The sequence below is a fragment of the Litoribaculum gwangyangense genome, from assembly GCF_039543505.1.
Lineage (GTDB): Bacteria > Bacteroidota > Bacteroidia > Flavobacteriales > Flavobacteriaceae > Litoribaculum > Litoribaculum gwangyangense.
Window position 1 is genome coordinate 115,344 of the sequence record NZ_BAABJW010000004.1, and the last position, 57,671, is coordinate 173,014.

General features: G+C 34.7%; 34 protein-coding genes (2 of these 34 cut by a window edge). 32 read left to right on the forward strand and 2 right to left on the reverse strand.

Translation table 11 applies throughout. The annotated features are described in order from the left end of the window. Positions 1 to 829: the 5' portion of a hypothetical protein gene (locus ABD963_RS11785; RefSeq protein ID WP_345277180.1), read on the reverse strand. The gene continues 428 nt to the left of window position 1, outside the view; the window shows 829 of its 1,257 coding nt (coding positions 1-829); its start codon is at positions 827 to 829; the stop codon falls past the left edge of the window. 196 nt (positions 830 to 1,025) lie between these two features. Here ABD963_RS11785 and ABD963_RS11790 point away from each other — a divergent pair, with 196 nt between their 5' ends. The 27 genes from ABD963_RS11790 to ABD963_RS11920 all read left to right on the forward strand — a co-directional run bounded on the left by ABD963_RS11790 (position 1,026) and on the right by ABD963_RS11920 (position 49,016). Further along, positions 1,026 to 1,856, forward strand: coding sequence for a T9SS type A sorting domain-containing protein (locus ABD963_RS11790; RefSeq protein ID WP_345277181.1), 831 nt, complete (start codon positions 1,026 to 1,028; stop codon positions 1,854 to 1,856). Between the two features lie 95 nt (positions 1,857 to 1,951). After that, the gene (rhaM, locus tag ABD963_RS11795) at positions 1,952 to 2,266 is read left to right on the forward strand and encodes an L-rhamnose mutarotase (protein ID WP_345277182.1); all 315 of its coding nucleotides are present in this window, start codon (positions 1,952 to 1,954) and stop codon (positions 2,264 to 2,266) included. A 115-nt stretch (positions 2,267 to 2,381) separates the two neighbouring features. Beyond that, positions 2,382 to 4,571, forward strand: coding sequence for a T9SS type A sorting domain-containing protein (locus tag ABD963_RS11800; protein WP_345277183.1), 2,190 nt, complete (start codon positions 2,382 to 2,384; stop codon positions 4,569 to 4,571). 1 nt (position 4,572) lies between these two features. Continuing rightward, positions 4,573 to 5,283 carry a fibronectin type III domain-containing protein gene (locus tag ABD963_RS11805; RefSeq protein ID WP_345277184.1) on the forward strand — a complete coding sequence of 237 codons (711 nt, stop codon included), beginning with the start codon at positions 4,573 to 4,575 and terminating at the stop codon, positions 5,281 to 5,283. 8 nt (positions 5,284 to 5,291) lie between these two features. Further along, complete coding sequence (locus tag ABD963_RS11810) at positions 5,292 to 7,979, forward strand: DUF4955 domain-containing protein (protein ID WP_345277185.1); 2,688 nt, start codon at positions 5,292 to 5,294, stop codon at positions 7,977 to 7,979. Positions 7,980 to 8,432: 453 nt separating this feature from the next. Further along, positions 8,433 to 9,749 carry a Gfo/Idh/MocA family protein gene (locus tag ABD963_RS11815; RefSeq protein ID WP_345277186.1) on the forward strand — a complete coding sequence of 439 codons (1,317 nt, stop codon included), beginning with the start codon at positions 8,433 to 8,435 and terminating at the stop codon, positions 9,747 to 9,749. 324 nt (positions 9,750 to 10,073) lie between these two features. Continuing rightward, positions 10,074 to 12,146 (forward strand): beta-N-acetylhexosaminidase family protein, encoded by a 2,073-nt coding sequence (locus tag ABD963_RS11820; RefSeq protein WP_345277187.1) that lies wholly within the window; start codon positions 10,074 to 10,076, stop codon positions 12,144 to 12,146. A 9-nt stretch (positions 12,147 to 12,155) separates the two neighbouring features. Next, positions 12,156 to 12,971: an acetolactate decarboxylase gene (gene budA, locus ABD963_RS11825; RefSeq protein ID WP_345277188.1), complete on the forward strand. Its 816-nt coding sequence runs from the start codon at positions 12,156 to 12,158 to the stop codon at positions 12,969 to 12,971. 171 nt (positions 12,972 to 13,142) lie between these two features. After that, positions 13,143 to 15,926: a family 78 glycoside hydrolase catalytic domain gene (locus ABD963_RS11830; RefSeq protein ID WP_345277189.1), complete on the forward strand. Its 2,784-nt coding sequence runs from the start codon at positions 13,143 to 13,145 to the stop codon at positions 15,924 to 15,926. Positions 15,927 to 15,929: 3 nt separating this feature from the next. Then, positions 15,930 to 18,680 carry a family 78 glycoside hydrolase catalytic domain gene (locus ABD963_RS11835; RefSeq protein ID WP_345277190.1) on the forward strand — a complete coding sequence of 917 codons (2,751 nt, stop codon included), beginning with the start codon at positions 15,930 to 15,932 and terminating at the stop codon, positions 18,678 to 18,680. Beyond that, positions 18,677 to 19,654 (forward strand): family 43 glycosylhydrolase, encoded by a 978-nt coding sequence (locus tag ABD963_RS11840; protein WP_345277191.1) that lies wholly within the window; start codon positions 18,677 to 18,679, stop codon positions 19,652 to 19,654. The genes ABD963_RS11835 and ABD963_RS11840 overlap by 4 nt, the downstream gene beginning before the upstream one ends. A 20-nt stretch (positions 19,655 to 19,674) precedes the next feature. After that, on the forward strand, positions 19,675 to 21,171 hold the full coding sequence (locus ABD963_RS11845) for a sulfatase family protein (RefSeq protein WP_345277192.1): 1,497 nt from the start codon (positions 19,675 to 19,677) through the stop codon (positions 21,169 to 21,171). 52 nt (positions 21,172 to 21,223) lie between these two features. Continuing rightward, a complete protein-coding gene (locus tag ABD963_RS11850; RefSeq protein ID WP_345277193.1) occupies positions 21,224 to 22,678 on the forward strand; it encodes a sialate O-acetylesterase in 1,455 nt (484 codons plus the stop codon). Between the two features lie 10 nt (positions 22,679 to 22,688). Further along, a complete protein-coding gene (locus ABD963_RS11855; RefSeq protein WP_345277194.1) occupies positions 22,689 to 24,137 on the forward strand; it encodes a sulfatase in 1,449 nt (482 codons plus the stop codon). A 104-nt stretch (positions 24,138 to 24,241) separates the two neighbouring features. Next, complete coding sequence (locus tag ABD963_RS11860) at positions 24,242 to 27,289, forward strand: glycoside hydrolase family 2 TIM barrel-domain containing protein (protein ID WP_345277195.1); 3,048 nt, start codon at positions 24,242 to 24,244, stop codon at positions 27,287 to 27,289. A gap of 144 nt (positions 27,290 to 27,433) precedes the next feature. Beyond that, positions 27,434 to 30,922 carry a glycosyl hydrolase gene (locus ABD963_RS11865; protein ID WP_345277196.1) on the forward strand — a complete coding sequence of 1,163 codons (3,489 nt, stop codon included), beginning with the start codon at positions 27,434 to 27,436 and terminating at the stop codon, positions 30,920 to 30,922. Beyond that, positions 30,912 to 32,342, forward strand: coding sequence for a BNR-4 repeat-containing protein (locus ABD963_RS11870; RefSeq protein ID WP_345277197.1), 1,431 nt, complete (start codon positions 30,912 to 30,914; stop codon positions 32,340 to 32,342). Before ABD963_RS11865 ends, ABD963_RS11870 begins: the two co-directional genes overlap by 11 nt. A gap of 39 nt (positions 32,343 to 32,381) precedes the next feature. After that, positions 32,382 to 33,725, forward strand: coding sequence for a sulfatase family protein (locus tag ABD963_RS11875; protein WP_345277198.1), 1,344 nt, complete (start codon positions 32,382 to 32,384; stop codon positions 33,723 to 33,725). Positions 33,726 to 33,752: 27 nt separating this feature from the next. Further along, the gene (locus ABD963_RS11880) at positions 33,753 to 35,675 is read left to right on the forward strand and encodes an ulvan lysase-like protein (protein ID WP_345277199.1); all 1,923 of its coding nucleotides are present in this window, start codon (positions 33,753 to 33,755) and stop codon (positions 35,673 to 35,675) included. Between the two features lie 56 nt (positions 35,676 to 35,731). Further along, positions 35,732 to 37,228: a sulfatase gene (locus ABD963_RS11885; RefSeq protein WP_345277200.1), complete on the forward strand. Its 1,497-nt coding sequence runs from the start codon at positions 35,732 to 35,734 to the stop codon at positions 37,226 to 37,228. A 283-nt stretch (positions 37,229 to 37,511) separates the two neighbouring features. After that, positions 37,512 to 40,394, forward strand: coding sequence for a glycosyl hydrolase (locus ABD963_RS11890; RefSeq protein ID WP_345277201.1), 2,883 nt, complete (start codon positions 37,512 to 37,514; stop codon positions 40,392 to 40,394). A 10-nt stretch (positions 40,395 to 40,404) separates the two neighbouring features. Continuing rightward, positions 40,405 to 41,859 carry a serpin family protein gene (locus tag ABD963_RS11895; RefSeq protein ID WP_345277202.1) on the forward strand — a complete coding sequence of 485 codons (1,455 nt, stop codon included), beginning with the start codon at positions 40,405 to 40,407 and terminating at the stop codon, positions 41,857 to 41,859. After that, positions 41,856 to 43,277 carry a sulfatase gene (locus ABD963_RS11900; protein WP_345277203.1) on the forward strand — a complete coding sequence of 474 codons (1,422 nt, stop codon included), beginning with the start codon at positions 41,856 to 41,858 and terminating at the stop codon, positions 43,275 to 43,277. Before ABD963_RS11895 ends, ABD963_RS11900 begins: the two co-directional genes overlap by 4 nt. A 5-nt stretch (positions 43,278 to 43,282) precedes the next feature. Further along, positions 43,283 to 44,065, forward strand: a complete 783-nt coding sequence (locus tag ABD963_RS11905; protein ID WP_345277204.1) for a DUF1961 family protein — start codon at positions 43,283 to 43,285, stop codon at positions 44,063 to 44,065. 258 nt (positions 44,066 to 44,323) lie between these two features. Beyond that, positions 44,324 to 46,756, forward strand: coding sequence for an endo-acting ulvan lysase-like protein (locus ABD963_RS11910; RefSeq protein WP_345277205.1), 2,433 nt, complete (start codon positions 44,324 to 44,326; stop codon positions 46,754 to 46,756). A gap of 138 nt (positions 46,757 to 46,894) precedes the next feature. Next, positions 46,895 to 47,830 (forward strand): Kelch repeat-containing protein, encoded by a 936-nt coding sequence (locus tag ABD963_RS11915; protein WP_345277206.1) that lies wholly within the window; start codon positions 46,895 to 46,897, stop codon positions 47,828 to 47,830. Between the two features lie 25 nt (positions 47,831 to 47,855). Continuing rightward, the gene (locus ABD963_RS11920; protein ID WP_345277207.1) at positions 47,856 to 49,016 is read left to right on the forward strand and encodes a lactonase family protein; all 1,161 of its coding nucleotides are present in this window, start codon (positions 47,856 to 47,858) and stop codon (positions 49,014 to 49,016) included. Between the two features lie 6 nt (positions 49,017 to 49,022). On the opposite strand, the gene ABD963_RS11925 is transcribed toward ABD963_RS11920, so the two are convergent. Next, positions 49,023 to 50,066, reverse strand: a complete 1,044-nt coding sequence (locus tag ABD963_RS11925; protein ID WP_345277208.1) for a GntR family transcriptional regulator — start codon at positions 50,064 to 50,066, stop codon at positions 49,023 to 49,025. A gap of 412 nt (positions 50,067 to 50,478) precedes the next feature. Between ABD963_RS11925 and ABD963_RS11930 the strand changes: the two genes are divergently transcribed. The 5 genes from ABD963_RS11930 to ABD963_RS11950 form a co-directional block, all read left to right on the forward strand. After that, positions 50,479 to 52,584, forward strand: a complete 2,106-nt coding sequence (locus ABD963_RS11930; RefSeq protein ID WP_345277209.1) for a bifunctional aldolase/short-chain dehydrogenase — start codon at positions 50,479 to 50,481, stop codon at positions 52,582 to 52,584. A 99-nt stretch (positions 52,585 to 52,683) separates the two neighbouring features. Further along, positions 52,684 to 53,964, forward strand: coding sequence for a sugar isomerase (locus ABD963_RS11935; protein ID WP_345277210.1), 1,281 nt, complete (start codon positions 52,684 to 52,686; stop codon positions 53,962 to 53,964). Positions 53,965 to 53,974: 10 nt separating this feature from the next. Continuing rightward, positions 53,975 to 55,351: an FGGY-family carbohydrate kinase gene (locus ABD963_RS11940; protein ID WP_345277211.1), complete on the forward strand. Its 1,377-nt coding sequence runs from the start codon at positions 53,975 to 53,977 to the stop codon at positions 55,349 to 55,351. A 72-nt stretch (positions 55,352 to 55,423) separates the two neighbouring features. After that, on the forward strand, positions 55,424 to 56,713 hold the full coding sequence (locus ABD963_RS11945; protein ID WP_345277212.1) for a class II aldolase/adducin family protein: 1,290 nt from the start codon (positions 55,424 to 55,426) through the stop codon (positions 56,711 to 56,713). Positions 56,714 to 56,726: 13 nt separating this feature from the next. After that, positions 56,727 to 57,671, forward strand: the 5' portion of a protein-coding gene (locus tag ABD963_RS11950) for an alpha-hydroxy acid oxidase (protein WP_345277213.1). Its footprint extends 198 nt past the window's final position; the window shows 945 of its 1,143 coding nt (coding positions 1-945); its start codon is at positions 56,727 to 56,729; its stop codon lies off the right edge, out of view.

Sequence of the window (57,671 nt, forward strand, 5' to 3'; positions counted from 1 at the left end):
CGTGAATAAATATATTTTCGGGTAAAGAACTTGAAATTTTATTAAAATATGATTTTTGTGGTTTAGGTGTGTCACATTCAGGAAATGGTGGGGGTAATAGGCCTTCAACCACAATGGTTTTTGGCCCTTTTTCCACTGGAACATAGTGTATGTCTTGGGTTAAAATAAATTTGTCAAACTCAAAGCCATCTTCTCTCATACTAAATTCGATAGTATGAATCCCGGCGTTTTCAATATCTAAAAAAATAGCATGGGGTATACCGCAATGCACTTCTTTGGTACGTTGTTTACTGGCCCAAGTCCAATGGCCTTTACCATCGCACCATTGCATTCTTTGTCCACTTTCTGGCCATTCACCGTCAAGGCCAACATGAATACCATTGTCTTCTCCACCAGTGCTGAAAGCTCGAACCCAAACGTAATAACGCCCTGGGGTATCGATATTGACCTTGTAACTTATAACCCCTATTTCACCAGGTTGTTCCGAAAAATTTTCACTACGAATTAATTTATCCGAGTGTGTTACTCGTGTATCAGGCAGAATTTCTAGGTAAGCATTATTACTGGCGCCAATACAATGGGTGTTATCATCATCTCTACCTACGTTGGGTGTTTCATTTCTTGAGACTCTGTACCATTGTCGCACGTCCGTTTTTGTTTGTTTGTAGAAATACTCTGCTTCTACAGCTATTAAACCATGTGTTTCCTCAAAAATGATTGTTTCGTTTATAATGGGATTATTCGCATTTACCGTTTGGGCTAGTGTCTTTAAATAACCAGAGCACATAAGTATATTGAGTAAAATTAAGAATTCAAATTTTGTTTTCATACATAAAAATTTAGCTAACCATAAACTTACTAGCTAGTATTTAAAGTATTAACCTGTGCTGTCCTGTAAAAAGGATATTAATTGCAGATGTTTTTATTTAATTTTTAAAATTCACTTGAAACCATGATAGTACAGGATAATGTTTTTAATTTCCTAACTTAATTTTATGACATTAATTAATTAAAACTAAATAATTATGAAAAAAACTACTTTAAAAGGGGCTATTTTACTACTGGTTTTAGTATTTATAGTTCAAAATTTCTCTTTTGCGCAAGGGGCTGTTCAGCAGGCAAACACAGTTCGTGACGGCCAAACATATCGTATTAGAAACATGGCAACGGGCAATTACTTAGGTTACGATGATGTTATTGGTAAGTACGCCCCGGTCGCTTTTAATGCAGCCGATGTAAACCAAGTTCATAGGTTTATGACAAATACTACTGCGGTTCCTGGTTTTACTTATTACACTATAGATATGGGAGGGCCTGATGAGTCAAGAGGTATTATGAGAATCGCTGGTGCAGGGGCTAGTTTTCAAGTATTTTCTACTACAGTGGCTTGGGATGCCTCCTCTGGTCAAAGTGATAAAGTGCAGAACGTATGGGAATTAGGTTCTGATGTAATTTTAATTCAATCAAAAACAGCTGATTCATATTTAACTGAAATGGATCAGGCATTTTTTGATGCTAATGGTTTTTGGTATCAAGGACCAAGTATTATTGATCCAAGTGATTTGAGACAGCAATGGAAATTAGAGCCTGGTACCATAACATTAAGTACAGAGGCGTTTGATACAAGTTCCATTTTTGTGTCTAACCCTGTTAAAAATGAATTGAGTATTAAAGGTCTTACACCGAATGTTAAGGAAGTTTCAGTATATTCATTACTTGGTCAAAAAGTATTAACCAAAGAAGTAGAGGGCAATTCATCTCTTACTGTTGATGTTAGTCGTTTAACAAGTGGTTTGTATCTTGTTGAAATGAAAGGCGAAAGAGGTTCATTTACTAAAAAGATTGTAAAAGAATAAAAGATACTAATCTTATCTTGAATTTAAATTTTAAAAAAATCATTCTATCTTTTACTTTAGATAGAATGATTTTTTTAATTAAAAAACACTTTATTATGCAAAGACTCGCATTTAAAATGAAATTAAATAAGGGACAAAAAGAAGCCTATAAAGCCAGACATAACCAATTGTGGCCCGAATTAAAAAAATTGCTAAAGGATCATGGTGTAAGCGAGTATTCTATTTTTTTAGATGAAGAAACCAGTACCTTATTTGCCTTTCAGAAAGTAACGGGAGCAGGTGGCTCACAAGATTTAGCACATAATCCTATTGTAAAAAAGTGGTGGGATTTTATGGCAGATATTATGGAAGTAAACCCAGATAATTCACCAGTTTCAATACCACTTGAAGAAGTTTTTTATTTGGAATAACATTATAATGGAAGAATAGTAAGTTGTTATTATGACACAGTATAGTACAGGATACCTAGAGGGGAAGTTTTGATTAATTTCACTTTTACAAAAATTAATTGCTAAAAAAAAAATAATGAATATCATTTACATAAAGGATGCATCTTTAAAGTTAGTTCTTTTAATAGTCGTTTTATTTCTGTTTGGCTGGACTGCCATGTCTCAAGTTGTTTTTGAGAGTGAAGTTAAAATTACCGATTTTGGTTTGCATTTTGATGGAACACAAAAAACGTCTGGAACAACCAATACGACGGAAAATTCACCTTACGATTATTATTTTGGAAACCAAATTTCAGCTCATGGAGATTGTATAACCTCTTATAATCAGTATGTATTCATGACTTGGTACAAAGGTGGAAAAGGTGTTCGTAACGTCATGCTTACCCGTTTAAATACTACTACTGGAACCATGGCAACCATCGAGTTTCCACACAGGCATACGGGTTACCAAAACCAATGGTGGATTGGAGAATCTCACAATACCATTGCTGTAGGGATTAGTCCGTTAGATGGTACAATTCATTTATTGTATGATATGCATGCTTATAGTGCATCAAGGCCTTCAAATGGTAGTTTATCAAACGATTATTTTAGATATTCTTACTCCATAGCAAATGCAGCGGCACTGCCAGATGCCGATTTTACTCTAGATAAATTTGTCCAAAGTGGAAATGGAGATTACAAACATTTAAGAATGCCCGGTAGCGCGCCACAATCTGAATTTGTTGGTCTTACTTATCCGAAATTTTTCTTGAATGATGCTGGGGAACTTTTCATGAATATGCGAGAGGGTGGCAACAACAACGGTGCTTATAAGTATTGCAAATATAATGCTGATACTGGTACGTGGTCTAATTTTATAAATTTCAATACCTTAAATGCAAAAAACCAGCCAGGGATAACCTATAATTGGGGTTTATACGGAAACTTTAAATATGTAAATGGAAAAATAAGAATTGGTTTTCAGCGCAGATCATCAAATAATTCGGATAAATATCAATATCAAAATGGGGTTTATTATGCTTATTCTGATAATCAGGATGGTAATGGTGGTTGGAAAAATCATCAAGGTCAAAGTTTTTCATTACCCCTTTATGATGCCGATTTTATTAAAGTTATGGAACCAGGAGATTATGTGCAAGGAACAAATACAAATTCCATAAGTATCGTTAGTGGTTTTGATTGGACCGTTACTGATAAAGGTGATGTTCATATTATTAGTAGAGTAAGAGATAACCAGTTTAACGTTACCAAATATTTACACACCTATAAACCGGCTGGTGCAACCGATTTTATTACAACGGAAGCATTTTCTGGGGCAGAAGAAATTTATACAGCTGGGAACGATGTTTTTATAATTGGATTAACTGGTGGGCGCGTTTTCGTTGAAAAGGCAGAAGGTGGTACCAATAACTTTACAAGAGTGTATCAAGCAACAGGGGGTAGAACGTTTAGTCATGGGCAGGTTTATATTGCGAATGGCAAGTTGTATTACTACTTAATGGAAAATGCTTCAGGTAATGCACGGCCTTTGTATTTACAAACTATAGATTTGGATATTGTGACCAAAGACCCAACGGCATCAAATAATTTTACCATCCAAGCTGTGGGCGAAACCTGTGCAAATAAAAATAATGGAAAGCTTATAATAAATGGAGAGGCGTCGCATGATTACACTACTACAATTAATGGGGTAGAATATAATTTCAATGAAGATACAATTATAGAAGACCTAACCCCAGGTACATATGAATTTTGTATTGAGGTAGTTGGAAAGAACTTCAGTCATTGTTATGAGGTAACCATAGAAAGTGGTGTAAATTTAACTGGGAAAATACAAGTATCTAAAAAAACAGCAAGTATTTCTGTTAATTCTGGTACAGCACCTTATAGTGTAATAAAAAATGGAACAGAATTATTTCAAACTTACCAAACAAATTTTTCAGTAGCTATAAATCATGGAGATGAAATCATGGTAAAGAGCAAAGAAGCTTGCCAAGGTCTTATGTCAAAAACCATCAATTTACTTGAAGATATAAAAGCTTATCCAAACCCATCAGATGGTATATTTGAGTTATACATTCCTACTGGAATAGAGACCATAGATTTTGAGGTTTATAATATCCATTCACAATTAATTACCATAAATACCAATAAGGTTAACGACGGAAAAGTTCGAATAGACATAGCAGATAAGCCTAAGGGTATCTATTTTGTTAAATTAAATTCAGAAAAACCGGTTTTTATAAAATTAATAAAGAAGTAAAATGAAAAAGACATATTTATATTTAGTTATTCTCTTAAGTGTTTTTTTGTCCTGTAGCGGCGGGGGAGATGGTGATCCAGGTTCAGGTCCTGATCCAGAGCCTGTGAACACAGCACCCACTGTACCTGTGCAGATTTATCCATTAAGTAATACGCTATGCATTGATAATAATGTGGTTTTTCAATGGAACGCTTCCGCAGATACTGAAGGTAATCCCATAACTTATAAAGTAGAAGTATCAGAGAGTAGTAATTTTTCAACCCTGTCTCATGACCTTAGTAGCTCCTCAACTTCTAGAGTTATTATTTTAGAAAAAGGGAAATCCTATTATTGGCGTTTAAAAGCTCGAGACAGTAAGGGAGCAGAAAGTGCATATTCCTCTGCGTTACAATTTTTGACGGAAGGAAATGGGGTTTCTAATCATTTGCCATTTGCACCAGAATTAGTATCGCCAGCATTGAATTCTGAAATTGATGGTTCTAGTACCACACTCAGTTGGACAGCTAGCGATGTGGATAATGATACGTTAAGCTATGATGTGTATTTAGATACCAATAGCAGCCCAACCACAAAAGTATCGGAAGGCCAATCAGGAACCAGTTTTGAAGCGACAGGTTTAACCGCAGCATCTACTTATTATTTCAAAGTTATTGTAAAAGATGGTAACGGAGGTGTTACTATTGGGCAAGTTTGGAGTTTTACTACGAAATAATAAAGTTGATGTTTAGAATTTTGGAAATTAATAGGAGGTGTGTGTCCTTGTTTTTCAAGATTACTTTTTTTAAACAAATAATTTATTCTTTAGTTTTTTTAATAGGGTCTGCCATGTATGCCCAAAATATAGAAGCACCTTCCTGGGTAGATTTTGCTTCTAAAAAGTTAACAGGCAATTTGTCGGAAGCTACATTAAATGATTTCTCCTATACAGGCTACCATTTTTCAGAAAAAGAATTACCGGATGTTTCTGCTTGGAATACCATAAACGTAACCGATTATGGTGCCATTCCAGATGATATTGGTTATGATGATGCGGCTATCCAAGCCACCATAAATGCTGCGGAAGCTAGTGGCGTGCCAACTGTGGTTTATTTTCCTGCTGGTAGATATGTGGTGTCTAGTGAAGCCACCAAGAACATACCCATAGTTATTTCAAAAAGCTACATAGTCCTACAAGGAGCAGGTACGGGCGCTGGCGGTACAGAAATATATTCAGATAAATTTGGAGACCAGCAGTTTCCTTATCGTTTCCAATTTGAACCAAGCGATGTTACATCGAACGATATTACAAATGTTACTTCTGAAATAAAAAGAGGTGATTTTGAAGTGCAAGTTTCCAGTACCAGTGGTTTAACCGTTGGTCAATCTGTAGATTTATATCAAAGAAACCCAGACAACCTAGCAGCTAATATGCCTGGGCTATCTTATAATCCTTTATGGACTCCTATTATTAACAATGGTATTCGTCCTTACGAAAAACATATTATCAGCGCTATAAATGGAAATAAAGTAACCTTTAAAAACCCTGTGCAACTAAATATGCCCATTCATAATAGTACTGTGCTTAGAACACATAATACTATTGAAGAGGTAGGAGTAGAAGGTATCTTATTTACAAGCGGATGGAAAAGCTACCCAGAAGATATGAAGCATCATGCCAATGATATTGTAGACTATGCTTGGAGAGCTGTTCAATTTGAAAATGTTAAAAATGGTTGGATTAGAGACTGCCAATTTAGAGACTGGAATGAAGTAATAGAAATTGAAAAAAGTATCGCTATAACCTTAAAGGATATCAAAATATATGGAAAAAAGGGGCACACCGGTTATTATTCAAGATATAGCTATGGTGTGTTGTTTGAGAATTGTGAGGATAGTTGTGATCAAGGGCTTAGTTTAGATTCTGTAAAAGGTATGGTGCATGGACCTGGTATGCGTTGGAGTACAACAAGTAGTGTGTTTATTAATTGCACCATGGCTAAGCACCAATCTATTGATTGCCATGGGTATCATCCTTACGGAAACCTGTTAGATAATGTTTCTGGAGGAACGGTAAGAGGTAATGGTGGTGCCGAAAATGCTTACCCAAATAGTGGGCCCTACCTAACATTTTGGAATTTTAAACACGATTCCAACTATTCAAATAAAATATTTGATTTTTGGGATTATATAAACAGAAAGACACACACGTATGCTTATCCCCTTTTTGTGGGCTTTCAAGATGGACCAGGAGAAACCATCACGTTTATTAATGTAGGTTTGGATGAACTTAGAGGAGAACAGGTTTACCCTAGTTCTTTATTTGATGCGCAGTTGCAGTTACGTTTATATGGCGGTTATATGTCGGCATCCTCATCCAAAATCAATGCAGAGGCTAAATTGGCAAATGATAATGATGACGCCACGTATTGGGAGTCTGAAAATGCAGGAACTGGAGAATGGCTTTTGTTAGATTTAGGTATCAATAAAACGGTTAAAGGAATCACTGTAAAAGAAGCCTCAACAAGAATTAAGGACTGGACATTGGATTATTGGGATGGTAGTCAGTGGACAGAACTTATTGCTGCTTCTGAAATCGGTACTGAAAAGACAGTTAATTTTGATCTGATTACAGCTCGTAAACTCCGTTTAAATATTGTCAATATGTTAGCCGGCCAAGAATCTACTTCGGCTTCTATTTCTTCTTTCAAAATCATACCTGGACCGCTAGAACTACCTGTGAATAGCTTCAATATTGAAACCGTTGGCGAAACCTGTATAGACAAGCAAAATGGTAAGGTAGTTATAACTGCCAATGCAACCCTTAACTATATAGCTACTTTAAATGGAGAAACGTATAATTTTACAGATACCAGTACCATTGAAAATCTATCACCAGGTACCTATGATTTATGTATTACTGTAGATGGAGAAGATTTTGAGCAGTGTTACCAAATAACGATAGAAGGTGGAGTAAGTTTAACAGGCAAGATAGAATTGGTTAAGAAATCGGCTCAAGTTTCAGTAGAAAAGGGATTGGCACCGTATAAGGTTTACAAAAACGGTAAGCAAGTGTTGGAGACCTATCAATCTAATTTCAATTTAGAGGTTGCCCATGGAGACAACATTGAGGTAACGAGTAAGGATGCTTGCCAAGGTAAAATATCTAAAACCATAAGCCTTTTAGATGCCATAAAGGCCTATCCAAACCCATCAGCGGGTATTTTCGAAATTTTTGTGCCCAATGATTTGAAGCTGGTGGATGTGGAGGTTTATAATATTCACTCTCAGTTAATGGTCTCAAAAAGGTATCCACTTAATTCTGAAAAACTGGTATTAAATATTGAGGATAAGCCTAATGGGATTTATTTTGCTAGATTAAATCTAGAAAATCCCGTATTTATAAAATTAATAAAATATACCGTGAAATAATTCTTTTTAATATCTTGGTAATAAGCTTAAGCATAAGTTCTAAGATTATAAATTAAAGAGATAAGAAAAGAAGTTTTTTATTTTATCACTTTAACTAGTTTGGTCATATCTTGCAATAGTGAAGGTAATTATCAAGTGGTAGTTCAGCCCGTTAAATAGGGCTTACTATATCTTTAATAAATTATAATCTCAAACAATATAGTGTGTTTACAATATTTTGTTTTTTAATATTTGACTTCATTAATTGAAAATTCAAATTCAATAACCTACAGGGGGAAGTGTTTGAGAATATTAATTTTTTCAACCTAAATCAAGATTATAGGGGTTAATTAGCTTTAATAAGGCTAAAAGTTGATAGTCGCTATGGAACAGTGATTGCATACTCTATTAATTGAATTCCACTAGAAGAGGGAGTTTTTGGCCTTGGTTATTAATTTAATTATTAAATTTGAAATGATGTCAAATACAAATAAATCAAAGCCTGTGACGAATTTAAAAGTTTCAAGGAGGGTCTTCATCAAAAATACAGCGCTTTTGGTTGGTGGTATTAGCATTGTACCTCGACATGTATTAGGTCAAGGGTTTATAGCCCCAAGTGATAAGATAAATTTAGGGTTTATTGGTTTAGGTAAGCAAGGTGGGATTTTAGCAAATTTTTTCATTTCAAATACAGAGGTTCAAATTGTAGCCGGAGCTGAAGTTTGGAGTTCTAAACAAGATTGGTTTAAAGACACCGTTGAAAATTTTTATGCCGAAAAAAGAAATATAAATAACTATAGAGGCGTAAAAACCTATACCGATTATCAAGATTTAATAGCAAGAAAAGATATTGATGCAGTAGTAATTGCAACACCAGATCATTGGCATGCCATACAATCTATAGATGCCATGAATTCAGGAAAAGATGTGTATTGCGAAAAACCATTAACCAATACCATACACGAAGGAAGGCAAATGGTAAAAGCAGTTGAAAAAAATAAAAGTGTCTTACAAGTTGGAAGTATGCAACGCTCTTGGGGAAATTTCATAAAAGCTAAAGATATTGTAAGGAGTGGGCGTTTAGGAAAAATAAAAAAAGTGATTGTTAATGTTGGCGACCCTGCCAAACCTTATGATCTTCCTACTGAAACGTTACCGAAAGGAATTGATTGGAATTTATGGTGTGGGCCCGCACCTTTAATTGGATATAATGGTCTTATAGCTCCTGAAATTGTAAAATCATATCCACAGTGGCGCGACTATAAAGAGACTGCTGGGGGTATTCTTTCTGACTGGGGTGCGCATATGTTTGATATTGTTCAATGGTGTTTAGATATGGATAGAACAGGGCCTATCACTTACATACCACCTGAAGACCCTAATGCAGTTAGAGGATTAAAAATGTTTTATGAAAATGGTGTTGAAATGGTGCATGAAGATTTTAATCGTGGTTGGGGCGTTCGTTTTATAGGCGAATATGGATCCATGGATGTAAGTCGAAAATATCTCGAAACGACACCTTCAAATATTATGGACCCAATGAATTTGAATTTAGAAATGCTGTTTAAAGATAAAGGAAATCATTATCAAGATTGGATATCTGCAATTAAATCAAGAAAGCAACCCATTTGCGATGTAGAAATTGGACACAGATCAGCAAGTATCTGTAATATAGCAAACATTGCTTATGAGTTAAACGAAACCTTATCTTGGAATCCTGAAAAAGAAAAGTTCAAAAACAATCGGTTAGCTAATAAAATGCGAAAACGTAAGCCAAGAAAATTTAATTAATATTCCTAAAAAAATATAAAAACCAAAAGAATTAGATTATCTGGTTTTTATATTATGGTATCTAATAATTTCTTTTAATATCCCATATACATGATACTTTAAAAGAATTTCATCTTATTTTTTTATATAATATAAACTGAGATTAATATTTTAATTCCAGTATAGAGCAGGATGAATATTTTTCTCAATTTAATAGATTTAGGAGGTCATAATTCTAAAACAAATAAATTGAGAAAAAACATTTACAAAACTACTGTTTTACTCTGCCTATTGCAATGTCTGCTGTTTTTTTCCTGTAAAAAAAAGGAAAGCATTGTAAATGTTGTGACATTATCAAAGGCACATCAAGTAACATTTGCACTGCAGGATGTTGAATTAGCTCTGGGTTCGCTCTATAGACTCTTGGATCCGGAATTTGCAGATAAGGCAGAAATTGTTTTATCTATAAAAGAATTGGATACATTAAAACCTGAAGGTTTTAAAATAGATACTACCAATAATAGAATACAAGTTATTGGCTATGACGAAGCTGGGTTAATGTATGGTACCTTAGAACTAGCTGAACAAATAAAACTTTACGGACTTGATAATGTCAAGTCGGTGGTTCAAAATCCATATTTAGAAATGCGTGGGCCCAAATTTAATATCCCATTAGATGTACGTACGCCAAGTTATTCAGATGTGTCCGATGCAGCACAACACAATTTGCCGCATATGTGGGATTTGAATTTTTGGAAAAATTATATTGATACCATGGCGCGGTATCGATACAATTATATTTCCTTATGGAGTTTGCACCCTTTTCCATCTTTAGTGAAAGTGCCAGGTTATGAAGATGTGGCATTAGATGATGTGCAACGTTCTACAACAAATTGGAACGAACATTACAATCTCATGGCTATTGGTTTCGATGCTCCTGAAATAATTGAAAATGTTGAAGTTTTAAAAAATATTAACATTGAAGAAAAAATTGAATTCTGGAAAAGCGTCATGGCTTATGGTAAAAGTAGAAATATCGATTTCCATATCATTACTTGGAATATTTTTGATTATGGAACCCAAGGTAAGTATGGTATAACAGATAAGATTGATAACGAAATTACGAAAGACTATTTCAGAAAAAGTATCAAACAATTATTTGTAACATACCCAGATTTAAAGGGAATAGGAGTTACCACAGGCGAAAATATGCACGGTGCTAAGGCCGAAGAAAAGGAAAATTGGGCTTATGAAACTTATGCTAAAGGCATTTTAGATGCAGCCAAAGAAATGCCCGATAGGCATTTTACTTTTATACACAGGCAACACCAAACTGGTGCCAAAAAAATTGCTGAAAAATTTAAAGAAGTAGTTGATGCGCCAAATGTTGAATTTCTTTATTGTTTTAAATATGCCAAGGCTCATGTATACAGTGCTACAGAACAACCATATCATGAAAATGATAATTTTATAGAAGATATTCAAGGCATGAAAACCATCTGGGGTTTAAGAAACGACGACACGTTTTATTTTAGATGGGGTGCACCAGATTTTACTAGAGAATTTATAAAAAACCTACCTTATGATGTGGCTAAAGGCATTTATTTTGGTTCTGACCAGTGGATTTGGGGTCGCGATTTTCTAACAAAAAACCCGGAAACGCCCAAACAAATTGAAGTAGAAAAACATTGGTATCAATGGTTATTATGGGGAAGATTAAGTTTCGATCCTTATATATCAAATGAACGCTTTGAAGATATCTTGCGAAGTCGGTTTCCTGATGCAGATGCTCATAAATTATTTTCTGCATGGCAAAATGCTTCTATGGTATTCCCAATAACTACAGGATTTCATTGGGGTAGTCTTGATTTTCAATGGTATATTGAAGGTTGTAAAAGTCGTCCTGAATTTGCACAAAATCTAACGGGTTTTCATGACGTTAATCGTTTTATAAATTTAGGTGTGCACCCTAAATCAGGAAACCAATCTATTCCAGACTATGTAAAAATGGTTTCTGAAGGAAATACAACTACTTTAAAAACACCACTTGAAGTAGCGGAAAATCTTCAAAAAATTTCAGAAAGTGCCTTAAAAGATTTGGAAGATATTCACGATATTAATAACAAGGAACTAAAATTCACCTTAAACGATATTAAAACGGTCTCATTTTTAGGGAAGTATTATGCCCATAAAATTGAAGGTGCTACCTACTTAGCATGGTTTAGGGATTCCAAGAACAAGGAACATCAAGAATTGGCAGTAAAAGCGTTGGAAAGGGCTTTGGGGTTTTGGAACCGATACGTTAATCAAGCCATGCTCCAAAATCATAATCCTCTTTGGACAAATCGTGTGGGGATAGTGGATTGGAAACAAATCACCGAATGGGTAAAACAAGATATTGAAATTGCAAAAAACTAATTTAAAATTATGAAAAACATAATTATTAACACATTTGTGCTTATGCTAATAGTGTCAGCATCAGCATGCGTAAATAAAGAAAAAAATACTAAATCCGAAAACAAAGAAGACATAAATATAACTCAAAATCATTCGGATGTATTTTACCACTATTCCATATGGTGGGCATTTGTAAATAAGGTTTTTGAAGGCGATATTACGGCAGGCGAACTTAAAACAAAAGGTGATATGGCGCTTGGTTCCTACAATTTATTGGATGGGGAATTAATAATGCTAGACGGGAAATTGTATCAAGCGAAGGAAGATGGCGAAGTATTGGAGCCTAACGATTCTCTAAAAGTAGTGTATGCTAATGCTGCTTTTTTTGATGTCGATGGAAGTTTTAAAATTCAGAAGGCAGAAAACTATGATACTTTGAGGGCGAGAATAAATGAACAATTACCCTCAAAGAATTTCTTTTATGGCTTTAAGATAAAAGGCCATTTTAAATACATGAAATGTGGTGGTTTAAACAAGCAAACCCCTCCTTTTCAAGAGGGTTTGGATGTGCTAATTCCAAACAGACCTATTTTTGAACGTGAAAATTTTTCAGGGACTATGGTAGGTTTTTATTGTCCAGAATTTATTGGTAACATTAATGTTGCTGGTTTTCATTTCCATTTTGTATCAGAGGATGAAACTTTTGCAGGTCATGTTATGGAGTTTGAGGCTGAAAATTTAACTGTAGAATACGATAAAATGCACGAGTATCAATTCGTTTTACCTCAAACCGAAGCTTACGATAACGTAGGTTTCGATAAAGAATTTCAGTATAAGAAAAAATAAAATGAGCTGAACAAAATCAGTATGTTTTAAGTTAAGATTTTCCAATAATTTAAAAGGAAAACCTAGAAAATTTAAGCTATAAGAAATAATTAATAGAATCAAGACACATCAGGATAGTTTTATGCTTTGAAATTTAGACATTGCTAGTTTAATGGTTTAAACTAAATTTTGATGCATTTAAGAACTAGTTTCCTGAAAGTTTTGAGTATTTCCTCATTTATTTTAACATTAGCATGCTCTCAGCAAATAATACAAAAACCAGCATCACTGACTATTTCCGAAGGTTTTAAAAATCCTATGGGGTTTTATGACGATAAACCAACCTTTTCATGGCAATTACCTCTTTCAGATAATATTAAATCTCAGAATGCCTATCAAATTGTGGTAGCATCCTCAGGTGAATTATTGCCTAATAATCCAGATTTATGGGATTCCAGAAAACAAGAAACTTCGCAATCCACTTTTGTAGAATATCAAGGAACTGAATTGCAATCGCGCCAAAAAGCATATTGGCAAGTGCGTTATTGGAATCAAGATGGTCATGTTTCAGAATGGAGCGACATTAATTTTTTTGAATTAGGTTTACTGAATAATTCGGATTGGAAAGCAAAATGGACAGGGTTAGATACTTCAAAAGATAGTATTAAAGGCGTTCGAAAGTTTTTAATGCACAGACCACAATACTTAAGAAAGGAGTTTGAACTGTCTTCTGAAGTAGCATCAGCGAGATTATACATTACAGCAAAAGGTGTTTTTGATGTGCATTTAAATGGAAATGATGTGAGTGATGATGTGATGCCTCCAGGTTGGACACCCTATAACCACCGCATTGAGACGCTAACTTATGATGTTAGTGGCTTATTGGAATCAGGAAAAAATGTTTTGGCTGTTGAATTAGCTTCGGGTTGGTATTCGGGCAGAATTAGTAGGGGCAATGCACTTTATGAAAATTTTGTGTCACCAAAAATACTATGCCAGTTAGAAATTACTTTGAAAGATGGTTCTAAACAAATCATTCTTTCTGATGAAACTTGGAAAGGAACAACCAATGGCCCTATTCGATTGGCGAATATTTATGATGGCGAAGTGTATGATGCCAATTTAGAAATGTCGAATTGGTCAACTACAAATTATGACGATGCTTCTTGGGTAAATGTGGAAACCGAAGCTATTTCAGATGCTGTTAAATTAGAACCCAAACGTCATAATTCAGTAAAGAATAAAACAATTGTAGATGATGTGGAGATTGTTTCAGTAAAAGATGATACAGTTATCTTTAATTTGCAACAGAATATAGTAGGCGTGCCAAAAGTAAAAGTTCCAATGAGAAAGGGCGATACTTTAAAAATTCGCTTTTCTGAAATGTTGTTGAATGATGGTACGTTTTATACAAAAAATTATCGTTCAGCACATTCTACCGATTATTATATTGCTACCAAAGATGGTGTTATAGAATACATACCAAAGTTTACCTTTCATGGTTTTCAATTTTTAGAATTAAGCGGTTATGATAAAAATGCTAACCCTCAAGCAAGTTGGGTGCAAGGTTTAGCACAATATTCTAATTTTGATCAAAACGGAACCTTTACTTCATCCCATGAAAAATTAAACCAATTACAAAGTAATATTACTTGGGGTTTGCGAGATAATTTTTTTGATATCCCTACAGACTGCCCACAACGCGATGAGCGCCTGGGTTGGACAGGTGATGCCCAAGTTATTAGTCCAACAGCGATGTTTAATTATGATATGTATGCTTTTTGGTCGGCATGGTTACAAAGTATGCGCGAAACACAATCGGAACACGAAAATGGTTTAGTGCCTTTTGTTATTCCGGATGTGCTGCAAAACAACAATGCCAGTTCTGGTTGGGGCGATGCCTGTGTTATTATTCCCTGGGATTTATATCACCTTACAGGAGATAAGAACGTACTCTATGAAAATTACGAAATGGGAAAGAAATGGGTAGGATATTATCAGTCAAAGGCCAAAAATTTTATACCAAACATGCACTCTTTTGCAGATTGGTTGCAACCTTTTCCAACGAAAGAAGGAAAAGAGGGCAATAAAGGTGATACGCCTAGAGATTTAATTAATACCGCTTATTTTGGGTATTCGGCACATTTAATATCTAAAATTGCAGGTGTTTTAGGTAAAGAAGAAGATGAAAAAAAATTCAAAGATTTGTATAAAGCTGTTGCTGACGCTTTTGAAAATGAATTTTTTGATGAACATGGAAAGCTAAAAACCGAGGACGAAACGCAAACAAGCTATTTACTTGCTATCTATTTTGATTTACTAAAACCTGAAACCAAGAAAAAAGCGCAGCAACATTTATTGGCAACCATTAAAAAGGCAGACAATCACTTAGGAACAGGCTTTTTAGGAACCCCAATTTTACCAAAGGTTTTAGATGATATGGGAGAAATAGATTTGATGTATAAAATTCTATTTAAAGAAACCTATCCATCTTGGTTTTATTCTATTAATAATGGGGCTACCACGATGTGGGAGCGTTGGAATAGCTATAGTCAAGCAGAGGGCTATAATCCACAGCCTATGAATAGCTTAAATCACTATGCTTATGGTGCTATTGGACAATGGATGTACGAACGAATAGCAGGTTTAGCATCTTTAGAGCCAGGATACAAGAAAATAAAAATTGCACCCATAGCAAATACCGAGTTTTTAACATCGGCTTCTGCAAGTGTAAAATCACCCTATGGCGAAGCATCTTCATTATGGAAAATAGAAAATAACACCTTTACTTTATATGTTATTATTCCGCCAAATACAACTGCAGAAATTCATATTCCAAATGCCACTCAAAATAATTTACTTGTAAACGGAAACGATTTCATGGAAACTTCAAATTTAAAATTAATAAGTTCTAATAAAAATGTAGTTAAACTTTTAGCAGAACCAGGAACCTATAACTTTCAAACTAAACTTTAAATCATGTTCAAAAAATCAAACTTCAAATATTTTGTATACGCATTAAGTGCATTTATTTTTTTGAATATAGCGTCATGCAAAAACCAAGTTGTTTTGCAAGATCCTCAAAAATTAACAATTTCCGAGGGCTTTAAAAATCCTTTAGGCTTTTATGACAGCACACCTGCATTTTCATGGCAATTGCCAGTTTCAGAAGGCATTTTAAGTCAGTCGGCATATCAAATATTAGCGGCTAGCAGTCCAGAATTGTTACCAGATAATGCTGATTTATGGGATTCTAAAAAACAAATAAGCGATCAGTCTGTTTGGGTGAAATATGAAGGTAAACCTTTAGAATCGCGCCAAAATGTATATTGGCAAGTAAAATATTGGAATCAAGATAATGAAGCTTCAAGTTGGAGTGAAGTGAATCATTTTGAACTTGGATTGCTAAACAACAGTGATTGGAAAGCGAAATGGATTGGTTTAGATACCAAAAAAGAAAAGGTTTTAGGGAGTCAAAATAACATTATCCATAGGCCACAATATTTAAGAAAAGGTTTTGAGCTTTCAGGTGAAATAGCTTCGGCAAGATTATATATCACAGCAAAAGGAGTATTCGATGTGTCTATAAATGGCCAAGATGTGAGTGATGATGTGATGCCTCCAGGATATACGCCTTATAAAGAACGTATTGAAACCATTACGTATGATGTTAGTGATGTAATTGAATCTGGTCAAAACACCATAGGGGTAGAAGTTGCGGCAGGCTGGCACTCAGGACGCTTGGGATGGAAGAAATCATTATGGAGTAATACCGAGACACCCAAGGTTTTATGTCAGTTAGAATTAATAATGAAAGATGGTTCTAAAGAAATGATTCTTTCTGATGATAGTTGGAAAGGTACTACAAACGGACCGATAAGAGTTTCAGAAATTTATGATGGAGAAACCTATGATGCCAATTTAGAAATGGAAGGATGGGCAACCAATAATTTTAGTGATAAAGATTGGGTTTCAGTCAACACATTTCCAGTTGAAAGTAACATTCGTTTAGAACCCAAACGACACACCACCGTTAAGAATAAAATGGAATTGGCGACTAAAGAGCTGATTAAAAAAGACACTACTTTAATTTTTGATTTAAAGCAGAATATGGTAGGTGTTCCTTTATTAAAAGTGCCTATGAAAAAGGGGAAAACACTAAAAGTTAGATTTGCAGAAATGCTATCGCCAGATGGTACATTTTACACTGATAATTATCGTTCTGCACAATCTACAAACTATTATACAGCTTCTGAGGACGGTATTATAGAATGGTCACCTAAATTTACTTTTCATGGATTTCGTTATGTAGAATTAAGCGGATTTGACGATTCAAAAGAACCATCTAAAGATTGGGTTACGGGTATTGTACAATACTCAGATTTTGATGCGAATGGCACGTTTACATCCTCTCACGAAAAACTAAATCAGTTACAAAGTAATATTGTTTGGGGTTTACGTGGTAACTTTTTCGATATTCCAACCGATTGCCCGCAGCGCGATGAGCGTATGGGTTGGACAGGTGATGCCCAAGTGTTCGGACCAACATCGATGTTTAATGCCGATGTATATAAATTCTGGGCAAGTTGGATGCAAAGTGTTCGCGAATCGCAATATGATAATGGAGGCATTCCTTTTGTAGTACCTGATGTTTTATACAATAATCAAGTAAGTTCTGGATGGGGAGACGTTTGCACCATTATTCCTTGGAAAATTTATTATAGAACAGGCGATAAAAAAATACTAGAAGAAAACTTTGAAATGATGAAAGGCTGGGTGGCGCATCATGAAGCAACAGCCACCGATTATATTTCGAGTATGAACAGTTTTGCAGACTGGTTACAACCGCTCCCTGATAATGGTGATACTAAAGGAGACACGTCTCACAGTTTAATAGGCACTGCCTTTTTTGCACATTCAGCACATTTAACAGCTAAAACGGCCAAAGTTTTAGGTAAAACCGAAGATTTTGAAAAATATGATGAACTATACAAAAAGGTTGCCAATGCTTTTGAAAAACAATTTTTTGATAATGGAAAAGTAAAAAATGTTGCAGAGACACAAACCTCTTATTTATTAGCTTTAGCCTTTGGTTTAATGTCTGATGAACATAAAGCCAATGCGAAAACCCATTTGTTGGAAAAAATAGCCGATGCCGATAATCATTTGAGAACAGGCTTTTTAGGAACCCCTTTATTATCTGAAGTTTTAGATGAAACTGGAGAAATAGATTTGATGTACAAATTATTGTTCAATGAAACCTATCCATCATGGTTCTATTCCATCAATCAAGGCGCAACAACTATTTGGGAACGTTGGAATAGCTATAGTAAAGCTGAAGGATTTAACCCGATGAAAATGAATAGTTTAAATCATTATGCCTATGGTGCCATTGGCGAATGGATGTACGAGCGCATTGCAGGAATAGCACCATTAGAACCAGGTTACAAAACTATTAGAATAGCGCCTGTGCCAAAAGAACCATTAACATCAGTAGCAGCTAGTTTAAATACACCTTATGGAAAAGTTGCTTCTTCTTGGGAAACAAAAGGAAATGAATTTCATTTACAGGTGGTTGTGCCTCCAAATACAACAGCAAAAGTTGTTTTACCCGGAACTCCAGAGTCTATCGAAGAAACAAATAGTATTGAACTAATAACCAATGAAGCTGGTAATGATGAATTCTTAGTACAGCCAGGAACATATAGTTTTACATCTAAGTTGCCATGAAAAAAGGATTTTTTATAATAGCTATTCTCTTAATTTCAGTGTTTTCTTTTTTAAGTTTCAATAGTAAAATAGGAGCTTCAAAAGTTGAGAGCGCAACTAAAATGGATTGGCCAAACCAGAGTGAGGGTAATAACCCAGTAATTCGTCACATTCGTACAGCAGACCCATCTGCACATATATGGAATGACGGCAAGGTTTGGATGTATACATCACGTGATATGGAAGATGCTACATTTTACGATTCTATGGATGGTTATCGGGCTTTTTCTTCAACCGATATGGTCAACTGGACAGATCATGGCGAAGTGTTGCACTCTAAGGATATTTCTTGGGGCGTTCCAGGATGGATGTGGGCACCAACGGCTATTTACAAAAACAACAAATACTATTTACTTTATCCACATTCTGTAAAAGGCTCAAAAGACGATATGCGATGTGGTGTTGCTGTTAGTGACGTGCCTGAAGGACCATTTAAAGATATAGGTTGGATTAAAGGTGTTGAGGGGCAGTGGTTAGACCCCTGTGTTTTTGAAGATGATGATGGTAAAGTCTATTTATATTGGGGTGTTAGAGAGCCTAAAGTAGCACGTTTAAAAGATAACCTTTTAGAATTAGCTGAAAAACCAAGAACCATTGAATATGGTAACACAAACTTTTTTGAAGCCAGTTATATGCATAAACGTAATGGGAAATATTACTTCTCGTATAACGCAGGTTTAGGCGGTTTTTACGGTATGGCAGACAATCCGTACGGACCATTTGAATACCAAGGAGCTATCAATCCAAAGCAACGGCAAGACCATCATTCCATTTTAAATTATAAGGGGCAAGATTATTTTTTCTATCATTGGCAAAATTGGAATGGCGGTTCAAAGTTTAGTAGAAATGTAGCTATTGAGTATCTCTATTATAATGAAGATGACACTATTCAAGAAATTTTTGCTTCTGAAGAAGGTGTTAAGAAAGTTAAATGATTCAAACCAGAACACAATCAATGAAAATTAAGTTAATTATAAGCTTTTTATGTCTCGCATCAGTATGTTTGGTAAGCTGTAAAACTGAAAAGAAGCAAGTGGAAGAAATCAATACAACAGAAACAAAAAAACCAAACATTGTTTATATCTTAACTGACCAATGGCGGAGTTCTGCTTTAGGATACGCCGGCAACCCCGATGTTAAAACGCCTAATTTAGATGCTTTTGCTAAAGAATCGGTAAACTTTACCAATGCAGTATCGGTTACTCCCGTTTGTACCCCACATAGAGCGGCTTTGATAACAGGTAAGTTTCCAACTACAACCGGCATGTTCCTAAATGATCTGTATTTGCCTTCAGAAGAATTAACCATGGCCGAAATATTTAAGGAGGCGGGTTATAATACGGCTTATTGGGGGAAATGGCATTTAGATGGTCACGGAAGGTCGAATTACATTCCTAGAGAAAGACGCCAAGGTTTTGACTACTGGAAAGGATTGGAGTGTTCACATAATTATAATAAAATGCCATATTATGATAATGATGACTCTAAAATGAAACATTGGGAAGAGTATTCGCCATTTGCCATTGTAAAGGATGCTAATACCTATTTAACGCAACATGCTAATGATGAAAAACCTTTTTTAGCATTTATCGCCATAGCAACACCACATTTTCCGCATCAAAGTGCTCCAAAGGAATTTAAGGATATGTATCCTCCCGAAAGCTTAACCTTGAATCCTAATGTATCTAAAAACTATGAGGTAAGTGCTCGTAATGAATTACAGGGGTATTATGCGCATTGCACAGCAACAGATGAAGCCATTGGAAACGTTTTAAATAAACTTAAAGAACTCAATTTAATGGAAAATACCATTGTTGTTTTTTCGGCAGACCATGGTGAAATGATGGGCGCTCATGGTATAAAGCCTTTTACAAAACAAATGGGATGGGATGAATCAATTAAAGTACCATTTTTGATAAGTTACCCTGATTTAGGAAATAATAAAGGAAAGGTAGTCAATGCTCCAATCAACACACCTGATATTCTTCCGTCTCTATTAGGTTTATCAAATATTAGTATTCCTGAGACTATTGAAGGTGAAAATTTGTCTCAATTGATTAAGAATCCAGATTCGGAAACAGACCGTGCAGCTTTAGTCATGAATGTAGCCCCTTTTACAGGTAATTATATAGATCCTGCTTTTCGTGCCATAAGAACAAAGCAATATACGTATTTAAAAACGGAACATGGAGATGTTAGTTTATTTGATAATTTATCCGATCCATATCAAATGAATAATTTGTATAATGCACCAAATATAGCAGATATTCAACAAGAATTAGATGTCAAACTTAATGAGGCCTTGGAAAAAATAGGTGATGAATTTAAATCCAGAGAGTATTATTTGGATAAGTGGAAATATGATATTAATAATAGTCGTCATGCAATAGATTATTGGAGTTGGGAAAAGGGAGAGGGTCGCATACAATCTCCAAAACCTATTAAAGAATAGGTTTTGTAAGAAATAAGTTAAAAAAATAATTTAATTAATAAACAAAATATAAATGAACAAGTCAATTAATAAACTTTACTCAATAATTGTTTTTTTAGGTCTATATCATTGTGTCTATGCAGACATTAAGCTTCCATCCATTGTTTCATCAAATATGGTCTTGCAAAGAAATACCAATATTACGCTTTGGGGTTGGGCTGATGCCAAAGAAAAGATAACAATTAGAGCTTCTTGGCTTAACGAATTAATATCATTTCAAGCTGATGAGTTAGGAAATTGGCGAATAGAAGTTTCAACAACCGATAGTAAAAAACCTCAAACCATAAATATTAAGAGTATTAAGTCTAACATTACATTAGATAATATTTTATTTGGAGAAGTTTGGTTGTGCTCAGGTCAATCTAATATGTATCAACCAGTAAAAGGGTATAAAGGGCAGCCCACATATGGTTCTTTAGAGGCTATTGCAAATTCCAAGAATGCTAATTTACGGTTATTTACTGTCGAAAGAATAGGGTCTAAAGAGCCACTAAAAAATCTTAGTAAATTTAAATCTTGGCAAATAGCCTCACCAAATAATGTAGCAGATTTTAGTGCAATAGGTTATTTCTTTGGTCAGCAATTACAACAAATTTTGGATGTGCCAGTAGGAATTATTCATACTTCTTGGGGAGCAAGTAAAGTTGAAGCTTGGATAAGTAAAGAAGTAATGAGTTCGTTCAAAGAAGTAATTATTAATGATGAAGATATTGATAAAAGACCGAACCGTACCGATACAGCATTATTTAATGCCATGATTAACCCTTTAATTCCATTTACTATTAAAGGAGCCCTGTGGTATCAGGGTGAAGGGAATCGAAATGAACCTGAAAAGTATAAAGAACTTTTTCCAGCAATGGTTAAAGATTGGCGTACTCGATGGGACATAGGTGATTTTCCATTTTACTATGTTCAAATAGCACCATTTCTTTATGGCAATCAAGATGCTTTTGGAGACATTAAAAATACAGCTTTTATGCGTGAAGCACAATTAAAGTGTTTAGATTTAATACCTAACTCAGGTATAGCCATTACAATGGACATTGGAGACCCTTATTTTATTCACCCACCTAGGAAAAAGGAAGTCGCAGACAGGTTATTATATAATGCGCTTAATCAAACTTATGGTTTTAAAGATATTGATTTTGCAGCGCCAAAATATGAATCTCATGTTGTTGAAAATAACAGTATCATTCTTAGTTTTAATAATGCTGACGCAGGATTATATACCTATAATAAATTAGAGAATTTTGTAATAGCAGGAGAAGATAGAGTTTTTTATCCAGCTGAATCAAAGATTGTAAATGGTAAAAATATATCGGTATCATCCGAAAAAGTAACGAACCCCTTAGCGGTCAGATATGCATGGAAGAATTCCGTAACAGGAACACTCTATGGAGCAAATCTTATTCCCGCCTCTTCTTTTAGAACAGATGATTGGGATGATGCTACGCAAATAAAAGAATAGAATTAAAATTATGAAAAGAAGGTTTTTAGCTATTTTGTTTTTATTTTGCTTTTTTGATAACAACGCCCAAAACGAATCACCTAATATACTCATTTTTTATATCGACGACTTGAGAGCAGAATTAGGATGTTATGGTAGTAAAACAGCAATTACTCCTAATATTGATCAACTAGCGTCAGAAGGTGTTCTTTTCAGCAAAGCCTATACGCAGCAAGCCATTTGTGCGCCATCTAGAATGAGTACATTAACTGGTTTAAGACCTGAAACTTTGGGAATTTATAGTCTTTTTACACCTTTAAGAAAAGTGCACAAAGATTTGGTAACACTTCCACAATTGTTTAAGGAAAACGGTTATAAAACCATAAGTGTTGGTAAAGTATATCATGCTGGAAATGATGATGAGGCTAGTTGGACACATCTTTTCAAAAGAGAAGCTAATACTTATAATGACCCTAAGAATTTAGCATTAATTGAAGAAATGGCCAACAAAGGAGACAAATCGTTTAAAGGGCCTGCTTTTGATTGTGCCGATGTAGAAGATGAGGCATACAAAGATGGTATGGTCACCAAAAATGCGATTAACACGCTACACCAATTAAAAAACGATAAATTTTTGATGTTTGTAGGTTTAAGTAAGCCTCATTTACCTTTTAATGCACCCAAAAAGTATTGGGATATGCATGATAAAAACAAATTTGAAGTTCCATCCAAAGACAGTCCAGAGAATGCTTATCGCTTAGCTTTAACAAATTGGGGCGAATTAAGGGCGTATCACGGTATTCCTAAAGAGGGCGATTTAAACGATGAATTAACACGCGAATTAATTCACGGCTATCACGCATGTATAAGTTATGTGGATGCACAAATTGGTAAGGTAATGCAAACCCTGAATGAATTGGATTTACGCAAAAACACGATGATAGTATTTATGAGCGATCATGGCTATAAAATAGGGGAATATGGCGCTTGGTGTAAACACACCAATCTAGAAATTGATGTTAGAGTGCCTTTCATAATCAGTAGGGAAACCAGTTATAAAAATCGCGTTGCAGGTGCAGTTTCGAGTGCTTTGGTAGAAAATGTTGATGTTTTATCAACTTTGGCCGAGATTTGCAATTTGGAAGGGCCAAAATCTGATGGCCAAAGTTTAGTTCCTGTAATTGATAACCCAGAACTAAAATGGGATGAGGTGGCAACCAGTGTGTATGCCAGAGGAAAAAACATTATGGGCTGCACTGCTACTGATGGTCAATGGCGCTATACAGAATGGAGAGACGCTAATACACATGAAGTTTTAGGTGCAGAATTATATGAGCACAAAAACAGTTTATTATCTTATAAAAACCTCTCTGGTAAAGAAGTCTATTCAGATATTGAGGAAAGATTGAAATCACTTTTGGAGTCACAATTCCCTAGAGATGCTAAACCATTTCCACAAAATGATATTCCAAGAAAATAATAGAAACTCGAGGTTTTGATTAATACATGATAGCACAGGATACAACAGGATTATTTTGATTGTTTTAACCATTAAGTTTGTTTAGATAATAATAAAACAATTTAATGAAAACTATTTACCAATTTTTTGTTCTAATATTATGTGTTCTAACTTCATGTTATAATCAAGAAATAGCATCGCAGGCCAATTCAAAATTCAACAATGAGTGGCTTTTTATTTTAGATGAGGACAAAGCAGAGTTCTCAAAAGAAGAACTTGATGATAGTTCATGGACCAATCTTGATTTACCTCACGATTGGTCTTTCGAAAAAGGGGTGCGAAAAGGAGGCGACCAAGGACAAGGTGGAGGTTATCATGATGGTGGTATCGGTTGGTACCGCAAATATTTCAATGTTGAAAAAGAAAGCTTATCTAAAACCACCTACGTTAATTTTGATGGGGTGTATATGAATAGCGAAGTTTGGGTAAACGGTAATTATTTGGGTAAAAGACCTTATGGGTACATTAGTTTTAGATATGACATTTCAAAATATTTAAAAGCAGGAAAAAATACCATTGCTGTTCGTGTAGATAATAGTTTAGAACCGTCTGCAAGATGGTATCACCCTTGTGGTATTTACGCAGGCGTATCTTTAATTGAAAAGAACCAAACACATATTAAGCCCAATAGTGTTTTTATTACTACACCTAGTATAGCACAAAATAAAGCTTCTGTAAATGTAAAGCTTAATGTTGTAAATGCCTCTGACAATTTAGAGAGTAAAATTACAATTCTAGCGCCAGATGGTAGTGTTCTAACATCCGCGACAAATGGTGTAGAAGCATCAAAATCAGAAACAAATTTGGAAGTGGAAGTTCCTAAGTTGTGGAGTCCAGAATCACCAAATTTATACAAAGCAGTCACTCAAATTCTGAATGGTGAAGAAGTTTTAGATGAAAAAACCACCGTTTTCGGATTTAAAACCGTGGAGTGGAAAACCGAAACAGGCTTTTGGTTAAACGGTGAAAACATTAAACTAAAAGGCGTTTGCGAACACTGGGAAGGCGGGCCTGTTGGAGGCGCTTGGACGAAACCTATGTTACGTTGGAAGTTGGAGTTACTTAAAGGGATGGGCATTAATGCCATTCGTCCGTCTCATAATCCAACACCACCCATGTTTTATGACATCTGTGATGAAATTGGGTTGTTGGTCATGGATGAAATATTTGATGGCTGGCATAAAAAGGCGCCCGAAGATTATGGAAAACAAGCCTTTGACGAGTGGTGGCAAGCTGATATAAAAGAATGGATTACCAGAGACCGTAACCACCCTAGTATTTTTGTGTGGAGTTTAGGTAATGAGACCCATAGCGATGTGGCACCAGAATTAGTAAGTTTTGGTAAAAATTTAGACCCAACCCGTCTGTTTACCTCTGGAGCAGGCAACCCAGAAGATATGGATATTCAAGGTGTTAATGGTGGTTCTGAAACCAAATCGTTTATAGAAAATAATAAACTAACCAAACCTTTTATTTCTACCGAAGCACCTCACACATGGCAAACCAGAGGCTATTATAGAACGCAAACTTGGTGGCGTGATAATGAACTACCAGGAACCTATGAATTACCTAACTTAACAGAAAAGGAAATTTTCTTTTATGAAGGTTTAAATCCTAAAGATTGGAAGAACAGAAAACAGCGCTACAATTCGTCTTATGATAATGCAACGGTGCGGGTTTCAGCAAGAAAGTATTGGGAAGTCATGCGTGATACACCTTGGCATAGTGGTCATTTTCGTTGGACAGGTTTCGATTATTATGGGGAAGCTGGTTTGGTTCATGGTGGTTTGCCTTTTAATTTATTTATGGGAGGTGCTCTTGATGTGGCTGGTTTTGAAAAAGACCTATACTATTTCTACCAAAGTCAATGGACCCAAGAACCCATGATTCACATGCTACCGCATTGGACGCACCCCAGAATGGAAAAAGGAACGTTAATTCCAGTTTGGGTCTATTCTAATACTGATGAGGTAGAACTCTTTTTAAACGGCAAATCTTTAGGAAAAGACAAACCAGGAACCGTTTGGAATGAGATGCAATGTGAGTGGCTAGTGCCTTACGAAGAAGGCACTATTGAAGCCGTTGGATATATTGATGGAAAAGAAGTGAATAGAACGTCTTTTTCAACAGCTCAACAACCGTCCACTTTACAAAATACAGTGACTAAATTAGACGCAGAAGGCGATTTTAGAGCGAGTTATATACTAACTTCAGAAGGAATGGATGCCAATGGTAATCTAAATCCTTATGCGGAAAATAGAGTTTATTATAATATTGTTGGTGATGTGGCCAAAGTGTCTATGGAAAATGGAAACCCAATAGACCCAACCAGCAGAACAAAAGCCGATTACAGAAGTATGTTTTTTGGGAAAACCAGATTGTTTTTAGAAGAAGGTCAAAATGCAACAGAAGCATCTGTTATTGTTGGTTCCATTTTAGGGGATAAAGCCTTATATGTTTCCAATGAAATTACAATTGATGTACAATCTGTGTTTCTTATTGGAAACAATACCTCAAACGATTTTGAAATTTTATACACTTTAGACGGTAAAAATCCTGAAATAGATGGTATAGCCTATACCGAACCTTTTAAAGTTGAAGATGGTACTAATGTTAAAGCCATTGTAAAGCAAAATGAATTAATCATTTTAACGATGGAAGAAACATTTGGAGAAAATGAAGGCCTGTTTTGGGGTGACGAACATTCTGCAGATATGTGGATTGGTAGAGGCGTTAATATTTCTGCTGAAGACGCAACTTTAACAGGATCAGCCACAAAAAGTAACGAAGCACATCGCTATAAGGGCTCTGGTTTTGTAGATTTTAAAGGTGGTGAAGGGTCCATTACTTGGTATCAAGAAAATGATGGTGAACTTGGAGATTACAGCATTCGTTTTGGTTACATGCATAATAACAAAGATAAAACACATCCCATGAAGCTGTTTGTTAACGATGAATACATTAGGGAAATTGAGTTTCCTGCAACAGGCGGATGGGAAAAAGAGTGGAAGTTTGTACCAGCAATTATTGTTTTAAAGTCTGGTGCTAATAATATAAGATTGGAAACTACAGGAGAGAGCGGACCTTTTATTGATGAATTATATATAGACTAAACGCCCCATAAGGAATTATAATTTGAAATGATAAAAGTACTTTTAATAATAGTTTTTCTTATAATTTTAAATGTGTTGTTAATTATGTTTTGTGTAAATAAAGACTAGTTTATGATCTTTTTTAACTCTGGATTTACTAAATCAATGAAGGGAAAAATGTTTTTGTTTTTCTTCTTAATGGTATTAAGTGTTCAAGGACAAATTACAGTTAAAAATCTTGAGCAAGGTTTTAAAAACCCACCTAATCAGGCTAAAGCCAGAACCTGGTGGCATTGGATAAGTGGAAATGTATCTAAATCTGGAATTACCAAAGATTTAGAAGCGATGAAAGCTGTGGGTATTCAAGAAGCACAGTTGTTTAATGTACATTTAGGTTTTCCTCAAGGACCAGTTAAATATTTAAGTGAAGATTGGCTCGATTTATTTGAATTCTCTGCAAAAGAGGCACAGCGATTGGGTTTAGAATTAGCATTTCATAATAGTGCAGGGTGGTCGTCTAGTGGTGGTCCTTGGGTTACTCAAGAACATGCGATACAAACAGTGGTGTTTAGTAAGTTAGAGTTGCAAGGCAATCAAATGTTTAAAGGTGAATTGCCTAAACCCAAAACCAAGTTCGACTATTATCAAGATATTGCCGTTTTGGCCTTTCCTAAGCCCAAAGCACTTGTTACAATTGATGGGTTAGATTATAAAAATCTATCGGAACGTATTCGTAACCACTTATTGCCAGATGATAAAGAAATATTGCTGGATGCCATTATTCAAAAAGAGGCAATAATAGATTTGACCTCGAAACTTACTGATGATGGAAGTTTAGAATGGAACGTTCCAAAGGGGGATTGGATTATACTAAGATTAGGACATACACCAATTGGAACTACCAATAGACCGGCACCACCTGAAGCCAAAGGTTTAGAGGTAGATAAAATGAGTAAAAAAGCCTTGGATGCCTATTGGAAAGAAGGCGTGCAGCCCATTATTGATAAACTGGGCGATTTGATAGGAACTACAGTTAATAACTGCTTAATTGATAGTTATGAAGTAGAAACTACCAATTGGACCTCGGGTTTTGATGTTCAATTTGAAACCTTAAGAGGTTATGATTTAACACCTTATTTGCCAACGTTAGCAGGGTATTTTGTGGAGAGTGCTGAAGTTTCCGAACGTTTTTTATGGGATTTTAGAAGAACCATTGGCGATTTAATAGCAGAAAACTATTATGCTCATTTTGCTGAATTATGCCATAAAAACGGTATGAAATTTTCAGTGGAACCTTACTGGGGTCCTTTTGATAATATGCAGGTTGGTGCTACAGGCGATATAGTGATGTGTGAATTTTGGAGTGGTGGTTACCCGTTTTTTGATTCTTCCAAGTTCGTTTCGTCTATCGCTCATTTAAACGGGAGTGCCATTGTAGGTGCAGAGTCGTTTACAGGCATTGGTGGTTGGGATGAACATCCCGCCCAATTAAAAACGATTGGGGATAGAGCTTGGGCAGAAGGTATTACTCGTTTTATTTTTCATACCTACGTGCATCAGCCATGGGATGTTGCTCCTGGCTTGGCGTTGAGTTACCACGGGACCGATTTTAACCGATTAAATACGTGGTGGTTTCAAAGTAAGCCTTACATGGATTACATTGCCCGTTCGCAGTTTCTATTACAACAAGGTACAAATGTGGCCGATGTTTTGGTATTTACTGGAGAATCTTCGCCCAATACCGCATTTTTATTCCCCGAAATTAAAACAATGGGGTATGATTACGATTTGATAGGTTCCAATAAACTTTCAGAGCTTTTTGTGAAAAATGGTGAAATATGCACACCAGTAGGAGGAAAGTATAAAGTTTTAGTGCTTCCAGAATCAGATTGGATAACCCCGAAAACACTTAAAATTGTTGAAAGTTTGGTGAAATCAGGAGGCAGAGTTATTGGTAATAAACCCTTTAAATCACCAAGTCTTAATAATTACCCGAGTTGTGATGATGAGGTCAAAATGATTGCTAATAAACTATGGGATAATAATGATATTCAACCCATTTCAATTAGTCAATATCTTCAAAATGAGAATACACCAGATTTTACAATTGAAAATAATAATGGAGATGATATCAATTTTATTCATAGAAAAACGGAGGAAGCCGATATCTATTTTATTGCCAATGGTAAAAAGCAAAGTAAAAATTTAAGCTGTAATTTCAGAGTTTCTGGTAAACAACCCGAATTTTGGAACGCAGAAACAGGTTATATTAGTTATCCCGCTGTTTGGAAGAATAATGCCGAAGGCATTATAACATTACCTTTAAGTTTAGATGCAGAACAATCCATATTTGTTGTATTTCAAAAGGCATCAACTTCCCAAAATAATTTAGTTTCAGTAAAAGCTGAATTAGAGTATCCAAAACCAGAACCGCTTTCAAACTTAAAAATTATGAAGGCAGAATATGGTACATTTTTGCAAGAGGGTTTGGTGGATATAACCGATAAAGTCGCCAATGCTGTTGAAGATGGCAAACTAGATTTTCAAATTACAAGAGCTTTTTGCGATTGCGACCCCGCCATGGGTTATAAAAAAGAGTTTAGATTGGCATATCAAATTGGAGATAAGACACATGAGCTTTATGCTGAAGAACGCGAGCATATCACTATTGATGCAGGTAATGAGAACCTAAGGGTATTAAAAGCCGTATTTGGAAAATTTAAACCCGAAACTAAAGGTGTGCCTAAATATTATCCCTTATTTGATGTTAAAGAGATTATTCAAAATAAGATTGATAACGAGCAGTTTGAAATACAAGTAAATGATGGGTTAATTGATAATCAACTTATTGAAGGAGATAAGCCTTCACTTCGGGTTACCTATGAAACCGATGGGGAAGCTTATACCGTTATGGTGCCAAAAGGTCAAATTTTAAAGCTTTCAAAAGATAATTCCAAACCACAATTGCTTTTAAACTCAGGAATACCAAAATTGGTAACACCTTACAATGGTGAGTTTAGTTACACGACAACATTAGGTAAAACTAAAACTGTAGTAGTAAAAAAAGTACCCAGACCAATAGAGCTTTCAGGTACTTGGGATGTTAATTTTGTTACACCTAACGGTAAAACAAAAAACACAAAATTTGATACCTTAAAATCTTGGTCAGAAGTTTCAGAAGAAGACATTCGTTATTTTTCAGGGACGGCTAGCTATACAAAAACTATTAATTTACCAAAAGAATTCTTCAAAGGAGAAAATAAAATAGAACTAGATTTAGGTAGTGTTGCTGTAATTGCAGAGGTCAATGTAAACGGTAATTATGTAGGTACCTTATGGAAGGCTCCTTTTAGAATAAACATTACAGACCATATAAAAAAAGGGGATAATACCCTAGAAGTAAAAGTGACCAATTTATGGCCAAATAGGTTAATTGGCGATGAGAATTATACGTTAGATTATGACGTTAAAGGTGTTAGATTATCCACTTTGCCAGATTGGTTAATAAATAACAAAGAACGGCCATCTCAGAGGACTACTTTGCCGTCATGGAAACATTGGAGTCAAGATGATATCTTAAAAACCTCAGGGCTTTTAGGTCCTGTTAAAATTCAATTGTATAACAAAATAAAACTTAAAAATATTGAAAATTAAACTGTTTTATAAAACGCTCATGCTTTGTCTTTGTTTGTTAAGTTGTGCAACAAAAGCCAAAGAAACCAAAGCAACCCTGGAGGATAACGAAATGGTAGATTATTTTGCCGATAACGGTTTTGGAAATGCTGTAGCTGTAGTGCAACACCCAGCAGGAATTTATCATAATGGCATCACCTATGTGTGTTATCAGGGGCCTTTAGAAGACCCGTATGTGGCTTCATATAATCATAATACGAAACAATGGAAAGGGCCCTATAAAGCAGGTATAAGTGAAATGGGTAAAGACCCCAATCACAAAACAGATAACCATGGGAAACCCTCCATGCTGATAGATGATGCGGGTTATATTCACATTACGTTTGGTGGTCATGGAGGTACAAAAAAGCTAGGAGAGAATCCTTTAGGAAATCATCATTATGGTAAAAACAAACATGTAGTTTCTAAAAAACCACTAGATATTTCTGGTTGGGAGGAATTAGAAAACATTTCACCTTTTGGCACTTATAACCAATTTATTAAAATGGACAATGGGGATATTTATTTGTTTTACAGGCATGGTGCACACAGAAGCAATTGGGTATATCAAAAATCTACAGATAATGGACGAACATTTGAAGAGCCAGTTTCATTTTTGAAACATAAACGCAGAACGGATATGGCAGCCGAAGATTCTTGGTATCCATGGATTACAAAAGGGGATAACGGTGAACTACACATCGTTTTTGATTATCATTTATGTAGTGATACAACACCGCAAACAAAAGGCTTAGGACATATTGCCAAGCGTTATGATATATATTACATAGTATTTAACACCAAAAATAATGCATGGAAAAATATAAAGGAAGAGCCGTTGGCAATACCTGTAACAAGAGAAGAAGCTGATGAAAAAGCCTTGGTTGCTAGAACACCAGGAAATTGGACATTTCAAGGTGTAGTTGATTTAGATCCTGATGGAAATCCACATTCAGGGATGACTATTGGCAAAGAGATTGAAGGCTCAAGGCGCAGTGCTTCAAAAAATATGCATCATTTTAAATGGAATGGAACCGAATGGACACATTCAAAAAATGCTGGTCTTCCTAAAGGTAATGGCGATTTAGAAGCTAAATCATCTCAAGAAATTGATTTTTATATTGAATCTAGAGATGAAAATGATTTTGGTGAAGTCGCTAGATGGAGTAGTACAGATGGAGGAGAAACTTTTATTAAAGCAAAGGTTTTGCTCAAGAAGTCAAAAGCAAATTTTGCTATTTCTGCGCTAATTGAAAACCCACACCCAGATGCTAGACTAATTGTAGCAGAACATAAACCGGGGACAAATTATAAAAATATGTACCTGTTGGGAGATACTGGTTCAGTGATGCGAATAAAAAAGGAAGCACAGGTGCTAAACAGGAGTAATAATATCGAATAATATTTAACAATCAACCATAAATCACATAAATTAAGGACCATGAAAAGATTAAATAAAATAAGCTATTTAATAATACTAACAGCCATTTGCTTTTCCTGCGGAAACAAACCGAATACAACTCAAGCTAAAATAGAAGAGGATAAAGTAGCAGAACAACAACCCAATATTGTGTTTATATTATCTGACGATCAATCATGGACAGACTATAGTTTTATGGGTAATGAAACTATTGATACACCGCGATTAGACCAGTTTGCTTCCGAAAGTTTAACCTTTACGCAATCTTATGTGCCTACCCCATTATGTTCGCCATCCCTAGCAACAATTATTACAGGCTTATATCCGAAAGATCATGGCATTTTAGGAAATGATAAAGTTTACGAACGTGTGGAAGGCGATCGCAAAGCTAGCCAAAAAAATAGAGCGGAAGCTTATAAGCCTGTTATTTCGGCCTTTGAGAAGCAAACAACGCTTCCACATATGCTTAAAGAAAAGGGATACTTGTCTTTTCAAACAGGAAAGTGGTGGCATGGTAACCACAAAATTGGTGGTTTTGATTATGGCATGACACATGGTGATTCAGAACGCGGTGGACGTCATGGGGATTTTGGACTAGATATTGGCCGACAAGGACTGGATACCATTAATAGTTACATAAATTTAGCATTAAAAGAAAAGAAACCATTCTTTTTATGGTATGCACCATTTTTACCGCATCAACCTCACACACCACCACAGCGATTATTAGATAAATATTTACCAAAAGCACCTACCGAATATGTAGCAAAATATTGGGCGATGTGTGAATGGTTCGATGAAACTTGCGGACAGTTATTTGATATGTTTGAAGAAAAAGGATTAACTGAAAATACCTTGTTTGTATATGTTTGTGATAATGGTTGGGTACAAGAACCTCATAAAAACACATATGTGAAAACCTCGAAAAGGGCACCTTACGATCTAGGAATTAGAACACCTATTATGTATAAATGGAAAGGTAAAATTGAACCTAGAATGGATAATCAAACCATTTCAAGTAGTATCGATATGGTTCCTACTGTGTTAGATATTTTGGGTATTGAAAAACCAGAAAATCTTCCAGGAGTTAGTGTTTTAGATGAAGAAGCCTTAAAAGAACGAAAGGGTGTTTTTGGAGAAGTATATGCACATGATTTTGATACCATTGAAAATAGCATGTACTATAACATGGCTATTTTTCCTCCTTATAAAATTATCATTCCAGATCCTGAAAGAAAGAAAGGTGAAGTGGTGCAATTATTTAATATTAAAGAAGACCCCTTTGAGCAACGTAACATAGCAGATGCTAATCCAGATATTGTTGCGGATTTAACAGCAAAAATTGTGGCATTCAGAGCGGAATAAATCCAATAGTCACTAAAAAATATTCAGATGAAAAGGAGGGATTTTATTCAGTTATCAACTATCACTGGTGTAGGATTATCATTGTCAGCCAAAAGTTTTTTAAGTTCGTGTGCTTCAGGAGTTAAAGAATTTCATTCATCTGAATATAGAACCTTGGTTTTTAATTTGTTGAAGGACTGGTGCGATGGTATGATAAAAACCCAAATCATAAAACCATCAGACCCAAAAATGCATGGACTTTTGGATTGTCCTGCTTGCCAAACAGTACACGCTAGAATCATGGATGCGGTGTATCCATTTTTTTATATGGCAAAGGCTACAGGAGATAAAAAGTATCTAGAAGCTGGTATTTTGGTATTTGAATGGGGTGAAAATGTAACCCGAGATGATGGGGCTTGGACCAACGATTTAGACCCAAAATCATGGGATGGTACCACCGTTTTTGGAGCTGTAGCCTTGGCTGAAACTTTGAAGTATCATGGTGATTTATTAGAGGAAAGCACTCGAGAACGATGGTATAAGCGTTTAGAACAGGCTACTGAGTTTGTTTATAATAGATTTTATAAAGTAGATGCTTCTAATATTAATTATGGTGCAACAACTATTTATGCTTTGAATTTAATTGGGAAGTTGCTTAACAATACAAAATACATAAGTAGAGGTAAAGAATTAGCAACACAAGTAAAAAGCTTTTTTACAAAACCGAATGCGCTTTTATTTGGTGAGATACAAGGTAAGGATAAGAAAAAATTGAGTCCAAAAGGCTTATATGGTATCGATTTAGGCTACAATTTAGAGGAGTCTTTAAATAATCTAGTATTGTATGCTTTAGAAGAAAATGATGAGGAGTTATTACAACTCTTAAAAATATCTTTAGATGCGCATTTAGAGTTTATTTTACCTGATGGGGGTATTGACAATAGTTTCGGTAATAGAATGTTTAAATGGACGTATTGGGGCAGTAGAACAAGCGATGGTATGCAGCCAGCATTTAGTTTTATGGCTAACCATAATCCGGCGCTAGGTACTGCAACTTTTAAAAATACGGAGCTTTTAAAACAATGTACTCACAATGGCTTACTACATGGAGGGCCGCATTATGTATCTCATGGTATACAACCTTGTGTGCATCATACCTTTGCCCACGCCAAACCATTAGCAACTTTACTTGACCACTGGGATAATTTGCCTAAAATAAATACTTTAACGCCTTTACCTAGAGCTATTGCCGATGGAGAGCGGTATTTTAAAGAGTTAGATGTTTCACTGTTTAGCAAAGGAGATTGGAGAGGAACCATTTCGGCTTACGATTCTGTCTATAGCCCAACGAAAGATGTAAGGCAAGCCACAGGAGCTTCTCTTGGAATATTGTACCACAACAAAGTGGGGTTACTTTGTACAGCTAGTACGGCAGTTTATAAAATGTTGGAAGCTTATAATCAGCAACCACAACCTGGAGAAGATTTTGCGTTAACACCAAGAATAGAAACTTATGTCGATGCCATTTGGTACAACAATTTGTTTGATTTAGAAGCGACATTTACTTCAAAAGATGATACCAATAGCATTGAATACAATGCTAAGGTGCAACTAAAAAGCGAAGCTTTTGAGCCGGTAAATGAAACCGCTTCAAATTTTGATTTGAATTACAGTTGTTCAGAAGAAAAGCTAGAAATTACTGCAAATACTAAAGAAGATATAAATAGCCCCACCGCTTTTGTATTACCAATCGTATCTCCAACCGGAGAAAAAGTAATGCAAGTTTCAGAACATGAAGTTTCTATTGAAAAGCCAATCGGAACAGTAAAAATTACTTCAAGTTCAGTCATAAAAATAAAAGATACACCAAAAGAGAGACTATTCAATATGGTGCCAGGCGTAGAAGCAGTGCCATTAATTATGCCTTTTGAAGATAAAAATCAAGTTAAAATTACTGTAGAAATTGTATAGAAAAAGCGTTTTATACGCTTCAATCGTTTTATAAAAACATCGAATAAATTAAAATTATGAAAAAACGAATCTACTTAGTAGCTGTTTTCAGTTTGCTAATCAGTTCTTGTAAAACGAAACCATCGACAGAGCAAGCGATTTCAGAGGAAAACACAAAACCTAACGTATTATTTATTGCAGTAGATGACTTAAACAATATGATAGGACCCATTGATAAATTTTCAAATGTAAAAACCCCAAATTTTGATAGGTTAGCTGAAATGGGCGTGACCTTTACAAATGCGCATGTACAAGCGCCACTTTGTGGCCCTTCCAGAGCGTCCATCATGACGGGTTTAAGACCCTCCAATACTGGTATTTATGGAATGATTGGCGATAATGAGATACGAAGACCAGATAATCCCGCAACAAAAGATGTTACTTTTTTACCTGAATATTTTGGAAAAAATGGTTATCACACCATGGGTATTGGAAAACTGTTTCACGACCATGCGCCTGATAGTGTATTTCATGAATCTGGGGGACGTGTAAAAGGGTTTGGACCACTTCCAAAAAAACGCTTTGTATGGGATGGTATTGGAAAAGGTATTAAAGGGGTACATGGTAAAACAAGTACAGATTGGGGGGCATTTCCAGAGAATGATACCTTAATGCCAGACCACGCTTCGGCTAATTGGGCTATTGAGCGTTTACAACGCGATTATGACCAACCTTTTTTTATGGGTGTTGGTTTTTTACGAGTGCATGTACCCTTATATGTACCTCAAAAGTGGTTCGATTTATATCCTTTAGAAGACGTAGCAACACCACCTTATAGAGCAGATGATTTAGTAGATATTCCAGATGTTGGTTTACAGATTAACGATTTACCTATGATGCCTTCTACAAAATGGGCGATTGAAAGCGGTGAGTGGAAAAAAATTGTACAAGCCTATTTGGCCTGTATCAGTTTTGTAGACAATGAGTTAGGACGTATACTTGACGCATTAGAAAATAGTAAATACGCTGATAATACCATTATTGTATTGTTGTCTGACCACGGCTATCGTTTAGGTGAAAAAGGCACTTTTGCGAAACATGCCCTTTGGGAAACTGCCACTAAAGCACCGTTGATGTTTGCTGGCCCTAGTTTGCCAAAAGGTAAGAGAATTGATGCGCCAGTTGAGATGTTATCTATTTATCCAACACTTTTGAAATTAAGTGGACTTCCTGCGAATGACAGAAACGAAGGAAAAAGCCTGGTGTCAATGATGCTAAATGATGAAGACATAGAAGGCACTTATGCGCTAACAACTTATGGAATGAATAACCATGCTGTTAGAACAAATCAGTACAGATATATTAAATATGAAGATGGAACTCAAGAGTTATATGACCATAGTATAGATTCTAACGAATGGAGAAATGAAGCTAATAATCCTAAGTACAAATCTAAAATTGAAGAATTAAAAGCTTTGTTACCAAAAAAGAATCTGAAGTGGGATTCAGAATCTAATTATACATTTCAACCTTATTTCGTAGAGCAGAAGGCACGAACTAGTGAAGATAACTGATTTTATAAATAAGGATTAATAAGAGCACTAGATTTTTGATGATTTTGTGAAAGCGCTTTAGCATTCAATTGAAAGCATTCATTTTAGTCGGGATTTAAGACATAAAAACGATTCTTATCACACCGTTTTATGATTTAGAGTCTCCTTTTTTGAGCCAATTCCTAAAAGTCTCAACAATTAGGCAAGATAGCTCAGGATAGTTTTTTAAATACAAAGTAATAATTTCCTATTCCCTTATGGAAAAAAAGTAAACATGTTAACCCACTTGTCCTTAAAATTAAAAATGAAATTGTTTAAACCTGTATTAAAAAAAGTATTAGTATTCTTAGTCTTTGCAATAGTTGTTAGTTGTGATTCTAATTCTAATAAAATAAAACAAACAGCGCATATCTCAAATCAAGATTTATTAGCGGGTTTTCAAAATCCACCGGCCGAAGCAAGACCCTTTGTGCGTTGGTGGTGGAATGGCAACAAAATCAAAAAAGAAGAATTAGATACACAATTAGAATCTTTAAAAAGTATGGGTTTTGGTGGGGTTGAGATAAACCCAATTGCGATGCCAGATGCTACACCTACAGAGGAAGAATCCTTAGTTTGGATGAGCGACAAGTGGATTGATCTTGTAGTGCATGCTTGCAAAAAGACCCAGGATTTAGATATGATTGCCGATATGATTGCTGGAACAGGTTGGCCTTTTGGTGGTGAATTTTTAACGAAGGATGAAACCTGCCAGCGCATGGTTACGGATGATATTTCATATGAGGCGGGTGATGTTATTGAGATAAGCGAAGATTATTTAATTGATTACTACAAGAACAAATTTAAAAATAGTCGTGACGAGAAACGTAACAGTGAACGCACAACATGGAGCCTTTCAGGTGTCTCATTGATGCCTTCTAATTGTAGTTCGATAGCTCAAATAATAGACCTTACCGAACACCAAGATAATTCTGGAAATATTTCATATAACATAAAAGGAGAAGGTAATTATATTCTGTCTTATCAATTGCTACAACAAGATTTTAGAGATGTTACTTTAGGAGCGCCAGGCGGTGCAGGACCTGTTATAGATCATTATAAAAAGGAAATGACATTAGCCTATTTAAATAGAATGAAAAAAATTTCAGAGCGTTCTGGTATTCCTTTAAATCAATTAATTCGAGCCTTATTTTGTGATAGCATTGAGGTGTCTGGTGCTAATTGGAGCGATGGGTTTTCTAAATTATTTTTTAAAACGTATGGATATAAATTAACCCCTTGGATGCCTTTTGTATTTTACCAAGGGCATCAAGATTATTCAAAAAGTAACTATACTAATAATTTTACAAAGGAATTCAAAAATCAAGTTAAACGTGTACGTTTTGATTTTAACAAGTTATTGGTTGAAACGTTTCTAGAAAATTTTACCAAAACTTACAAAACATTTTGTGAGGAAAATGGTATTTTGTGTCGCTATCAAGCATACGGAACACCGTTTTTAATGGGTATGTTAGATGGGTATATGATCCCTGATATTCCGGAAAGTAACAATTGGATTTATTCTGCCAAAATGAAAGATTCCACTTGGCAATGGAGCCCCTCTCATGGGTACATGATTTGGAATTTATATGCTTCTTCTGGGGCGCATTTAACAGGTAAAAAAATCACGAGCTGTGAATCCATGACCAATACCAATGGTGTTTTTAAGACCACGCTCGAAGAGATTAAACAGCATGATGATATGAATTTTATAACCGGCATTAATCATTCGGTGTTACATGGTTATAATTACTCACCCAAGGAAGCCCCGTTTTCTGGTTGGATAAGGTATGGTGCTTATTTTAGTGAGCAAAATACCTGGTGGAAACATTTAAGTAGTTGGGTAGATTATAATGCACGTTTGTCTTACATATTTCAAAAGTCGAAGGCAGAAAAATCCATGGCTATTTTAGGGCCAACATCCGATATATGGGGTGAAAAAGGGTTAGCAAGAGAACCTTTTCATTTAGAACCTGAGTATTTGTATAGATTATGGGAACCGATAAGTCAGTTAGGGTATTCCTGCGATTATATCAATCAGAATGTGTTGGCTAATGCCGCCGTAAAAGATGGCGTTTTGACTTATGGCGATATGCATTTTAAATTATTGGTTTTAGCAAGTTTGAAATCGTTAGATATTGACGCGGCTAGATTATTAAGGGATTTTGTTTCCTCTGGAGGAAAAGTGCTGGTAATTGATGGTTTGCCAAATAAGTCTTTAGGGTTTAGTGATTATCAGTCCAAGGATGCAGTAGTGTCGGATATTATTAATGAAATTCAATCAAAATATACGTCATCAATTGTAAGCGTGAACAAACCAAAAGCTACGGATGAACTACTAAGATGGACAAAAGAAGTTTTAGAAAAAACAGAAATTTACCCAGATGTGGAGATTAGCAACCCTAGTAAAAACGTTTTTCAAATACATCAATCTACTTCAAAAGAAATTATTTATTTCTTTACCAATGTAAGTAGGTATGAAACTTCAAATTTCAAAGCGGTATTTCCTATTCAAAATAAATATCCTTACATCTGGAATCCAGAAACAGGTGAACGCAAACCTTATTATTTTGAGGAGTCATCAAATGAATTAGACATCACTTTAGAACCTCTTCAATCTTTATTGTTAGTTTTTGAAGATGAAAAACCTGTAGTGAGACCCGAAAATTCAAAAGTTCAATTAGTAGATTCTAAAGCAATAAAAACCAATTGGGATGTAGTTGGGAACAGAGTTGATAATAAGAGTTTTACATGGACCATGGAGGAGTTATTGGATTTTGGATTTTCAAAAGATATAAGCCAAAACACTTTTGCCGGCAATTTAATATACAAAACTAAAATTACAGTTCAAGAAAATTTTACCCATTTAGATTTGGGTAACGTTAATGAAGGGATCACAGAGTTATACATTAATGGAAAAAATATAGGAAAACGATGGTACGGAAAAGCTATTTATCCCGTTGAAGATGTTCTTAAAAAAGGGGAAAATGATATTGAAATTCATTATACCACCGTTTTAGCAAATTATTGTTTGTCTTTAGATACTCCTGCGGTAAATAGATGGACAAATAGGTACAAAAATGAACCTCTTACACCAGTGGGTATGGAAGGACCGATAACGTTATTATCTTTTAAATTAAAAAATTAAACTAAAAATTATGAAGTATAAATCGATTACACTTCTGGTTTTCATTTTTTTAGTGATGACTCATTTAGAGCCATCTCATGCTCAATATGTAGATAGTAGCAAATCGTTAAACCAATATGCTTTCGACTTATACGGCGAATTAAAAGGTGAAAAGGAAAATGTTTTTCTGTCGCCATTAAGTACTTACTACGCCCTTTTATCGGCCTACGAAGGTTCTAAAAACAAAACAAAAACGGCATTTGAAAAGGTGCTGTATTTAAAAGATTCAACACGTTATAACTATAACGATTTGTATAAGCAGGAGAGTAATGCAGATAGCCTATTTGGTTTAAAAATTTCTAATGCCATTTGGGTAGATAAAAAATTTCAAGTAGAAACGGCTTTTAAAAATGTGGTTTTAAGTAAATATTCTTCAGATTTTAAGCAAACCAATTTCGCAAATACAGCATTGGCAGTAACAGATATCAACCGTTGGGTTTCAGATAAAACAAATCAGCGCATAACAGATATGGTAAACCCTTCAGATATAAATTCTGAAACAAAATTAATGATTTCGAATGCGGTTTACTTTAAAGGCGAATGGCTAACTAAGTTTGAAAAACTTAGAACAGCTGAATCAACCTTTTTCACAGATAATGAAAATCAATACAATGTTGATTTTATGAATATCACCGAAAACCTTAATTATTTTGAAAATGAATCCTTTCAATTTATAACTAAGCCATACAAAGATTCAGATTTGTCGTTTTGTGTATTATTACCAAAAACACTATACGGACTAGAAGCCATTGAAAACAATTTGAATGCCGAATTTTTTAATGAAATTTTAGAGCAAACAGTTTCCACAAAGGTATGGCTTTCCATACCAAAAATAAAATTGGAAACGAGTTATAAACTAAAATCGGCCCTAACAAATATGGGTTTAAATTCGGTATTTAATAATGAAGCAGATTTTTCTGGAATATTAAAAAATGAACCTTTGACCATTGAACAAGTAGCCCACAAAACCTATATTGATATAACCGAAGATTATACAGAGGCTGCTGCTGCCACAACAACTATTGTTTATATTAGAGGTTTGCCTTTATATAAAACGTTTAAAGTAGATCATCCCTTTGTGTTTTTTATTGTAGATAACAAAACCAATGCGATGGTATTTATGGGTAGATATGTTAAGCCTCAAGAAGGTAAAGTAATTGATAAAGCAAATTTTGTAGATAATTTACTAAAAAGAAATAACAAAAAATTAGATTGGGGAGGGAATGATAAAATTTTGATTCTGATTGCAGAACGAAAAAAATTTAAACCAATTGATATACAAGATGTGAATTTTAATAACATTGAATATCTGAAAGTTTATAAAAAGGAAGATGTTAAAAAATTCACAACCGAGGATTACTATGGCGTTGTTGTACTTAAACTCAAAAAAACAAAAAAATTAAAAAAAAATAGCATTAGAGAATGAAACAACAATTTTTAAAAATATTTGTTTTGAGTCTGGTTTTTACCCTTAGCGGAATTTGCAAAACAACAGCACAAAAGAACCTTAAAACTAAGAAACCAAATATCTTATTTATAGCAGTAGATGATTTGCGTCCGGAATTAAATTTTTACGGCGCCAATCATATTAAATCTCCAAATTTAGATAAACTGGCTAGTGAGAGTTTGGTGTTTAATAGAGCGTATTGTAACATACCTGTTTGTGGAGCATCAAGAGCAAGTTTGCTTTCAGGTATGCGCCCTACAAGACATCGTTTTATCGACCATAAAACTGAATTGGATGTGGATGTCCCAGGAGTGGTTTCGTTTCCCAAGCTTCTAAAACAGAATGGTTATACCACCATTTCTAACGGAAAAGTGTATCACCATAATAATGATGATAGTTTGGCGTGGAATAGCATTTGGTTTCCAAAGGGAGATACCCGTGATTATCAATTGGAAAAAAACATCAAACAAAATACAGCCCCAAATTCTCGAGGAGAGGCGTTTGAGTTAGCAGAGGTTGATGATAATGCCTATTTTGATGGTAAAATAGCTCAAAAAGGGATTGATGATTTACGACAACTAAAAGAAGGTAAACAACCATTTTTTTTAGCCCTAGGTTTCATGAAACCACATTTACCTTTCAACGCTCCAAAAAAATATTGGGATTTGTATGATAGAAGTAATATTGAACTTCCAGAAAGTTACGTACAGCCAGAAACTACCCCAAAAGAAGCGTTTCATAATTTTGGGGAATTGCGTAATTATGGTAACGTTCCCAAGTTTGGGGATATATCTGAAGACCTTGCCAAAGAACTCATTCACGGCTATTATGCTTGCGTGAGTTATGTTGATACACAAATAGGTTTGGTTCTTGACGAGTTGAAACGTTTGGAATTAGAAGATGATACCATAGTTATTCTATGGGGCGACCATGGCTGGAATTTAGGCGACCACAAATTATGGTGTAAGCACGTTACGTTTGAAAAAGCATTAAGGACGCCATTAATCATAAAAGTTCCAGGTAAAACCAGTGGACAGCAAACAAATGCCATAACCGAATATATTGATATTTACCCCAGTTTGGCAGAATTAGTTGGATTGAATGCTCCCGAAACTGTTGAAGGACAAAGTTTTGTGCCAGTTATAAATGGAGAAACACCAGATAAAGATTGGGGAGTATCTAAATTTAAAGATATGGTTACCCTAATCAAAGGCGATTTGTTTTATACGGAATGGACTAAAGACGATGGTGTTGCCTATGCGCGTATGTTATTTGATCATAAAACGGATCCTTTAGAACTTGATAACTTAGCAGAGAAACCAGAATATCAAGAAACAGTAAGCCATCTTGCTGAAGAGCTCAGGGCAAAATGGGGGAAAGATTTCTTAAATAAATAGTAGTTATGAAACGAGTTTTGTCTTTTTTAGTAGTGTTATCTTGTGTAACGTCATGTCATACAACCAAAAAAGCAAGTGCTCAAAAAAGTAATACCGACCAAGAATGGAATTTAGTTTTTCAAGATGATGGCACTAAAGATTGGACAAAGCAATGGACTTTGGATGGCTTGATTGCAACCGTGGAGCATTCAGAAGAAGGTATGCATTTTAAAGCAGGACCCGAAGCTAATAATGATGCGCATCATGGCGTATTATGGACGAAGGAATCATTTTCCGGAGAGGTTAAAATTGAATTTGATTACATTAAAACCGATAACGCTAACAAATATGTAAATATACTTTACATACAAGCAACTGGTGATGAAGAGGGTATTTATGAAACGGATATTTCGAAATGGAAAAACTTACGAGAGGTTCCTAAAATGAAGCTATATTTTGAAAACATGAACACGTTTCATATAAGTTATGCAGCGTTTGGAAATGATGGAGAAGGTTTACATTATGTGCGTGCCCGTAGATACCCGAAACCAGACGATAAACCCTTTAATAGCATCGTGGTTGAACCTTCATATGATATGCAAGGTTTTTTTGAAACTGGAAAACGGTATCATTTAACAGTTATTAAAACTTCAGCAAAATTAAGTTTTAAAATGGAGCATGAAGATAAAGTAGCATATTTTGAGTGGGATATTTCAGAAGTTGCGCCAATTATAGAGGGTAGAATTGGGATCCGTCATATGTATACCCGCACGGCTATGTATAAAAATTTTAAAATTTATACAAAGTAGGAAAATATCATCTTGCTGAAACCAACTAATTTTTTGAGTGTAAAAATTATAAAAAATGAGAACTTTATTAGTATTAAGATTTATCTTAATTAAAATGCATCCGCTCTGTCAAATAATTGCCTCCTTTACAGAGAGGCTACAGTAAAATTTACAAATAACAAATCAAAGTAAAACTATACTTTGTCTCATAGAAAACTATATATGATAAATTCAACAAAAATAACAATAGCAAAGGTGCTTCTGGTCCTACTTTTTTATATGCAAAATATGTATGGGCAAAATTCAGAACGGCCTTTTATTTTAGTAACCTCAGAGGAGCGCAAAAACATACTTAATAAAATTGAAAAGCAAGACTGGGCGAGTGAAATTTACAATAAGTTATTGAGTAAAACCAACAAAGAGGTTGATGTTTTTTACAAAAATCCGGAGAAATACATTAAACAATTGCCATTTAATTGGAGGAAACAAAAAGCCAACAGTTTCCCGCCTTTTTATGAAACAGACCATGTAGAAAATGGCGTGCATTTAAATTTAGATAATGCTACTGATGAAGAATGGGAGCCCGCCGAGTTATTGATTAAATACCTACAAGTTGCCTTAGACTGTGGCATGGTTTACTACATTACAGAAGATGAAAAATATGCCTATGTTGCTAGCAGTATTTTGTATGCATTTGTAAAATCAGTTCAGAAATCAAAACTTTCTGATTGGCATGGTAGAGGTGGTTGGTTGTTTCCCTACGATGGTTTTCGTGAAGTAAGAGTTATTGGATATAAAGTGCCATTAATTTATGATTTCATAGCGCCTTATTTAAATAAGAATGGTTTGTGTTTTGACATCATCAAAAAGAAAGATGTCGATTTTTCTAAAGATGAACTTCAACATGTTTGTAGAACCTATGCCGATATCACAATAAATTACGGTCATACCGGTTCGAATCATTCTGTTTTAGAAGCTCCAAGTTTAGTGTACAATGCCTTAGCTATGGATGATATAGCAGAGCGTGAAAAGTTGTTGTCATATTTTCTAACCGAAAATACCGAGAATCAAGATGCATTGAACGTGATGGCTCAAAATTATAAAAACAAAGGAGATATTTGGCCAGAAACTTCACAGTATCTCAATCATTCAACAGCTATTATTGCCCGTTTAATGCTTGTTGTTAACAGGTATAAACCCGAATTACAATTAGGAAAAAAGTACTCCAATATACTTTTTGCTTTACCTCGGTTGGATTATTTTGTTTATCCCAATGGTGAAATTATTAGGTGGGGAGACGGCCACAGAAGGGGTAGGGCACCCTATGAAGCATGCGAGGACGGCTATATATTGGCAAAAATGGATGGACTTACAGGAATTAAAGAGAGGCTTGGAGGTGTTATTAGTCGTGTTATGGCAAATAGTGAGTATCATAGATCCGATATGGAATCGATATTTTGGTATAATGATATAGATGAAAAGCCCGAAGAGTTTAAACTTAGTAGAACAGATAGGGTTTATCATGCCGGAATCGTTATGCAAAGAAATTTAAGTGAAACACTAAAACCAGAAGATGGTTTAATGTGTTTTGTTGGTGGCGCGCATATGATTCATGGGCACGCCGAGGGCATGAATATTGAATTATACGGAGAGGGGCAAGTGCTAGGGGTTGATAATGGCCGAGGAAGGTATGCCCAAGATATTCATGAAAACTACTCGCGAATTTTTGCAGCTCATAACACCGTAATTGTTAATGGCAGTTCTCAAGGTGAAGGTAAATGGGCCAACTTAGGCATCAATACCGTTAAATTGATTTCAATGGAACCCAAAGTAGGAGCGGAAGGTGTATCGCCATATAATTCATTTTCACAAACAAGTTTTGAAGATACAGGAGGTGAAAAAGCAGAGGCCAAACAAGAACGTACCTTGGCTCTAATAAGAACTTCGCCAACTACTGGTTACTATGTAGATGTCTTTCGATCAAAATCAAAATTGCCAAATGAATATCACGATTATTTGTATCATAATATTGGTGATGATTTAGTTTTTGAAAATTCAGATTTACAGTTTAATGCTACTCCAAATAGATACATGGCTAATGCCAATTCAAAATGGGATAGACGAACTTTTAGAAATCCTGGATGGCATTTTTTTAAGGATCTTAAAACTTCCAACTTGTATGGTGATGATGTTAAAGCAATCTTCAATACGGAGCAGTTAATAAAAGGCTCTATATACATGCAATTATACATACCAGGTTTTAAAAACAGAGAATTCACAAAAGTAAAAGCCCCGCATACTTTTGAAGCCCCAAAACCTTATGACGCATTACCAACGCCAACATTGGTTATTCGAAATAATGGGCCTGCTTGGGAAAATCCATTCGTAGTGGTTTATGAGCCCTTTAATGAAAATGAAAAACCTACAATAAAATCAGTTGAAAAGCTTGAAGAAAATGGAATTTATAAAGGATTGAAAATAGAAAGTGCCGTATCGTCAAACAATCTGATTCAATATATAATTACACAATCAAAAGATGCCATTTTTAGTAGTGAAGCCTTGGAGCTTTATTTTAAAGGGACCTTTGCCATAATAACTTTGAATGAAAAGCAGGAATTACAAAATATCTATATAGGAGAAGGTGAAAACCTTATATTTAAAAATGAAGTAATTACCACAAATAACGATAAAAGCTTTTTTAAAGCGTATTAATTTGTTTCACCTAAAGGAAACAAACATTAAAAATTTTAGTGTTGGGGGATAAATAAAGAGTTGTGATTTTTTATGAATATTTTTTTGAAAAATAATAGATCAGTTAATATTTCAATATTAAGTGTTTTTTTTCTTCTATTGCAGTGCACTACGAGTAAAAAGTATGCATCTTCTACTTTGGTCACTGCAAATTCACCTTCTGCTAGACATGAATGTGGTTTTATAGAAGTAAATGGTCTTTTTTATTTAATAGGAGGGAGAGGTATTAAGCATATTGATATTTATGATAATACCACTACAGCATGGCAAAAAGGTTCTGAACCACCAATTGAAATTCATCATTTTCAAGCGGTAAATTATGGCAAGGATATTTATATTATGGGAGCTATGACTGGTAAATATCCACATGAAACGCCTTTAGATAGAATTTTAATATACAAGATAGAGGAAAATTCATGGGTATGGGGCCAAAGTATTCCCGAATCTAGACGAAGAGGATCTGCCGGGGTAGTTGTTAAAGGGGACTACGCCTACGTGATTAGCGGTATTACTGATGGACATTGGAGTGGTCATGTGCCGTGGTTAGATAAGTATAATTTTAAAACGGGCGAATGGACTGTTTTAGAAGATGCACCAAGACCGAGAGATCATTTCCATGCGGCAATAAAACAAGGAAAAATTTATTGTGCAAGTGGTAGAAATTCATCGGCCAAAACCAATGAAACGTTTAGTCTTACCATTCCTGAAGTTGATGTTTATGATATTAACAAAAACCAATGGAAAACACTACCAGAATCATCTCACATACCAACTCAAAGAGCAGGAGCATCTAGTTTGATTAAAAATGGTTATTTAATGATAATTGGAGGTGAAAGCAGTAAACAAGAAATGGCTCATAACGAAATAGAGGAATTGGATTTATCCACTGGTAAATGGAGTACAGTTGGAAATTTAATTAATGGAAGACATGGAACGCAAGCGGTAATCTATGATAATAAAATTTATATAGTTGCTGGAAGTGGAAAGAGAGGTGGAAAGCCAGAATTAAGTACTTTAGAGGTGTTTTCTAGATAAAAAACTAAGATTTATAGTTTTAAATATGAAGTTAAATTATATAAAAATATCTCGAATTCTATTTTTCTTTGTTATACTAAATACTTTTTTTGGTTGTAAAACAGAAAAAAATCAAACTTTATTATTTATTGGGAGTTTTACAGATAAAAAACCAGGTGAGGGAATCCATGTTTATGAGTTTAATAATGAAACTGGAGAAAGCACTTTAAAATACACTGTGAACAGTGTTATAAATACATCCTATTTGCGTTTGGCACCAAATGGTAAGTATTTATATTCGGTAGTAGAAAGCCAAATGGATTATAACGGTAAGGTTTCAGCTTTTAAGGTCGATTCTATAAAGCAGCAGATTAGTTTAATTAGCACTCAAGATTGTGGTGGTAGAAATCCAGCTCATATAGAGATTGATAAAACAGGACATTATCTTACAAATTCAAATTATAACGATCCTAGTATTAGTATTTTTAAACTAAATGAGGATGGAAGTCTTAATCCATATAGCCAAATTCTAAGATTCAAGGATAGTAGTATTATTAAAAATCGTCAGGAAGCATCACATATACACTCTTCAAATTTTTCACCAGATAATGATTTTTTGTTCGCACATGATTTAGGGGCAGACAAAATAAGAGGCTTTCAGTTTGAACCTAAAAATCAGGATTCCATTATCCAAAAAGAAAATGCCATTAAGGTAAAACCAGGTAGTGGCCCACGGCATTTTACATTTCACCAAAATGGTAAGTTTGGTTACGGAATAAATGAGCTAAGTGGAAAAGTTTCCGTCTACAAATATGTTCATGGAAGCCTAACCTTTATAGCCGATTATATGTCTTATCAAGAAAAACAAGATATTTACAGAGCAGCGGATGTTCACATTTCACCTGACGGTAAATTTCTTTATGCCTCAAATCGCGGACCAAAAGAAGATAGTATTTCTATCTTTTCAATAAATCAGGAAAACGGCACTTTAAGTATTGTGGGGCATGAACCAACCTACGGAGAACATCCAAGAAATTTTTCAATGTCTCCAGATGGTAATTTTTTACTTGTTGCTAACCAGTTCTCAAATAATGTAATAGTGTTTAAAAGGAATTCTCAAACAGGAGAACTTAAAAAATTGCCTTTTGATATTAGGGTTAATAATCCGTCTAGCGTGCAAATGCGAACTTATAAAATTCCCTTTTAATTACATTTATAATGAATCTCTATTTATAAAATTAAACGGAACTTTAATTTTGCAACCTTTAGTCTTATTTAAAATAATTTCAGCCGTAGTCTCGCCCATAACTTTGAAGTCTGTTGATATGGTGGAAATGCCAAGTAAATCTTTTAAAGGCGTCTCGTTATATGATATGATACCAATATCTTTACCTAGTTTGTATTCATCCTCACGAACTTGCTTAACAAGGCTAACCAAGTCTGTTTCTTCAATAGTAATAAATAAATCACCACGTTTTAATATCATATCGTCGTATACTTTATTTAAAATTTCAAAATCCAGCTTATGTTCAACACAAAATTTCCGAAATCCATGTAAAATTCTTTTGGGGTAAGGGTAGACGGATTTTTCAGGATAAATTAGCATTATTTTTTCATATTTTTTTATTTTCTCCAACCCTTCAGTTAACGCAACATAAATATCGTTTTCAAAGTCCTGGTAAATTTCATTGGTTTTACCGTTGAATATGGGCTTACTATTATCTAATAAGATGAGCTTTTCCGGAGTTAGTTTTTTTAATTTTTCTAAAACTTTTTCTGTAAAACTAATATGTTCAAGATTTTCAGTTTTAAAATGAGGCATAATTATATAATAATCGTAAGCAGCCATATTTTTATCTAAGAGATTTAAAAATAAGGTTTCATCACAATGGTAAATATGCAAATCTGTGTGGGAATTGGCTCCAATAGAGTCTATGAAATAGTTGTAAGTACGTAGTTTATAGGTACTTAGTTTATTCATTAAAAATAGTATATTGACTTTAGATATTAACTTTGTTCTCGAAATATAAAAACCTTTTCCCCGAATAGAGGTGATAATATTCCGTTCTTTCAAAATACTATAGGCCTTTTCAACAGTATCCCTAGAAAGATAAAATTCTTCACTAAACATATTTATCGATGGAATTTTTTGATCAATTGTCAAATTACCATTAGATATGTTGTGAATGATTGAATCTATAATTTGTTGGTATTTAGGTACCCTTGAGTTTTCATCAATCTTAATAAATTTCATCATTTCCATCATATTATTCTAAATTAAAACTGTAAAAGTAAGAGTTTTTAATAAATCGAAAATTACAAAAAAAAGCTATCTAAAAATTAAACGTTATTAAAAAGAAAATATAATAAAATTTAAAGGTAATAAAGATTTAAGTTTTATTGTTGAACTCTTACGTTAACTTATAGGCGCTGAATTGTGCTGACGTATTTTTATGGATGCAAGTAAAATTGATTCAAATATTTAATACATAACAATTAAAATTAATTACTTTTAAAACTTAACAAGTTGTTATATTTCAAGTAATTATAAATTTGAAACAGAGTTTTTTTTTAATCCAATTAAGTATTATTTAGTATTACGGTATAGTACAGGATAGAAAACAGAGTTTTCGAATATATTTTTGGATTATAATTTATTTTAATACAATATGGAGCAAACTGTAAAGAATTTTAAATATGTCGATTATTTATGGGATGAAGTGAAAGCTGCCTCTCTAGGAGATAACCAAGTTGAATTATTTCTATATAGATCAAACATTCTTGGGTCAGATCTAAGAATTACTAATTATGGAGGAGGAAATACCAGTTGCAAAACAATAGAAACGGACCCATTAACAAATGAGCAAGTTGAGGTAATGTGGGTAAAAGGTTCTGGAGGGGATATAGGGACCTTAACTCGTTCGGGTATTGCCGGTTTATATACCAAACGATTGAGAGATTTAAAAAATGTTTACCAAGGTTTGCATGATGAAGATCGAATGGTGGGTCTATTTAACCATTGCATTTATGATTTAGATAGTAAAGCGCCATCTATAGATACGCCATTACATGGGTTATTGCCATTTGCTCATATTGATCATTTACACCCAGATGCATTAATAGCAGTAGCGGCCGCCAAGGACAGTGAACAAGTTACCAAAGAGATTTGGGGAGATACCATGGGATGGGTGCCTTGGCAAAAACCGGGGTTTGACTTAGGATTGCAATTGGAAAAATGTTTAGAAGATAACCCAGGTATTAGGGGTATTGTGTTAGGAAGCCACGGATTATTTACGTGGGGAGACACTTCTTACGAGTGTTATATGAATAGTTTGGAAGTTATTGAAATGGCTTCTGAATATATTACTAAAAAGATTAAAGAAAAAGGCAACGTTTTTGGTGGTCAAAAAGTTGAAAGTTTACCAAAACAAGAGCGTTTGGAAAAGGCCGCTCAAATAATGCCATTATTGAGAGGTTTGTGTTCATCGGAAAATCGTATGATTGGTCATTTTTCTGATACCGATGTGGTAATGGAGTACATCAATAGTCATGATTTAGAAAGATTGGCACCTATGGGAACGTCTTGTCCTGACCATTTCTTAAGAACCAAAATCCAACCATTGGTTTTAGATTTAGATAAAAATGAAGATTTATCAAATTCAAAAGCGGTATTGGAAAAACTAAAGCCAGCCTTTGAAGCCTACCGTCAAGAATACGCTAATTATTACAATACCTGTAAAAAGGATAATAGTCCAGCTATGCGTGACGCCAATCCTGTTATTATCATTTATCCAGGAGTTGGTATGTTCAGTTTTTCAAAAGATAAACAAACTACGCGTGTTGCTAGTGAGTTTTATATTAATGCTATCAATGTCATGCGTGGTGCGGAAGCTATTTCAGCTTACACATCATTGCCTCGTCAAGAAGCTTTTGATATAGAATATTGGTTGTTGGAAGAAGCGAAGTTACAACGTATGCCAAAAGAAAAGCCATTATCTAGAAAAGTGGCGTTGGTAACTGGCGCTGGTGGTGGCATTGGTAAAGCTATTGCTGATAAATTAGCAGCCGAAGGAGCTAATGTTGTACTTACAGATATTAATGAAGATAGTTTAAAAGAAGCTAATGCTACCTATAAAAGAGATGTAGCTACCTATGCTATATGTGATGTTACTAGTACAGAATCCATAGAAAGTGCTTACAAGAAGGCTGTTATTGAATTTGGAGGTGTAGATATAATAGTGCATAGTGCCGGATTAGCCATTTCAAAACCACTAGAAGAGACTACTGATAAGGATTGGAATATCTTGCAAAGTATCTTAGTAAAAGGACAGTTTGATTTGGCAAAACAATTTGCAGCCATAGTTCGTAAACAAGGTTTAGGAGGCGATTATATAGCAATAGCCAGTAAAAATGGTTTAGTAGCTGGACCTAACAATGTCGCATATGGAACTGCAAAGGCTGCTCAACAACATATGGTGCGTCTTCTAGCTGCTGAATTAGCAAAAGATAAAGTTAGAGTTAATACGGTAAATCCAGACGGAGTTATTGTAGGTAGTAAGATATGGGAAGGTGCTTGGGCAGAAGGAAGAGCTAAAGCAAATGGCATTACAGTAGAAGAACTGCCTGCATTTTACGCAAAAAGAAATTTATTGCATGAAATCATAACGCCAGATGATATTGCAAATGGTGTATTTTCTTTCGTGGGTTTGCTTGATAAATCTACTGGAAACATTATAAATGTTGATGGAGGCATGGCAAACGCCTTTGTTAGATAATAGAATAGTTTGTTATAATTAGTTTAGTTTAGTAAAAGAAAACTTCCATAGATATTATGGTTTATGGGAGTTTCTTTTCTTTTAGAGAAATTTTAAAACATGAAATTACAAAAAGATCAAATCTTAAGTTGCAATAAATCAGAAATGGAAAATCATAACGAAAGTTTTGATTTTTTATCTAATAAACTGAATAAGCAAGGACATGACGTAAACAATATATTGTCCAGATTAGCCGAATTTCAGGTAGCTATACCAAGTTGGGCATTAGGCGCTGGTGGAACTCGTTTCGGGCGCTTTTCTTTTTTTGGAGAGCCTTCAAGTCTTGAACAAAAAATTGAAGATATAGGAGTAATTCACAGTCTAACCCAAACAGCTGGAGCGGTATCATTGCATATTCCTTGGGATATTCCTTCTGATTACAAAGCCATTAAAGAACAAGCTGATGCACTGAACATAAAGTTCGACGCCGTAAATTCAAATACGTTTCAAGATCAAAAAAATGCAAAAGAAAGTTATAAGTATGGCTCTCTTAGTAATACGAGTAAAGCAGTTCGTGAACAAGCTATACAGCATAATTTAGATGTTATCAAGATTGGCGATAAATTAGGGTCAAAAGCGCTAACAGTATGGTTGGCAGATGGCTCTTGTTTTCCTGGGCAAAATAATTTTCAAACAGCATTTCAAAATACACAAGATAGTTTAATTGATATATACAAAGGATTGCCAGATGATTGGAAAATGCTGGTTGAATACAAACCATACGAACCCAACTTTTATAGCACCGTTATACAAGATTGGGGCGCATCTTTAATGTTGGCAAATGGTTGTGGAGATAAAGCCTATACACTGGTAGACCTGGGTCATCACCTTCCAAACTCTAATATTGAGCAAATAGTTTCTATACTGCAATTAAAAGGTAAGCTTGGTGGATTCCACTTTAACGATAGCAAATATGGTGATGATGATTTAACAGTAGGCAGCATAAAACCATATGCACTATTTTTAATTTTTAATGAATTAGTTTATGGTATGGCAAATAATCCACAAAATCCAGATTTAGCTTGGATGATAGATGCTAGCCATAATGTTAAAGACCCATTAGAAGATTTAATCCAGTCACTGGAAGCCATCCAAGAGGCCTATGCAAAAGCATTACTTGTTAATCAATCAGCATTAAAAGCGGCACAATTAGATAATGATGTTGTAAAGTGCCAGGAGATTTTACAAGGCGCTTACAGAACTGATGTTAGACCATTATTGGAAAAAGCTAGATTAGCCAATGGAGGTGTTATTAACCCAATAAATGCATATAGAACATTAGATATAAGAGGGCAGTTAATAAAAGAAAGAGGTAAACATACTGTTGCTACAGGATTGTAATTTATGTAGTATGAAACAAAAAGTAACTGCTGTTTTTGATATAGGTAAGACCAATAAAAAGTTTTTTTTATTTGATAAAAACTTTAAGGAAGTTCACAAAGAATATATTGCCTTTAAGGAAATAGTAGACGAGGATGGTCACCCAACTGAAAATCTTCAAGCCCTACAAAAATGGTTGAAAGATGTTTTTAATCAAATTCTTGAAGCTAAAGAATTCGAAGTAACCGCTATAAATTTTTCAACATATGGAGCCAGTTTGGTTCATATTGATGAAAATGGAAATCCAGTAACGCCACTTTACAATTATACAAAGCCCTTAGATAAAAGTATGATAGATAGTTTTTTTAATGATTACGGTCCAAAAGAAGACTTTCTAAAAACAACAGGGTGTGCAGATTTAAGTATGCTTAATTCTGGATTACAGTTATATTGGATTAAAAAAACAAAGCCACATATTTTTAATAAAATAAAATATTCTTTACACTTACCACAATATCTTAGCTATATTTTTACTGGTATTCCTTTAAGTGAATATACAAGCATAGGTTGCCATACTGCTCTATGGGACTATGAAAAAAAGGATTATCACAATTGGGTTTATCAAGAAGGTATTCATAAAATCTTACCTCCAATTGTTTCAACAGAAACAAGTATTAATATGAATTATAATGGTAACCGAATAAAAATTGGAGTCGGAATTCATGATAGTTCTGCAGCATTATTGCCCTATGTGAGAAGTGTTAAGAAAAAATTTGTACTCATCTCCACAGGAACTTGGAGTATTGCTTTTAATCCGTTTACTAAAAATCCTATTTCAAAGAATACTAACGATAAGGACGCCATAAATTACATGAGAATTAATGGAAAACCGGTAAAGGCCTCTAGATTATTTTTAGGAAATGAGTACAAGATACAGGTTGAAAAGTTGAATAAGTTATATAAGGTGGATGAAGATTATCATCGTACCGTTAGTTTTGATTTTGATACTTATTTTGAAATCATTCAGGATTTTAAATATTGTTTTAAATGGGAAAGCATAGAAGATAGTGATATGCCAGTGCAAACCCACATCTCTTATCACAAATTTGAACACGCCTACCATCAATTAATGACAGAGTTAGTTTTATTGCAAATTAAATGCATAAAAAAGGCCATTGGTGAAGATGAGATTACAAGACTTTATGTGGATGGAGGGTTTAGTGATAATGATGTTTACATTAAATTACTATCGCATTACTTTAGAGATAAAAAGTTAAGAACTACCAGTTCATCTTTGGGTTCTGCTCTTGGGGCTGCAATATCAATATCTGATACTAAACTAAACTCAAAATTTTTGAAAAAAAATTATGCACTCAAAAAGCATGTGCCATTTATCATAAGTGGATAAAATCATTTATTGATAAATACATTATATAAAAAGTGGTTTTTTAAATCACCGTATTTCTTAAATAGGAAAAACATGTCTAAAAATATAAGATTAATTCATCCCAGAGATCAAATTACTACAATAATCAGCAGGATTTATAAACGAGGCATGACAACTACCTCTGGTGGTAATATCTCAATAATTGATGATGAGGGTGATATATGGGTAACACCCTCTGCGATCGATAAAGGTTCATTAAGAGCATCAGATATTATATGTGTAAAAAAAGATGGCACCATTATAGGAAAGCATAAACCATCATCAGAATTTCCATTTCATAAAGCTATTTATGAAGCTAGACCAGATATTAAGTCAGTTATTCACGCGCATCCTCCAGCATTAGTATCATTCAGTATCGTACGTCAAATTCCAAATACCAATATCATATCTCAGGCTAAGCACATTTGCGGTCCTATAGGATATGCAAATTACAGGTTACCAGGTAGCGATGATCTAGGCGAAGTAATTGCTGATGAGTTTAAAAAAGGCTACAAAGCTATTATTATGGAAAATCATGGTACGGTTTTAGGCGGTAGTAATTTAACAGATGCTTACGAGCGTTTTGAAGCATTGGAGTTTTGTGCGCGAACCATATTATATGGTTCCCAAATAGGTAAACCAGCTTATCTCACAGATTCTCAAATAGCAGAATTTGAAGATCAGGCAACGGGAGTTTTACCAGAAATGGAAGAGACTTCTTTCCCGTCAGACGAGGTTGAAAAAAGACTGCAAATATGTAAAATTGTTCAACGTTCCTGTGAACAAGGGCTCATGATAGGGTCTTATGGAACCGTTTCTATGCGTTGGAAAAATAATGATTTTCTAATAACGCCTACGGGAATCAATCGATGGGATTTAGATATTGATGATGTTGTACAAATAAAAAATGGCCATCGAGAAGCTGGAAAAATACCTAGTAGAGCAACTTGGATTCATCAAGAAATTTATAATAGGAATCCAAAAGTGAATTCTATTATTATGACGCAATCACCTTATTTAATGGCTTTTGGAGTAACTAAAAGTTATCTAAATGTTCGAACAATTCCTGAGAGTTGGATCTTTTTACAAGACATAAATTCAGTGAAATATGGGGCCCATTTCAGAAAAAATAATAATTCTGAAATAGTTGACAATTGTGCTACAGCACTTATTATAGAAAACGATTCTGTAATTATTACTGGAGATAAGCTACTTCAAACATTTGACTATTTAGAGGTTGCAGAATTTAGTGCTAAATCTGTTGTTCTCGGAAATTCTCTAGGCGAAATGGTTCCAATTAATGACGATCAGGTTAAGGAATTAAGGGAAAAATTCCTATCTTAAAAATATTATTATTATGAAATTTGATACACGATATCCTTCAATTGATGATTTAAGAACAAAAGCTCAAAAAAAAATACCAAAGTTTGCCTTTGAATATTTAGATGGGGGATGTAACGAAGATGTTAATTTACATAGAAATACTTCTGAACTTCGTGAGGTACAGCTCAAACCAAATTATTTAAGAAAACATCATGGTTCATCTTTAAAAACTAAATTATTTGGTGTTGAGTATGATGCACCATTTGGCATCGCGCCAGTTGGTTTACAAGGGCTAATGTGGCCAAATTCACCTGAAATATTGGCTAAAGCGGCTTTTGAGCATAACATACCTTTTATATTAAGTACAGTAACTACCACTAGTATTGAACGTGCTAGCGAATTGACTGAGGGGAAAGCTTGGTTTCAACTTTATCATCCAACAGAAAACAGGTTGAGAGACGATATTATTAAACGTGCTGCTGAGGCCGAATGTCCAGTTTTAGTTATTCTTTGCGATGTACCAACATTTGGATTTAGACCCAGGGATATAAGAAATGGTTTGGCTATGCCACCAAAAATGAACTTAAAAAATATATTACAAGTTTTTGGAAGACCTCATTGGGGAATTGAAACTTTAAAACATGGTATACCTAATTTTGAAGTTTTGAAACCATACATGCCCAAAGGATTAGATTTAAAGCAATTAGGTAAGTTTATGGATCAAACCTTTAGTGGTAGATTAAATGAAGAGAAAATAAAACCAATTCGCGATATGTGGAAAGGTAAATTGGTTTTAAAAGGTGTAGCCTCAGAATACGATACCGAAGAAGCTATTAGATTAGGTATTGATGGAATTATTGTATCCAATCATGGAGGTCGCCAATTGGATGCAGGACAATCTACTGTTAAGCCATTAGCCACTATTTCAGAAAAATATGGAAATCAAATAGAAGTGATGATGGATAGTGGAGTACGCTCT

What these genes read in the sequence shown, in the direction of transcription:
- ABD963_RS11935 (WP_345277210.1), top strand. Translation starts at nt 52,684, where the DNA reads ATGAAATTACAAAAAGATCAAATCTTAAGTTGCAATAAATCAGAAATG.
- ABD963_RS11835 (WP_345277190.1), top strand. Translation starts at nt 15,930, where the DNA reads ATGTTCAAAAAATCAAACTTCAAATATTTTGTATACGCATTAAGTGCA.
- ABD963_RS11855 (WP_345277194.1), top strand. Translation starts at nt 22,689, where the DNA reads ATGAAAAGAAGGTTTTTAGCTATTTTGTTTTTATTTTGCTTTTTTGAT.
- ABD963_RS11945 (WP_345277212.1), top strand. Translation starts at nt 55,424, where the DNA reads ATGTCTAAAAATATAAGATTAATTCATCCCAGAGATCAAATTACTACA.
- ABD963_RS11905 (WP_345277204.1), top strand. Translation starts at nt 43,283, where the DNA reads ATGAAACGAGTTTTGTCTTTTTTAGTAGTGTTATCTTGTGTAACGTCA.
- ABD963_RS11860 (WP_345277195.1), top strand. Translation starts at nt 24,242, where the DNA reads ATGAAAACTATTTACCAATTTTTTGTTCTAATATTATGTGTTCTAACT.
- ABD963_RS11885 (WP_345277200.1), top strand. Translation starts at nt 35,732, where the DNA reads ATGAAAAAACGAATCTACTTAGTAGCTGTTTTCAGTTTGCTAATCAGT.
- ABD963_RS11930 (WP_345277209.1), top strand. Translation starts at nt 50,479, where the DNA reads ATGGAGCAAACTGTAAAGAATTTTAAATATGTCGATTATTTATGGGAT.
- ABD963_RS11910 (WP_345277205.1), top strand. Translation starts at nt 44,324, where the DNA reads ATGCAAAATATGTATGGGCAAAATTCAGAACGGCCTTTTATTTTAGTA.
- budA (WP_345277188.1), top strand. Translation starts at nt 12,156, where the DNA reads ATGAAAAACATAATTATTAACACATTTGTGCTTATGCTAATAGTGTCA.
- ABD963_RS11940 (WP_345277211.1), top strand. Translation starts at nt 53,975, where the DNA reads ATGAAACAAAAAGTAACTGCTGTTTTTGATATAGGTAAGACCAATAAA.
- ABD963_RS11790 (WP_345277181.1), top strand. Translation starts at nt 1,026, where the DNA reads ATGAAAAAAACTACTTTAAAAGGGGCTATTTTACTACTGGTTTTAGTA.
- ABD963_RS11840 (WP_345277191.1), top strand. Translation starts at nt 18,677, where the DNA reads ATGAAAAAAGGATTTTTTATAATAGCTATTCTCTTAATTTCAGTGTTT.
- ABD963_RS11800 (WP_345277183.1), top strand. Translation starts at nt 2,382, where the DNA reads ATGAATATCATTTACATAAAGGATGCATCTTTAAAGTTAGTTCTTTTA.
- ABD963_RS11925 (WP_345277208.1), bottom strand. Translation starts at nt 50,066, where the DNA reads ATGATGAAATTTATTAAGATTGATGAAAACTCAAGGGTACCTAAATAC.
- ABD963_RS11880 (WP_345277199.1), top strand. Translation starts at nt 33,753, where the DNA reads ATGAAAAGGAGGGATTTTATTCAGTTATCAACTATCACTGGTGTAGGA.
- ABD963_RS11845 (WP_345277192.1), top strand. Translation starts at nt 19,675, where the DNA reads ATGAAAATTAAGTTAATTATAAGCTTTTTATGTCTCGCATCAGTATGT.
- ABD963_RS11830 (WP_345277189.1), top strand. Translation starts at nt 13,143, where the DNA reads ATGCATTTAAGAACTAGTTTCCTGAAAGTTTTGAGTATTTCCTCATTT.
- ABD963_RS11875 (WP_345277198.1), top strand. Translation starts at nt 32,382, where the DNA reads ATGAAAAGATTAAATAAAATAAGCTATTTAATAATACTAACAGCCATT.
- ABD963_RS11810 (WP_345277185.1), top strand. Translation starts at nt 5,292, where the DNA reads ATGTTTAGAATTTTGGAAATTAATAGGAGGTGTGTGTCCTTGTTTTTC.
- ABD963_RS11900 (WP_345277203.1), top strand. Translation starts at nt 41,856, where the DNA reads ATGAAACAACAATTTTTAAAAATATTTGTTTTGAGTCTGGTTTTTACC.
- rhaM (WP_345277182.1), top strand. Translation starts at nt 1,952, where the DNA reads ATGCAAAGACTCGCATTTAAAATGAAATTAAATAAGGGACAAAAAGAA.
- ABD963_RS11895 (WP_345277202.1), top strand. Translation starts at nt 40,405, where the DNA reads ATGAAGTATAAATCGATTACACTTCTGGTTTTCATTTTTTTAGTGATG.
- ABD963_RS11865 (WP_345277196.1), top strand. Translation starts at nt 27,434, where the DNA reads ATGAAGGGAAAAATGTTTTTGTTTTTCTTCTTAATGGTATTAAGTGTT.
- ABD963_RS11815 (WP_345277186.1), top strand. Translation starts at nt 8,433, where the DNA reads ATGATGTCAAATACAAATAAATCAAAGCCTGTGACGAATTTAAAAGTT.
- ABD963_RS11920 (WP_345277207.1), top strand. Translation starts at nt 47,856, where the DNA reads ATGAAGTTAAATTATATAAAAATATCTCGAATTCTATTTTTCTTTGTT.
- ABD963_RS11850 (WP_345277193.1), top strand. Translation starts at nt 21,224, where the DNA reads ATGAACAAGTCAATTAATAAACTTTACTCAATAATTGTTTTTTTAGGT.
- ABD963_RS11890 (WP_345277201.1), top strand. Translation starts at nt 37,512, where the DNA reads ATGAAATTGTTTAAACCTGTATTAAAAAAAGTATTAGTATTCTTAGTC.
- ABD963_RS11805 (WP_345277184.1), top strand. Translation starts at nt 4,573, where the DNA reads ATGAAAAAGACATATTTATATTTAGTTATTCTCTTAAGTGTTTTTTTG.